At 65.9% G+C, this 57,671-nt stretch carries 43 protein-coding genes (2 of these 43 only partly in view); 27 read left to right on the top strand and 16 right to left on the bottom strand.

Annotated features, from left to right (window positions below):
• The 6 genes from LC062_RS04210 to LC062_RS04185 all read left to right on the top strand — a co-directional run.
• Positions 1-344 carry the 3' portion of a cytochrome c-type biogenesis protein gene (locus LC062_RS04210; protein WP_224909802.1) on the top strand. It extends 148 nt beyond the left edge of the window, so the window shows 344 of its 492 coding nt (coding positions 149-492); its start codon lies beyond the left edge, outside the window; the stop codon is at positions 342-344.
• Between the two features lie 101 nt (positions 345-445).
• Positions 446-1,732, top strand: coding sequence for a bifunctional alpha/beta hydrolase/OsmC family protein (locus LC062_RS04205; RefSeq protein ID WP_224909743.1), 1,287 nt, complete (start codon positions 446-448; stop codon positions 1,730-1,732).
• 99 nt (positions 1,733-1,831) lie between these two features.
• Positions 1,832-3,364, top strand: a complete 1,533-nt coding sequence (locus tag LC062_RS04200; protein ID WP_224909742.1) for a Do family serine endopeptidase — start codon at positions 1,832-1,834, stop codon at positions 3,362-3,364.
• A 211-nt stretch (positions 3,365-3,575) separates the two neighbouring features.
• Complete coding sequence (locus LC062_RS04195) at positions 3,576-4,256, top strand: response regulator transcription factor (RefSeq protein WP_224909741.1); 681 nt, start codon at positions 3,576-3,578, stop codon at positions 4,254-4,256.
• Entirely contained in the window at positions 4,240-5,673 is a 1,434-nt protein-coding gene (locus tag LC062_RS04190; protein ID WP_224909740.1) for a sensor histidine kinase, read from the top strand. Before LC062_RS04195 ends, LC062_RS04190 begins: the two co-directional genes overlap by 17 nt.
• Positions 5,645-8,629 (top strand): bifunctional [glutamine synthetase] adenylyltransferase/[glutamine synthetase]-adenylyl-L-tyrosine phosphorylase, encoded by a 2,985-nt coding sequence (locus LC062_RS04185; RefSeq protein WP_224909739.1) that lies wholly within the window; start codon positions 5,645-5,647, stop codon positions 8,627-8,629. The genes LC062_RS04190 and LC062_RS04185 overlap by 29 nt, the downstream gene beginning before the upstream one ends.
• 353 nt (positions 8,630-8,982) lie before the next feature.
• Here LC062_RS04185 and LC062_RS04180 read toward each other — a convergent pair whose 3' ends face one another.
• From LC062_RS04180 to LC062_RS04170, 3 genes are all read right to left on the bottom strand, one after another.
• A complete protein-coding gene (locus LC062_RS04180; protein WP_224909738.1) occupies positions 8,983-11,322 on the bottom strand; it encodes a PAS domain-containing sensor histidine kinase in 2,340 nt (779 codons plus the stop codon).
• Between the two features lie 210 nt (positions 11,323-11,532).
• Positions 11,533-14,178 (bottom strand): aminopeptidase N, encoded by a 2,646-nt coding sequence (gene pepN, locus LC062_RS04175; RefSeq protein WP_224909737.1) that lies wholly within the window; start codon positions 14,176-14,178, stop codon positions 11,533-11,535.
• A 143-nt stretch (positions 14,179-14,321) separates the two neighbouring features.
• On the bottom strand, positions 14,322-15,155 hold the full coding sequence (locus tag LC062_RS04170; protein WP_224909736.1) for an alpha/beta hydrolase: 834 nt from the start codon (positions 15,153-15,155) through the stop codon (positions 14,322-14,324).
• Positions 15,156-15,316: 161 nt separating this feature from the next.
• On the opposite strand from LC062_RS04170, the gene LC062_RS04165 reads away from it, so the two are divergent.
• From LC062_RS04165 to LC062_RS04140, 6 genes are all read left to right on the top strand, one after another.
• Positions 15,317-17,218, top strand: a complete 1,902-nt coding sequence (locus LC062_RS04165; protein WP_224909735.1) for an adenylate/guanylate cyclase domain-containing protein — start codon at positions 15,317-15,319, stop codon at positions 17,216-17,218.
• Between the two features lie 228 nt (positions 17,219-17,446).
• Positions 17,447-19,336 carry an ABC transporter ATP-binding protein gene (locus tag LC062_RS04160; RefSeq protein ID WP_224909734.1) on the top strand — a complete coding sequence of 630 codons (1,890 nt, stop codon included), beginning with the start codon at positions 17,447-17,449 and terminating at the stop codon, positions 19,334-19,336.
• Positions 19,333-21,246 (top strand): ABC transporter substrate-binding protein, encoded by a 1,914-nt coding sequence (locus tag LC062_RS04155; protein ID WP_224909733.1) that lies wholly within the window; start codon positions 19,333-19,335, stop codon positions 21,244-21,246. The genes LC062_RS04160 and LC062_RS04155 overlap by 4 nt, the downstream gene beginning before the upstream one ends.
• Before the next feature lie 101 nt (positions 21,247-21,347).
• Positions 21,348-22,373 (top strand): ABC transporter permease, encoded by a 1,026-nt coding sequence (locus tag LC062_RS04150; protein ID WP_224909732.1) that lies wholly within the window; start codon positions 21,348-21,350, stop codon positions 22,371-22,373.
• Entirely contained in the window at positions 22,370-23,542 is a 1,173-nt protein-coding gene (locus tag LC062_RS04145) for an ABC transporter permease (RefSeq protein WP_224909731.1), read from the top strand. Before LC062_RS04150 ends, LC062_RS04145 begins: the two co-directional genes overlap by 4 nt.
• Positions 23,543-23,605: 63 nt before the next feature.
• Positions 23,606-24,196 carry a class I SAM-dependent methyltransferase gene (locus tag LC062_RS04140; RefSeq protein ID WP_224909730.1) on the top strand — a complete coding sequence of 197 codons (591 nt, stop codon included), beginning with the start codon at positions 23,606-23,608 and terminating at the stop codon, positions 24,194-24,196.
• Between the two features lie 491 nt (positions 24,197-24,687).
• Here the strand turns inward: LC062_RS04140 and LC062_RS04135 are convergent, their stop codons facing one another.
• The 5 genes from LC062_RS04135 to LC062_RS04115 form a co-directional block, all read right to left on the bottom strand.
• Entirely contained in the window at positions 24,688-25,551 is an 864-nt protein-coding gene (locus LC062_RS04135; protein WP_224909729.1) for a polysaccharide deacetylase family protein, read from the bottom strand.
• Complete coding sequence (locus tag LC062_RS04130; protein WP_224909728.1) at positions 25,548-26,747, bottom strand: glycosyltransferase family protein; 1,200 nt, start codon at positions 26,745-26,747, stop codon at positions 25,548-25,550. The genes LC062_RS04135 and LC062_RS04130 overlap by 4 nt, the downstream gene beginning before the upstream one ends.
• Positions 26,744-27,868, bottom strand: coding sequence for a glycosyltransferase family 4 protein (locus LC062_RS04125; RefSeq protein WP_224909727.1), 1,125 nt, complete (start codon positions 27,866-27,868; stop codon positions 26,744-26,746). The genes LC062_RS04130 and LC062_RS04125 overlap by 4 nt, the downstream gene beginning before the upstream one ends.
• Before the next feature lie 13 nt (positions 27,869-27,881).
• Entirely contained in the window at positions 27,882-29,126 is a 1,245-nt protein-coding gene (locus LC062_RS04120) for a glycosyltransferase family 4 protein (protein WP_224909726.1), read from the bottom strand.
• 143 nt (positions 29,127-29,269) lie between these two features.
• Positions 29,270-30,505 carry a glycosyltransferase family protein gene (locus tag LC062_RS04115; protein WP_224909725.1) on the bottom strand — a complete coding sequence of 412 codons (1,236 nt, stop codon included), beginning with the start codon at positions 30,503-30,505 and terminating at the stop codon, positions 29,270-29,272.
• A 331-nt stretch (positions 30,506-30,836) separates the two neighbouring features.
• Between LC062_RS04115 and LC062_RS04110 the strand changes: the two genes are divergently transcribed.
• The 6 genes from LC062_RS04110 (at position 30,837) to LC062_RS21460 (ending at position 38,818) form a co-directional block, all read left to right on the top strand.
• Positions 30,837-33,407, top strand: coding sequence for an ABC transporter transmembrane domain-containing protein (locus tag LC062_RS04110; protein WP_224909724.1), 2,571 nt, complete (start codon positions 30,837-30,839; stop codon positions 33,405-33,407).
• Between the two features lie 166 nt (positions 33,408-33,573).
• Positions 33,574-34,032, top strand: a complete 459-nt coding sequence (locus tag LC062_RS04105; RefSeq protein WP_224909723.1) for a cyclic nucleotide-binding domain-containing protein — start codon at positions 33,574-33,576, stop codon at positions 34,030-34,032.
• A gap of 34 nt (positions 34,033-34,066) precedes the next feature.
• Entirely contained in the window at positions 34,067-34,897 is an 831-nt protein-coding gene (locus LC062_RS04100; RefSeq protein ID WP_224909722.1) for an MBL fold metallo-hydrolase, read from the top strand.
• A gap of 167 nt (positions 34,898-35,064) precedes the next feature.
• Positions 35,065-36,429, top strand: coding sequence for an adenylate/guanylate cyclase domain-containing protein (locus LC062_RS04095; protein WP_224909721.1), 1,365 nt, complete (start codon positions 35,065-35,067; stop codon positions 36,427-36,429).
• Positions 36,430-36,521: 92 nt separating this feature from the next.
• Positions 36,522-37,289 carry an SDR family NAD(P)-dependent oxidoreductase gene (locus tag LC062_RS04090; protein WP_224909720.1) on the top strand — a complete coding sequence of 256 codons (768 nt, stop codon included), beginning with the start codon at positions 36,522-36,524 and terminating at the stop codon, positions 37,287-37,289.
• 167 nt (positions 37,290-37,456) lie between these two features.
• Positions 37,457-38,818 carry a DUF418 domain-containing protein gene (locus tag LC062_RS21460; protein ID WP_224909719.1) on the top strand — a complete coding sequence of 454 codons (1,362 nt, stop codon included), beginning with the start codon at positions 37,457-37,459 and terminating at the stop codon, positions 38,816-38,818.
• A gap of 3 nt (positions 38,819-38,821) precedes the next feature.
• On the opposite strand, the gene LC062_RS04080 is transcribed toward LC062_RS21460, so the two are convergent.
• On the bottom strand, positions 38,822-39,301 hold the full coding sequence (locus LC062_RS04080) for a hypothetical protein (protein WP_224909718.1): 480 nt from the start codon (positions 39,299-39,301) through the stop codon (positions 38,822-38,824).
• Positions 39,302-39,643: 342 nt separating this feature from the next.
• Between LC062_RS04080 and LC062_RS04075 the strand changes: the two genes are divergently transcribed.
• From LC062_RS04075 to ilvD, 6 genes are all read left to right on the top strand, one after another.
• The gene (locus LC062_RS04075; RefSeq protein WP_224909717.1) at positions 39,644-40,810 is read left to right on the top strand and encodes an ABC transporter substrate-binding protein; all 1,167 of its coding nucleotides are present in this window, start codon (positions 39,644-39,646) and stop codon (positions 40,808-40,810) included.
• 89 nt (positions 40,811-40,899) lie between these two features.
• Positions 40,900-41,823, top strand: a complete 924-nt coding sequence (locus LC062_RS04070) for a branched-chain amino acid ABC transporter permease (RefSeq protein ID WP_224909716.1) — start codon at positions 40,900-40,902, stop codon at positions 41,821-41,823.
• 5 nt (positions 41,824-41,828) lie between these two features.
• Entirely contained in the window at positions 41,829-42,794 is a 966-nt protein-coding gene (locus tag LC062_RS04065) for a branched-chain amino acid ABC transporter permease (RefSeq protein ID WP_318246094.1), read from the top strand.
• A complete protein-coding gene (locus LC062_RS04060) occupies positions 42,787-43,542 on the top strand; it encodes an ABC transporter ATP-binding protein (RefSeq protein WP_224909714.1) in 756 nt (251 codons plus the stop codon). Before LC062_RS04065 ends, LC062_RS04060 begins: the two co-directional genes overlap by 8 nt.
• Positions 43,539-44,249: an ABC transporter ATP-binding protein gene (locus tag LC062_RS04055; RefSeq protein WP_224909713.1), complete on the top strand. Its 711-nt coding sequence runs from the start codon at positions 43,539-43,541 to the stop codon at positions 44,247-44,249. The genes LC062_RS04060 and LC062_RS04055 overlap by 4 nt, the downstream gene beginning before the upstream one ends.
• A 219-nt stretch (positions 44,250-44,468) precedes the next feature.
• Positions 44,469-46,313 carry a dihydroxy-acid dehydratase gene (ilvD, locus tag LC062_RS04050; protein WP_224909712.1) on the top strand — a complete coding sequence of 615 codons (1,845 nt, stop codon included), beginning with the start codon at positions 44,469-44,471 and terminating at the stop codon, positions 46,311-46,313.
• A gap of 141 nt (positions 46,314-46,454) precedes the next feature.
• Here ilvD and LC062_RS04045 read toward each other — a convergent pair whose 3' ends face one another.
• Complete coding sequence (locus LC062_RS04045) at positions 46,455-47,957, bottom strand: ABC transporter substrate-binding protein (RefSeq protein WP_404829669.1); 1,503 nt, start codon at positions 47,955-47,957, stop codon at positions 46,455-46,457.
• A gap of 35 nt (positions 47,958-47,992) precedes the next feature.
• Entirely contained in the window at positions 47,993-49,264 is a 1,272-nt protein-coding gene (locus LC062_RS04040) for an acetylornithine deacetylase/succinyl-diaminopimelate desuccinylase family protein (RefSeq protein WP_224909800.1), read from the bottom strand.
• Positions 49,265-49,446: 182 nt separating this feature from the next.
• Between LC062_RS04040 and LC062_RS04035 the strand changes: the two genes are divergently transcribed.
• A complete protein-coding gene (locus LC062_RS04035) occupies positions 49,447-50,295 on the top strand; it encodes a DUF6030 family protein (protein ID WP_224909711.1) in 849 nt (282 codons plus the stop codon).
• Here LC062_RS04035 and LC062_RS04030 read toward each other — a convergent pair.
• Positions 50,279-51,196, bottom strand: a complete 918-nt coding sequence (locus tag LC062_RS04030; RefSeq protein WP_224909710.1) for a pirin family protein — start codon at positions 51,194-51,196, stop codon at positions 50,279-50,281. The two genes, LC062_RS04035 and LC062_RS04030, sit on opposite strands and share 17 nt — an antisense overlap.
• A gap of 202 nt (positions 51,197-51,398) precedes the next feature.
• On the opposite strand from LC062_RS04030, the gene LC062_RS04025 reads away from it, so the two are divergent.
• Positions 51,399-52,946: an alkaline phosphatase family protein gene (locus LC062_RS04025; RefSeq protein WP_224909709.1), complete on the top strand. Its 1,548-nt coding sequence runs from the start codon at positions 51,399-51,401 to the stop codon at positions 52,944-52,946.
• A gap of 66 nt (positions 52,947-53,012) precedes the next feature.
• On the opposite strand, the gene LC062_RS04020 is transcribed toward LC062_RS04025, so the two are convergent.
• From LC062_RS04020 to LC062_RS04010, 3 genes are all read right to left on the bottom strand, one after another.
• Positions 53,013-53,819, bottom strand: a complete 807-nt coding sequence (locus tag LC062_RS04020) for an ATP-binding cassette domain-containing protein (protein WP_224909708.1) — start codon at positions 53,817-53,819, stop codon at positions 53,013-53,015.
• Between the two features lie 4 nt (positions 53,820-53,823).
• Positions 53,824-54,945, bottom strand: coding sequence for an ABC transporter permease (locus LC062_RS04015; RefSeq protein ID WP_224909707.1), 1,122 nt, complete (start codon positions 54,943-54,945; stop codon positions 53,824-53,826).
• 158 nt (positions 54,946-55,103) lie between these two features.
• The gene (locus LC062_RS04010) at positions 55,104-56,057 is read right to left on the bottom strand and encodes a sugar ABC transporter substrate-binding protein (protein WP_224909706.1); all 954 of its coding nucleotides are present in this window, start codon (positions 56,055-56,057) and stop codon (positions 55,104-55,106) included.
• 297 nt (positions 56,058-56,354) lie between these two features.
• Here LC062_RS04010 and LC062_RS04005 point away from each other — a divergent pair, with 297 nt between their 5' ends.
• Complete coding sequence (locus LC062_RS04005) at positions 56,355-57,215, top strand: MurR/RpiR family transcriptional regulator (protein ID WP_224909705.1); 861 nt, start codon at positions 56,355-56,357, stop codon at positions 57,213-57,215.
• A 30-nt stretch (positions 57,216-57,245) separates the two neighbouring features.
• Here LC062_RS04005 and iolG read toward each other — a convergent pair whose 3' ends face one another.
• Positions 57,246-57,671 carry the end of an inositol 2-dehydrogenase gene (gene iolG / locus LC062_RS04000; RefSeq protein ID WP_224909704.1) on the bottom strand. 573 nt of this gene lie beyond the right edge of the window, so the window shows 426 of its 999 coding nt (coding positions 574-999); its start codon lies beyond the right edge, outside the window — the gene reads right to left on this strand; the stop codon is at positions 57,246-57,248.

Here is a 57,671-nt window from a genome sequence, read left to right as displayed (position 1 = left end):
TGGTCTGCCAGAACCAGTCCATCGACGACAGCGACGCGCCGCTGGCGAAGGATCTGCGCATTCTGGTGCGCGAGCGTCTTGTCGCCGGTGACAGCAATGGCGAGGTGATCGATTTCCTCGTCTCGCGCTATGGCGAGTTCGTGCTCCTGAAGCCGCGCTTTTCCATGCACACGCTGCTTCTGTGGACCATCGCGCCGGCGATGCTGTTGATCGGTGCGTTCGTCTTGGTGATGAACGCGCGGCGGCGCACGGTCGCCGGCACGGTGGGTGAGCCCACGGGGTTGAGCGCCGAAGAGCAGGCCGCGCTGGACCGGTTGCTGGACAAGGGTGCCGACGGCAAGTGAGCCGCCGGCCCGCCGCTTTTGTTCCCCCTTCTTGAGTTCCGACCTAGCCTTGCCCGGCGGCGCATTGATCCTCCGGCGCGCGTGAACAGGGAGAGACCGATTTGTCCGCGACCCCCATTCGACTGACTTTCCCCGGCGCACAAGGCGCGGAACTGGCTGCCCGTCTGGACCTGCCGACCGGCCCGGTCCGCGCCTATGCGCTGTTCGCCCATTGCTTCACCTGTTCCAAGGATCTGGTGGCGGCGCGGCGGATCTCTGAGGCCCTGACCCGCGAGGGGATTGGCGTCCTGCGGTTCGACTTCACCGGCCTTGGCGGTTCGGGCGGCGACTTCGCCTCCACCAACTTTTCCTCCAATGTCGGCGATCTGCTGAAGGCGGCGGCCTTCCTGCGCGCCAATTACGAGGCGCCGCGCCTCTTGATCGGTCATTCGCTGGGCGGGGCGGCGATGCTGGCGGTGGCGAGCGAAATTCCCGAAGCGGTGGCTGTGGCGACCATCGGCGCCCCGGCCGATGCCGAGCATGTGGTGCATAATTTCCGCGGCGATCTGGAGACCATCCGCGTGCAAGGCGAGGCGGACGTCACGCTCGATGGCCGCAGCTTCACCATCCGCCGGCAGTTCCTCGATGACATCGCCGGCCACAGCGTGCGCGGCAAGGTGGAGCATCTGAAGAAGGCTCTGCTCGTCATGCACGCGCCTCGGGACGAGATCGTCGGCATCGACAACGCGACCGCGCTGTTCGTGGCGGCGAAGCATCCGAAAAGCTTCGTCTCGCTCGACACCGCCGATCACCTGCTCAGCAATCCGGCGGATGCAATCTATGCCGCCGGGGTGATCGCCGCGTGGGCCGCCCGCTATCTCGCCAGCGAGGCGTCTGAGGCGGAAGAGGAGGCGAGCCCCGGCGTGCTCGTCAGCGAAACCGGGCAGGGCAAGTTCCAGGCGATGGTCACGAGCGGTGCGCACCGGATGCTGGCCGATGAGCCAGAGGCAGTGGGCGGTTTCGACAGCGGCCCGTCGCCCTATGACTACCTGTCGACCGCGCTCGGCGCCTGCACGGTGATGACCCTGCGCATGTATGCCGAACGCAAGGGGATTGCCGTCGACCGGATCTCCACGCGGGTCTATCACGCCAAGGTTCATGCCGATGACTGCATGGAGTGCGACGAGGATCTGAAGGGCAAGGGCGGGCGCATCGACCGGTTCGACCGGGTGCTGCGGATCGAGGGCAGCCTCGACGCGGCCACCCGTCAGCGCCTGCAGGAAATTGCCGACAAATGCCCGGTGCACCGGACGTTGGAGGCCGGCGCCCTGGTGGTGACCCGGCTGGAAGAGGAAGAGCCGGTATCGGCAACATTACAAAAGCTTAATCCCGCCGACAGGCAGCGGTAAGGCGGCGGTCTCCATATAGGACGGGACAACAGGGACCGGCGGCGCAAGGACGCAGCCACCGGACCTGACGAGTTTCGATCCAAGACGTGGAGAACCGACATGCGTGACATTCGTGAAATCAAGGCGCCCCGCCGCTCCCGCTCGCGCGGTGCCAGCGTGCTGGCTGGTGCGGTCGCGCTGGGTCTCGCCGGCGCCCTGACCGCCCAGACCCTCGTTCCGGGCCAGTTCGCTCTGGCCGATCCGGTGCGCGTCGATGCCGCCGCGCCGCAGAGCTTTGCCGCAGTGGTTGCCGGCGTGAAACCGGCGGTGGTCAGTGTGCGGGTGCGCACCGAGGTTCAGCCGAAGATGATGTCGGCCCCGGGTGGCATGCCGGGCTTTGAGAACCTGCCGTCCGACCACCCGCTCTACCGTTTCTTCCGCCGCTTCGGTGAGGATGGGCGCGGCCAGGGCGGGGAGCGCGGCGGTCCCAAGCGCTTCGGCCAGAGCCAGGGCTCGGGCTTCTTCATCACTGATGACGGCTATCTGGTGACCAACGAACATGTGGTCTCAAACGGCACGGAGTTCACCATCGTCACCGATGACGGGCATGAGTACGACGCCCGCCTTATCGGCTCGGACGAACGCACCGATCTGGCACTGCTGAAGGTCGATGCGGACACCAAGTTCACCTACGTGGAATTCGCCGATGACGCGCCGGAGGTCGGCGAATGGGTGGTCGCGGTCGGCAATCCGTTCGGCCTGGGCGGCTCGGTGACCGCCGGCATCGTCTCGGCCCGTGGCCGCGACATCGGCGCCGGTCCCTATGACGACTTCATCCAGATCGACGCACCGGTCAACCGGGGCAATTCCGGCGGCCCGGCCTTCAACACCAAGGGCCAGGTGATTGGCGTCAACGCGGCGATCTTCTCGCCCTCCGGCGGCAACGTCGGCATCGCCTTCGCCATTCCCGCGTCCACGGCAACGGATATTGTTGCTGACCTGCGCGACGATGGCACGGTGGTGCGCGGCTGGCTCGGCGTGCAGATCCAGCCGGTGACCGAGGATATCGCCGAGAGCATCGGTCTGACCGAGGCCAAGGGCGCGATCGTCGCCGAGGCTCAGGATGACAGCCCGGCGCTGGCGGCGGGCGTTCAGTCCGGCGACACGATCCTGAAGGTCGATGGCAAGACTGTCGACGGGCCGCGCGATCTTGCGCGCAAGATCGCCAGCTACCCGCCGGAAAGCAAGGTCGACCTGTCGATCTGGCGCGATGGCAAGGAGAAGACCGTCGTCGTGACGCTGGGCGAATTGAAGGAGCCGGGCAAGCTGGCTGCCCGCGCTGGCAAGTCCGGGGACAAGGGCTCGGCCTTTGTTGAGGAGCTCGGGGTTGAACTCGCCTCCGCCAAGGCGGTCGGTGCCGGAGAACGTGGTGTGGTCGTTACCGATGTGGCGCCCGACAGCACCGCCAGCGAGAAGGGCCTGCGTCGTGGTGACGTGATCCTGGAGATCGCCGGCCGCGAGGTGAACGCCCCGCGCGATGTGGCCGAGGCGGTGCTCGCTGCCGATGAAAAGGGTCGCAAGGCGGTGCTGATGCGTGTCCAGCGCGGCGATGCCGCCACCCGCTTCGTGGCGGTGCCGGTTGCTCGCGGCTGATCCGGCGACCTGACTTGAAAACAGGGATCATCCCGCCATCTGGCGGGGTGATCCGTTCGGGTCTTCGCCCGGCTGGAAATTGGTCAACCTTTCTGTGTTAAATCGGGCAGGATCCGATATGGCGACCGGTGCGCGCGGAGAGCTTCTCCGGCGGGCCGGTTTGCGCGCCGTCCACGTCCACCCCGCCAGCAACGGTGAAATCCAGACCATCATGCGTATTTTGATTGTCGAAGACGATGTCGAAGCGGCCAACTATCTGGCCAAGGCCCTGCGCGAGGCGGGGCATGTGGTCGACCATGCCGCCGATGGCGAGGCGGGCTATGAGCTGGCCGCGACCGCGCCCTATGACGTTCTGGTGGTCGACCGGATGCTGCCCAAGCGCGATGGTCTGTCGGTGGTCTCCACCTTGCGCGGCGAAGGCAACCACACCCCGGTGCTGGTGCTGTCGGCGCTGGCCCAGGTCGATGACCGGGTGACCGGCCTGCGTGCCGGCGGCGACGACTATCTGCCCAAGCCCTATGCCTTCTCTGAGCTTTTGGCCCGGGTCGAGGCGCTTGGCCGAAGGCCGCGCCAGCAGGAGGTGGAGACCCGCTACACCGTCGGCGATCTGGTGCTGGACCGGCTGAGCCACACCGTCTCGCGCGGTGGGCAGGACATTCCCTTGCAGCCGCGTGAGTTCAAGCTGCTGGAATATCTGATGCAGAACGCCGGTCAGGTGGTGACCCGGACCATGCTGCTGGAGCATGTGTGGGAGTATCACTTCGACCCGCAGACCAATGTGATCGATGTGCATATCTCGCGGCTGCGGGGCAAGATCGACAAGGACTTCGACAAGCCGCTGCTGCACACCATCCGAGGCGCCGGGTACACGATCCGTGACATCTCTCGGTAAGCTGTTCCGCACCACCGCGTTCAAGCTGGCGCTGATCTATCTGGCGGCGCTGACGCTCGCCTCCGGTGCGGTGATCGTCTACCTCTCCCAGAACACCGCCTCGCTGCTGCATGAGCAGGTGGTGGAAACGGTCGATGCGGAAATCTCCGGTCTGGCCGAGCGCTACCGCACCGGCGGCATTCGCGGCCTTGTCGCCACCATCGACGCGCGGGCGCGCCAGCCCGGTGCGAGCCTCTATCTGGTCACGGATTTCGCCGGCAACGTGCTGGCGGGCAATGTGGAAGGGCTCGGCGAGCGGGTTTTCTCCGGTGAAAGCGGTGAGTTGCAGCGGGTCTCCTACGCGCCGTTCGGCGGCGGCGCCAAGCGCGAGGCCTTTGTCCGGGTGTTCCAGCTCAGCGGCGGTTTCCGCCTGCTGGTCGGCCGGGACCTGCGCGAGCATCAGTTTTTCCGCGATCTTCTGTCCGAGGCCATGCGCTTCTGGCTGTTCGTGATCGCCGCGCTCGGGCTGGTGACCTGGGTGTTCGTCAGCCGCCGGGTGCTGAAACGCATCGACGCCATGTCGGCCACCGGTCAGCGGATCATGCAAGGGGATCTGTCGGAGCGGTTGCCGGTCGATGGCAGCGGCGATGAATTCGACCGGCTGGCGGTCAGCCTCAACGCCATGCTGGAGCGCATCGAGGCGCTGATGCAGGGGCTGAAGGAGGTCTCCGACAACATCGCCCATGACCTGAAGACGCCGCTGACGCGGATGCGCAACCGGCTGGAGGAGGCGATGCGCCAGGGCGGGGAGGGCGCGCCAAGTGATGATGCCCTGTCTCGCACCATCGAGGATTGCGACGGCTTGATCCGCACCTTCGATGCGCTTCTGCGGATTGCGCGCATCGAGGCGGGCTCCTCCGACGCGGCGCTTGTTGATCTCGATGCGGGAGAACTTGTCGCTGAGGTGGCGGAACTCTACGCCCCCGTGGTGGAGGATGCGGGCGGCAGCCTCACCGTGGAGGCCGCGTCTGGCCTCGGTCTGCATGGAAATCGCGAGCTGCTGGTTCAGGCGGTGATCAATCTGATCGAGAATGCGTTGAAATACGGTACGCCGGAAGGGGCGGATCCGCTAAAGGTGACACTGGCGGTGGCGCGGACCGGCGACGAGGTGCGGCTGTCGGTCCGCGATCATGGTCCGGGGATTGGCGAGGCCGACCGGACGCGAGCCGTGCAGCGGTTCGTCCGGCTGGAGGCCAGTCGCAACCTGCCCGGGTCGGGACTGGGGCTCAGTCTCGTCAACGCGGTGGCCCGGCTGCATGGCGGGCGGCTCGTGCTGGAGGACGCCGCGCCGGGGTTGAGGGCGGCGCTGGAGCTGCCGCTGGGCAAGGCGAAGGCGGGAAAGCAGGGGAATGAAGGTGGCGTTGGAGATGGTGGGTGAGACGCAAGGTGCGGGTGCGATGGCGCCCTTGATGGCGGCGCTGACCGTCCTGCCGGAGGCGCGGGACGCGGCGGTGGCCGAGGCGACCCTTGCCGATCTGGAGCCGGCGCTGGCCATGCTGGACGGTAAGGAAAGCCGGCACAAGGCGGAAACCTTCCTCGGCGGCGTGCTGTCGAACGCGCCCTACTTGCGCGATCTTGCCTGCTCCGATCCGCCGCGCCTTGGGGAGATCCTCACCAGCGTGCCGGCCGAGCGCGTGCGATCGCTGATTGCGGCGGCCGAAGCGCTGCGCTGCGAGGAGGAGGGGGACCTGATGGCGCGCCTGCGCGCGCTGAAGAAGGATCTGGCGCTGACCCTCGGGCTGGCGGATATCGGCGGGGCGCTCGACCTGACGGCGGTGACCGCCGCGCTCAGCGGCTTCGCCGATGCGGCGCTGACCGCCGCGATCCGCTTTTGCCTGTGGGATCTTGAACGGCGCGGTCGCTTCGCCCCAAATGATCCGGATCGGCCGGAAAAGGGGTGCGGTTTCGTGGCCCTCGCCATGGGCAAATACGGCGCCTTCGAGCTGAATTACTCCTCCGACATCGATCTGATCGTCCTTTATGATCCTGAGCATGCGCCGATCACCGGCGGCGCCGAGGCGCCGGTGGAATTCGTCCGCCTGACCAAGCGGCTGGTCAAGATCATGGGCGACCGTACGGCGGAGGGCTACGTGTTCCGCACGGATCTCAGGCTGCGGCCGGACCCGGGGGCCACGCCGCTGGCCATGTCGATCCCGGCGGCCCTAGTTTACTACGAAAGCCTTGGTCAGAACTGGGAGCGGGCGGCGCTGATCAAGGCGCGGGCCTGTGCCGGCGATGTGCCGGCGGGCGAGGCGTTCCTGAAGGAGATTGCCCCGTTCATCTGGCGCAAGTATCTCGACTATGCCTCGATAGCCGATGTGCACTCGATCAAGCGTCAGATCCATGTGCACAAGGGCCATGGTCAGATCGCCGTTGCCGGCCACAACGTCAAGCTCGGGCGCGGCGGCATCCGTGAGGTGGAGTTCTTCGCCCAGACGCAGCAACTGATCGCCGGCGGGCGGCTTACCGAACTGCGCGGCAAGCGCACGCTGGAGACGCTGGCGACCCTGGCGGAGCTGGAGTGGATTTCCGGTGAGACCCGCGACGAGCTGACCGCCGCCTATGTGTTCCTGCGCCATGTGGAACACCGCATCCAGATGCTCAACGACGAGCAGACCCACATCCTCCCCGCCGACGACGCCGAGCGGATGCGGGTGGCGCGGCTGATGGGCTTTGCCGATCTGGCGAAATTCGAAGCGGCGTTGCGTGCTCAGTTGTCGACGGTGCAGACCCACTATTCGGCGCTGTTCGAGAACGAGCCGGAACTGGCGTCTGAACTCGGCAATCTGGTGTTCACCGGCGACGATGACGACCCGGGCACCCTGGAGACCCTGTCGCGGCTCGGCTACAAGCGCCCGCGCGAGGCGGCGCGGATCATCCGCGCCTGGCATTTCGGCCGCTATCCGGCGGTGCGCTCGTCCAAGGCCCGCGAACGGCTCACCGAGCTGCATCCGGTGTTGCTTGACGCACTGGCCGGCACCGACAATGCCGATCAGGCACTGCTTGCCTTCGATGGCTTCCTGTCGAAACTTCCGGCCGGTGTGCAGCTCTTCTCCCTGCTGCGCTCCAATCCGCAACTCCTGAAGCTGTTGGCAACGGTGATGGGCGCGGCGCCGCGCCTGGCCGAAGTGGTGTCGCGGCGGGTGCATGTGCTCGACGCGGTGCTGGATCCGGCGTTTTTCGGGCCGATGCCGACCTCGCCGGAATTTGCCGCCGGTCTGGAGCGGACCTTGAAGCTGGCTCGTTTCTACGAGGACGCGCTCGATCGGGCGCGGATCTTCGCCCAGGAACAACAGTTCCTGATCGGCCTGCGGCTTCTCTCCGATACTCTCACTCCCAATCAGGTGGGCGAGGCGCTGGCCCGGTTGGCGGAGCAGATCGTCGCCGGCCTGCTGCCGCATGTGATCGACCATGTGGCGGAGAACCACGGACGTCTGCCCGGCGCGGACTGGGCAGTGCTGGCCATGGGCAAGCTCGGCGGGCGGGAGATGACCGCCTCGTCCGATCTCGACCTGATCCTGCTCTATGAGCATGACGAGGCGGTGACCGCGACCGACGGCAAGCGGCCGATGGCACCGGGGCAGTATTTCATTCGCCTGACCCAGCGGCTGGTGGCGGCGCTCTCCGCGCCGACCGCCGAAGGGCGGCTTTACGAGGTCGATTTCCGCCTGCGGCCCTCGGGCAATGCCGGGCCGCTGGCCACCCGCCTTTCCGCCTTCGAGGACTATCAGGTCAAGGATGCCTGGACCTGGGAGCACATGGCGCTGACCCGTGCCCGCGTGATCTGCGCTTCCACCCCGGCGTTCCAGTCCCGGATCGAGGCCACCATTCGCGAGACGCTGGCCCGGCCGCGCGACCGTGCGGCGGTGGCCGGCGAGGTGGCGGCGATGCGCGCCCGGATCGAAGCGGAGAAGGGCAGCAAGGACATCTGGGATCTGAAGCAGGTCGCCGGCGGTCTGGTCGACATCGAGTTCATTGCCCAGTTCCTGCAACTGGTCAACGCTGCCGCGGATTCCGGCATCCTGTCACAGACCACCGAAACCGCGCTGGAACGCTGCCTGCGTTCCGGCTTCCTGGCGCCGGAGGATGCGGAAGTGCTGCTGCCGGCCGGCCGGACCTATCATGCATTGACCCAGGTGCAGCGTCTGGCGCTGGAAGGCCGGTTCAGGGCCGAAGAGGTGCCCAAAGGCGTGCGCGATCTCCTGGTTCATGCTGGCGAGGCACCGGATTTCGCCCATCTGGAACATCGCCTGGCGGAAATGCAAGGGGACGTCCGCGCCTGTTTCGAGCGGATCGTCGGTCCGGTGAAAGCGGAGAAGGAAGCGACCGGCTGAACCAGCGACTGGCTGGACTGGAAGTGCGGCTGATTGGCAGGACGCGCGGCGGGACGCCTCAGGCGTCCTGCGGGTGATGACAAAGCCCTTTCAGTGCGTCATCAACTCATTGCGGTGAACTCGTCTATCATGCGGGGATCGGGGATGACGGAGCTCCTGCGTATGGTGGAAGTCGTTGCCCCGCGCCTCGGCGTCCTCCCGGCCCCCGAGCCGGGATCGGGGAGGCACGGCCTTTCGGTTCCAGTCTATTGGAAATGCCAGTCTTCTGGCTCTCCGATCCTGGGTCGCGCTTGAGGCTTGCCCGGAATGACGCGGAAAGTGCCGTAGCCTTTTGTCAGCTGTTTGGGGACGCCTCAGGCGTCCTGCGGGTGGACCGGCAGGGACACGGTCACGCGGGTGCCCTTGCCCACTTCCGACTGGATGACCATGTCGCCGCCATGCATCTTCACCAGAGACTGGGCGATGGCAAGGCCGAGGCCCGAGCCCTTGTGGGTCTTGGTGAACTGGTTCTCGACCTGGACAAACGGCTTGGCGAGCCGGGCGATGTCGGTCTGGCGGATGCCGATGCCATTGTCGGAGATGGTGACGGTAACCGCCTTGCCGTCGGTATCCCGGCGGGCATCGAGGGTGACCGAGCCGCCATCGGGGGTGAATTTCACCGCATTGGCGAGCAGGTTCAACAGCACCTGCTTGATCGCCCGGCGGTCGCCGACAAGGGCGAGGTTGTCCTCTGTCTGACGCTCCACGGTGATGGTCTTTTCCGCAGCGGCGGCGGAGATGATACGGGTGGCATCGGCGGCGATGCTGACGAGGTCGACCTCTTCGCGCTTCAGCTCCATGCGCCCGGCCTCGATCTTCGACATGTCGAGAATGTCGTTGATCACATTCAGCAGGTAGCGGCCACTGTCGTGAATGTCGGTGCAGTATTCCCGATACTTGTCGGAGCCGAGCGGGCCGAACATGCCCTGATCCATGATCTCGGAAAAGCCGATGATGGCGTTCAGCGGCGTGCGCAGTTCGTGTGAGATGTTGGCGAGGAATTCGGACTTGGCCTGATTGGCCTCCTCGGCCTTGGTCTTCTCCTCGGAGTATTTCTCGGCAAGCTCGACCAGTTGCTGCGCCTGAACCTCAAGTTTCTGCCGCGACTGGCGGAGGTCCGCGACCGTGGCCATCAGCCGGCGTTCGCTCTCCATCAGCTTTTCCTCATGCCGCTTCAGGGCGGTGATGTCGGTGCCGACGGAGACGAAACCGCCGTCCTTGGTGCGCCGTTCGGAAATCTGCAGCCAGCGCCCGTCGGCAAGCTGAGCCTCGTAGCTGGAGGAGGGATCGCTGCCGTCGCTGCCGATGGTCGGGCTTGCCGACACCACCGTCTGGCGGGCGGAGGCCATGACCTGCGCATAGGGCGTTCCAGCCCGGATCGCCGCGTTTGGCAGGTTGTGCAGGGTCTGGTAGTTGGAGTTGCACATCACTAGCCGGTTTTCCGTGTCCCACAGAACGAAGGCCTCGGAAATCGTCTCGATCGCATCGCGCAGGCGCAGGTCCGCGGTGCGGCTCTGCTCGGCGAGCTGCTTCTGCTCGGTGACGTCGATGCAGATGCCGATCAGGTGCGGCTCGGAAATCCCCGGCTCGCTCTGCACCTCCGCCCGGGCCCTGAGCCAGACCCATTCGCCATTGGCATGGCGCATGCGGAACATCTGGTCGACGGTGGTCTCGCCGGTCTCCAGCAGGCTTTCCGCCAGCTTGTAGAGATCGACGTCGTCCGGGTGGGTGAGGGCGGAAATCTCGGCAAACCCGAGAATATCGTCCCGCGCGGGCATGCCCAGCATTTCATAGAGCGAGGCCGACCAGAAGATGCGGCCGCGCGACAGATCCCAGTCGAACAGGCCGCAGCGCCCCCGGCTCAGCGCCAGGTCGATGCGCGCCCGGGTCGCGGCGTAAATCTGGTCCGCCTGTTCGGCCCGCGTTGCCTGGGCGAAGAAGGCGTAGATTAGCACCAGCAGCACCGAGGCGGTGCCGACAAACAAGGTGACATTGGCCGAGACGCTGGCGCGCCAGTCGGCGAAGATCATGTCCTTGGGCTGGGTCAGCGCCACCATGCCGAGCCGGCCGTTCAGGTGGTGGACGGTGGCATAGGCCTCCTCGTCGGTGTCGGCAGCAATCGTCAGTACGCCGGCGCGGGCACCGAAGACGGTCAGCGGCTGCCCGGCGCCGAGAATGTCGGCGAGAAGCATTCCTTCCCAATCGGTGCGGATCGGTGCGCTGGCAACCACCTTGCCATCCGGATCGGCGACCAGGATCTGGCGTGCGTCGCTGGTGGCGCGCGGTGGCAGGCTGTCGGCGAGCTCTGCCTGAAGCGCGGTGCGGAAGCCCTGTTCGGGCAGGGCGGTTTCGGACAGGCTGAGACGGGCGGCCAGGGTGGTGGCGATCATCGTCAGGTCGTCCTGCGCGCGCCGGTCGGTCTCCTGATGCTCATAGGACAGGATGAGCGCGCGATAGACGGCAAGGGTGGCCACGAAGACGACGCACAGGATCGGAATGGTGCGGCGGAAGATCGGTTCGGCGAGTAACAGGCGCTGATAGGCTGGCTGGGCCAGCAAGCGGATGTGGCCGGTCAGCGACTTACTGTTCCGGTGTTTCCGGATCAAGTCCGCGAATCGACGCGCGGACGCAGTGCCGACAAAGGCGCGCGCCATCGTGGTAGCTCCCGATGTGTCGATTAAGCCGCAAATTAGCCGCAAAGGTGAGCGCGAGGCGCCCTCGAATCAATTTCATTTGAATCGTATTCGTCTGATTTGTCTAGAGTCTCTCAGGAAAAATATGGTTAATCAAAAGTAAATCCCGCCGGGCTTTGCGCATCGGCGCAAAATCCGGCGGGACGCAGCGTCAAATTGAGTTCGTCAGGCCTATTGCAAGCAACGGTCGACGATGTCGCGCACATCCGGCGACAGCTCGCCGGTGGCGGCCACATGGCGCAGCGCCGCCTCCGCCCGGGCCTGCCGTTCCGGTTCGAGCGCCCGCCAGGAACGGAACGCCGACGCAAGACGCGCGGCCACCTGCGGATTGGTCTTGTCGAGGCCAAGCACAACCTCGGCCAGATAGTCGAAGCCGGCGCCATCGGCCTGGTTGAACTGGCTCTGGTTGCCGGTGGCGAAGGCGCCGATCAGAGCCCGAACCCGGTTCGGATTGCCCATCGAGAAGCCGGGGTGGGCGGTCAGCCGCTTCACCGTTTCCAGCGCATCGCCAAAGGGGGCGGTGGCCTGGATGGTGAACCACTTGTCTAGGGCCAGCGGCGTGCCTGCATGCCGGTCCGCGAATGCGGCAAGCGCCTCCTCATGTCCGGGCAGCCGGGCGTGGACGAGAACCCCGAGCGCCGCCGCCCGGTCCGTCATGTTGTCGGCAGCATCGAAATGGGCCTGTGCCAAGGTGCCATCCTGCCCGCCTGTTCCATGGCCGAGATACTCCAGCAGCACGTTGCGCAGGGCGCGGCGCCCGCTCGCCGCCGCATCGGGGGAGAACGGTCCGGGGCTGGTCATGGCGGTGTAGGTGGCCAGCATGGTCTCGGCCAGTGCGTCGGCGATGGTTGCCCGCACCTGTCGCCGTGCCTGACAGATCGCCTCCGGATCGACGTCCTTGCCGATTTCGCGGGCAAGGTCCGTTTCGCCAGGTAACTGCAGGCAGAGCGCGCGGAAGGCCGGATCGAGGCTGTCATCGGCGATGTTGGCGCCGAACGCCTCCACCAGCGCCGGATCGACCGTGATCGGCCGTTGGCTGGCGGCGGCCTGGGTCGCTTTGATCAGCGCACTGAGCGCCACCGACTGCAACGCCTGCCAGCGGTTGAACGGGTCGGTGTCCCGGGCCGCGAGGAACAGAAGGTCCGCGTCGGACAGATCCGATTTCAGGTGCACGGGCGCGGAAAACTCGCGCAGCAACGACGGCACCGGACGGGCCGGCACGTCGGAAAAGACGATCATGTGCGACGGGTTGCGAATGTGCAGGGTGTCGCCGGTCATTTCCGCGCCGGCGACGCTCAAACCGGTCATCTCCGTCCCGTCCGGGCCGATCAGCGCTGCCTTGAGCGGGATCGTCATCGGCTTCTTGGCCGATTGCTTCGGGGTCGGCGGAACGCTCTGGCGCACCGTCATGGTGAAGCGCCGGGCCTCGGGCTCGTACTTGCTGTCAACCGTCAGGGTCGGCGTACCGGCCTGCTCGTACCACAGGGAAAACTGGGCAAGATCGCGGCCGCTCGCCTCCTGGAAACAGGCGAGAAACGCTTCCACGGTGGTGGCTTCACCGTCATGCCGGTCGAAGAACAGGTCCATGCCGGCGCGAAAGTCCTCCGGCCCCAGAAGAGCCTTCAGCATCCGCACCACCTCGGCGCCCTTCTCATATACGGTGGCGGTGTAGAAGTTGTTGATCTCGTGATAGAGCCGCGGGCGCACCGGATGGGCGAGGGGGCCGGCGTCCTCGGGGAACTGATGCGACTTCAACAGCCGCACATCGGCGATGCGCTTGACCGGGCGCGAGCGCATGTCGGAAGAGAATTCCTGATCGCGGAAGACGGTCAGCCCCTCCTTCAGGCAAAGCTGGAACCAGTCGCGGCAGGTGATCCGGTTGCCGGTCCAGTTGTGGAAATACTCATGGGCGATCACCGCCTCGATGCCGGCGTAATCCTGATCGGTGGCAGTGTCCGGGCTGGCGAGAACATACTTGTCGTTGAAGATGTTCAGCCCCTTGTTCTCCATCGCGCCCATGTTGAAGTCGGAAACGGCGACGATGTTGAACACCTCTAGATCGTAGATCCGCCCGAAGACCTCTTCATCCCAGCGCATGGAGCGCTTGAGGCTGTCCATCGCCCAGTCGCAGGCGCCTTCGTTGCCGTGTTCCACGTAGATGTTGAGCGCGACATCGCGCCCGTCGGCGGTGGTGAAGCGGTCGGAGACCCGGGCAAGGTCGCCGGCGACCATGGCGAACAGATAGGCGGGTTTGGGGTGCGGGTCGTGCCAGACCGCATAGTGGCGATCCGTGCCCTCGATCCGTCCAGCCTCCACCGGATTGCCATTGCCCAGGAGCACCGGGGCGTCGCTTTCGCGCGCTTCGATGCGGGTGGTGTAGACCGACAGGCAGTCGGGCCGGTCGAGGAAATAGGTGATACGGCGAAAGCCTTCGGCCTCGCACTGGGTGCAATAGGTGCCGCTTGAGCGGTAAAGCCCCATCAGCTTGGTGTTGGCATCCGGATCGAGCCGGGTCTCGATCTCCAGCACGAAGGGGCCTTCGGGCAGCGCCCGGATCTCCAGCCGGTCCGGCGCGGCGGTGTACTCGTCAGCGGCGAGCGGACGGCCGTCGAGCGCCAGGCTGACAAGATCGAGTTCGTCGCCGTCGAGTACCAGCGGGGTGCCTTGCGCGGCGGTGTCACGGCGCCGGATGGCAAGACGCGCGCGCACCTGGGTCGCCTTCGGGGCGAGGCGAATGTCCAGAGACACGGTGTCGATCGCGAAATCCGTCGGTCGGTAATCTTCCAGGCGAACCGGTGCGGGGGTGTCGGGACGCATCAAGGGCTCCTTGTTTCGGCGGCAGGGCAAGCCCGGAAGGTCCGGGGCGCCCGCTTGGCAATGGCTTGACCACCACGATGTCGGCGAGGACGGGGCGGTGCATTGACCGGTGTCATATTTTGCGGCGGGGAATTGGGGGGCGTTCAGCAGATCTTCCGGGCCTGGGCCACCAGCGCGGCGGTCAGGTCGCTGTCTGGATCGGCCAGCGGGGCGATCACGGTGAAATGGTTCTCTCCCGGGCGAATGTCGAGTGTGGTGTCGACGCCGCCGCGTCCCCAGATGTCGGCGATGATCCGCGATTGCCGCAGGAATTCGGAGGATTCATCGCCGCCCACCGCCGCGATCAGGGCCGTGCCGGCCGGTGCGATCCGGGCAATCGGCGAGGCGGCGATGGCTTCCTGCCGGTCGAGCCGGAGATTGGTGTTGAGCGATGTGCTCACCAGCGGCTGAAGGTCGAACAGGCCAGATATGGCAAGGCCGGCGGGCACGAGGCGCGGCGGCAGACCGCGCTGGCGCCAGTCTGTGGCCAGCATCTCGGCGGTAAGGTGACCGCCAGCCGAATGGCCATAGACGACGACCGGCTTGCGGTAGCGGTCCCACAGATGGGCGATCAGCCGGCGGATTTCCTCGGTGATGTCGCCGATACGTACATCCGGGCACAAGTCGTAGTTGCCGATCACCGTGGGAATGCCATGAGCCACCGGCCCGCGCGCCATGTGCGAGAAGAAGCTGCGGTCGAGCGCCTGCCAGTAGCCGCCATGCAGGAACAGGGCGATGACGCCTCGTGACGGCAGTCCGCCAGCGGGCAGGAACAGGTCATAGGCGGCGCGCGGCGAAAGCTCGTAGGAAATATCCAGTTCCGCGTTCGCTTCATTGCGGTAGGCGGCCGCATCCCGGCGCCAGCCCTCGATCAGCGACGGATGCTCGGGCACCAGAGCCCGGTTGTTGTATTCTGCTTCGTAGTCGATCACGGTCATTGTGGCTCCGGCGGCAGGGCATGCTCGTCATGGCTGCTTAACCGCTCGCGGGGATTGAGTACAGCCGGGAGGAGGGGGCGCCTCGGTGAATCACGTTTGGACTGAAAACCGGAGTATGCTACCCGCAGTGGCAACGGCGAGCGAAGGGTAATCGGTCAAGCATGTTGAAACGGCTGACAGTGTTCGGCACCAAGAGCGTGAAGAGCGTGCGCGGCATTTCGATGACCGCGCTTGTCAGCACGGCCTTCGGCGCGCTTTTGACCGTGTCGATGTTGCTGGTGCTTGGTCTCGCCGTCACCGCGAATATCCGCAACACCTTTTCTCTGCTGAACGACAAGGCGGTGCTCACCACCAATGCCCTGGCGCAGCAGGTCAGCGACCATCTCGATCTTGCCGCCGGCGCGGTGCTGGAGCTGAAGAACCTCTTTGACAACCGTGAGATCGGTCTGGATCAATTCGAGCAGTTGAAGCCGTCCCTGCTTGCCGCGGTCTACTCCAACATGGTGATCGACGTGCTTGTGATCACCGATGTCAGCGGCGAGGAGTTCGGCATCTATCGCGGTGAGACCGGCCGGCTCTGGCCGTTCCAGCGGCAACAGGTGCCGGAGGTTTCCGAGCGCTACGTCCTGCCGAAGGTCACCGCGCGATCCGGCGCGACCTGGGGGCCCCTGGTGCAGGCGAGCGGTGAACTCTATGCCAATGTCACCGTGCCGCTGGTGAACAACGGCATGCTGTCCGGATACCTGACGGCGGCGGTGTCGACGGAGGAGATCGGCAACGCGGTGCGCCAGCTCGACGGCGGCGACGACGCCACGGTCTTCATCCTGGCCAATGGCGATGAGGTGATCGCCTATTCCGATCTGGCGCTGGTGCGGGCGCTGACCGGCAAGTCGATCGACCTGCCGGCCACCATCTCCGAGCTGGGCGATTCGGTCTTGAGCGGCCTGGCGACGGGCGAGTTGATGGAGACCTTCGAAAAGGCCAGTGCCCTGGGGGTCGATGTGCGCGACATCGAATCCCATGACGATGGCCCCGACCACCTGTCGATGACCAAGCGGCTGGAGGGCTATGGCCCGGATGTGTGGATCGTCGGGCAGTACTACGAGGCCTCGACCATCTCGCGCGAGATACGGCGCCTGTTCGGCTCGGCGACCGTCGGGCTTGTCTCGATCGTCATCGCGCTGGTTCTGGCGGTGCTGTTGCTGCGCCGGGCCGCGCGGCCGCTGGAGGAGATCGCCAAGCGCGCGCAATACATCGGGGCGCTGGAATTCGACCGGGTCAAACCGCTGCCGCAAAGCCGCATTCGCGAGCTGGATCAGGTCTATCAGGCCTTCAATGCCATGGTGGTCGGCCTGCGGGCGATGAACACTTATGTGCCCCGGTCGTTGTTTCGCAAGCTGATGCGTCTTGGCATGGATCAGGCGATGGTGGCGCGGGAAATGGAAATCACCCTCGTGTTCACCGATATCGTCGGCTTCACCTCCTTGTCGGAGAACCTGACAGCGGTGGAGACCGCCGAGGCGCTGAACCAGCATTTCGCACTGCTGGTGGCGGCGGTGGAGCGGGAAGGGGGGACCGTCGACAAGTTCATTGGCGACGGGATGCTCGCCTTCTGGGGCGCGCCGGATGCCCGGCCCGACCATGCCCGCGCGGCGGTGCGCGCCTGTGTCGGCATGGCCTCCGCGCTTCGGGCCGACAACCGGGCCTGCGCCGAGCGGGGCGAGCCGCCGATGCGACTGCGCATCGGCATTCACAGCGGCAAGGTGGTCGTCGGCAATGTCGGCGCGCTCGATCGCTGGAACTACACGGTGGTCGGCGACGCGGTGAATCTGTGCGAGCGGCTGCAGTCGCTGGGCCGGGATGTCAGCCCCGACGATGAGGTGGTGATTCTCGCCAGCGAGGACACCATCCGCCGGGCGGGTGGGGGGATTGCCTCGTCTCCTGCGGGCACTCATCGCCTGCGCGGGCGCAGCGGGGCGGTGACCGTCTGGCGGGTCGATGACAGGGCCTCGCCGCTCATTGGCGATCTGCCCGCGGCCTCGTCGGTCGGCGCGGCGGAATAGGTGTTGTTCCCGATCTGGCCGCTGCTCTTCCGGATCCGGCCAGTTTTTTCCCGATGCCGTGCAGGTTTTTGACACCTTGTTGAAAGACCGTACTTGGCAAGGGCGCTGTCAACTGCAAGACATGGAAGTGTGATCTGCCCTGCGCACTGTCTGGACGGGCATGGGGCCTTTCGATTGGTGCGGCGACACCTATAATGGCCGGAAAATTCGCCGGGGAGGGTGGTTTACGTGGATGTGCTGACGGTCGACGGCCTGAGCGTCGACTTTGTGACGAGTGAGGGGCGTGCCCGCGCGGTCGACAACGTGTCGTTCTCCGTTCCCGAGAACAGGACGGTGGCGCTGGTCGGCGAATCCGGTTCGGGCAAGACGGTGATTTCCCAGGCCATCATGGGATTGCTGCCGGAGAAGGCGGAAATCACCGGCGGCCGATTGTTGTTCAACGACATGGCCGGCGGTACCGCGGTGGACATTGCCGCGCTGAACCGCAAGGGAGAGGAGATGCGGGCCATTCGCGGCAACCGCATCGCCATCATCTTCCAGGAACCGATGACCTCCCTGTCGCCGCTGCACACCATCGGTGACCAGATCGGCGAGGCGGCCGAGCTGCATCGCGGCGTCAACGCGGCCGAGGCGCGCGAACTGACCCGGGACATGCTGCGGCTGGTCCGTTTTCCAGATCCCGCCCGGGCGCTGAATTCCTATCCGTTCGAGCTGTCGGGCGGGTTACGGCAGCGGGCGATGATCGCCATGGCGATGATCTGTCATCCGGCGCTGCTGATCGCCGACGAGCCGACAACCGCGCTTGATGTCACGATCCAGGCGGAAATCCTCAAGCTGATCAAGGACGTGCAGAGCGAACTCAGCATGTCCGTGCTGCTGATCACCCATGATTTCGGTGTCGTCGCCAATATGGCGGACGAGGTGGTGGTGATCTACCATGGCCGGATCATGGAAAAGGGTGCGGCAAGCGCCCTGTTCGCCAATCCGCAACATGCCTATCTGAAGGCGCTGCTCAACGCGGTGCCGCGCATCGGCATGGAACCGGGGGAACGGCTGGTGCCGATCCGCCCGATCGAGCCCCATGCGGAAGGGTTTCTGGCAGGGGGGCGGTCGAACGGGGTGGCCAAGGGGGCGCCGCTGGTGCGCCTCGAACATGTCAGCAAGACCTTCCTGACCCGCAAGAGCGGCTTGTTCGGCGGAGGCGCGCATGAGCTTCTGGCGCTGGACGACATCAACCTGACCGTGCGGCGGGGCGAATGCCTGGGGCTCGTCGGGGAATCCGGGTCGGGCAAGACCACCACGGCCAAGGCGATCCTGCGGGCGATCGACATTGACGGCGGCACGATTCACTACGATACCGGCGCCGGGCCGATGGATGTGGCCGGGCTGTCCGGGCCGGCGTTGCTCGACTATCGCAAGCGGGTGCAACTGATCTTCCAGGATCCGTTCTCCTCGCTGAACCCGCGCATGACCGTCAACGATATCCTGCTGGAGCCGCTGATCATCCATGAGGTGGGAACGCCGGCGGAGCGGGCCGAACGGGTGCGCGAGCTGATGCGGCTGGTCGGGCTCGACCCGCGTTTCCTGCGCCGCTATCCGCATTCCTTCTCCGGCGGCCAGCGTCAGCGCATCGGCATCGCAAGGGCGCTGGCGCTCAATCCGGAGTTCATTCTGTGCGACGAGCCGACCTCGGCGCTCGATGTGTCGGTTCAGGCGCAAATCCTGAACCTTCTCAAGGACCTGAAGTCGGAACTGGGGTTGACGTATCTGTTCGTCAGTCACAATCTGGCGGTCGTCGACTATATCGCCGACCGGGTTGCGGTGATGTGTCGGGGGCGCGTGGTGGAGATCGGGGAAACCCGAAGCGTGGTCGAGGAGCCGCTGCATCCCTACACCCGCGCGCTGCTGCGCTCGGTGCCCGAGCCGGATCTTGACGCGCCGCTCGACTTTGCCGCGCTCGACGAGCAGCGCGCATCCGAGCCGTCGTTGTGGCCCGAACCGTTCCGCCTGACCGACGGCACCGCGCCGGTGCTCGTCGAAATGAAGCCCGGTCATTTCGTCTGCGCGCCCGGCGCATCCGCTACACGGCCCGAGCCGGCCAGGGAGGCTATTCTATGAGCTGCCGTTTTCCTCTTTCCGCCGGCGCCCTTGTCGGGGCTGCGCTTGCCTTCGGGGCAGGCTTCGCTCTGTCGCCGGCGCTGGCGCTCGATCTCAAGGAGACGCCCATGCTGGAGGCGCGGGTCGGCAAGGACCTGCCGCCGGTGGGCGAGCGCCTGCCGAGCGAGCCTCTGGTGGTCGACCTGGAGGCCAAGGGCCGGGTCACGGGCCAGCAGGGCGGCGATATCGATACGTTGATCGGTCGCTCCAAGGACGTGCGGCTGATCAATGTCTGGGGCTATGCCCGCCTCGTTGGCTATGACGAGGAGCTCAATCTGGTCCCGGACATCCTCAAGGATTTCGAGGTGGAGGAGGGCCGCAGGTTCACCTTGCACCTGCGCGAGGGGCACAAGTGGTCGGATGGCGCGCCGTTCACCTCCGAGGACATCCGCTTCTGGTATGAGGATGTGGCGCTGAACCCGGAACTGCAACCCTCCGGTCTGCCACCATTCATGCTGGCGGGGGGCGAACCGCCGCTATTCGAGGTGCTCGACGAAACCACGGTGCGCTTTACCTGGGACACGCCCAATCCGCTGTTCCAGCCGGAACTGGCCAAGTCGCGCCCGCCGTTCATCTATCGCCCCGCGCATTACCTGAAGCAGTTCCATGCCAAATACGCCGATGAGGCGGAGATCAAGAAACAGGCAGCGGTACGCAAGCTGCGCGGCTGGGCGCCGCTCTTCAACAAGCAAGACGACATGTACAATGCCCGCAATCCGGATCTGCCGACGCTGCAGCCCTGGGTGCGGTTCGAGGATGCCGGCGAGCGGCGCTTCGTGCTGGAGCGCAATCCCTATTACCACCGGGTCGACACCGCCGGGCAGCAGCTTCCCTATGCGGACCGGGTGGTGATGACCGTGGCCGACGGCAAGATCATCCCGGCCAAGACCCAGGCGGGCGAGGTCGATCTTCAGGCCCGCAATATCGGCTTTTCCGACATCACCATCCTCAAGCAGGGCGAGAAGACCGGCGACTACAAGACCCTGCTCTGGCCGATCAGCAAGGGCTCGGAAATCTCCCTGCTGCCCAACCTGACGGTGAAGGATCCGGTCTGGCGCAAGACCCTGCGCGACACCCGCTTCCGCCGCGCTCTGTCGCTCGGCATCGACCGGCAGATGATCAACCGGGCGCTCTATCTCGGCTTCGGCACGCCGGGCAACGACACCGTTCTGTCGCGCAGCCCGCTGTTCAAGCCGGAATACCGCGACGCCTACGCCGAGTTCGACCTTGCGGCGGCGAATGCGCTGCTGGACGAGATGGGGCTGACCGAGCGGCGCGGCGACGGCACCCGCCTTTTGCCCGATGGCCGGCCGCTGGAAATCATCGTCGAGGCCAGTGGCGAAAGCCAGGAACAGCTCGATGCGCTGGAACTGGTGGGCGAGACCTGGAAGGAGATCGGCGTCAAGCTGTTCGCCAAGCCAAGCCAGCGCGACACCATGCGCGAGCGGGCGCTGAGCGGTTTCCTGGTCATGTCGGTCTGGAGCGGCTTTGAGAACGGCATTCCGACCTCGGAAATGCCACCGGAGGATTTCGTTCCGGTGCGCGGCGATTTCCTCTCCTGGTCCCTGTGGGGCGATTACTACGAAACCGAGGGCAAGACCGGCGAGAAGCCAGACTGGGCGCCCGCCGCACGGCTGGTCGAGCTCTACGACCGCTGGCTGGTCTCCGCCTCGCCGCAGGAGCGTGCCGCGATCTGGCAGGAAATCCTGCAGATCCATGCCGATGAGACCATCCACATCGGCCTTGTCGCCGAGGTGCGCCAGCCGGTGGTGGTCAAGGGGCTGGGCAATGTGCCGAAGGAGGGGATCTACGGCTGGGATCCTGGTGCCCATTTCGGCATTCACCGCATGGACGAATTCTTTGTGAAATAGGCTTGGCGGCGCGGCCTGCCGCGCTTCCGATGTCCGCGATTTGACGACAACGACGACGCATTCGCCGGGACGGCGGTCCCGAGGGAAACAAGGACGGGTTGATGCTCTACTACATCCTGCGCCGGGTGGTGACGATGATCCCGACGCTTCTGGTGATCAGCTTCCTGACCTTCATCATCATCGAGCTTCCGGCCGGTGATTATATTTCCAACCAGATCGCCGCCCTGAAAGCGGCGGGCGAAAGTTCGTCCGTGGCAAAGCTGGAGTTCCTGCGGGCGGAATTCGCGCTCGACCGGCCGTTTCTGGAGCGCTACCTGATCTGGGTCGGGCTGTGGCCCGGCCCGCATGGGTTCGACGGGTTGTTGCAGGGCAACTGGGGCTGGTCGTTCGAGTATGAAAAGCCGGTAGCGGACGTGATCGGGCCGACGCTGCCGATGACGATCATCCTCAACATGGCGACCATCCTGTTCGTCTATGTCGTCTCCTTCCCGATTGGCATCTACTCCGCCACCCGCCAGTATTCCTGGGGCGACTACGGCTTTACGTTTGTCGGCTACATCGGCCTGGCGACGCCCAACTTCCTGCTCGGGCTGATCATGCTCTATCTGGCGAACCGCTGGTTCGGCCTGTCGATCGGCGGGCTGATGGATCCAGAGTACATCGGCCGGCCGATGAGCGTCGACAAGATGCTGTCGATCCTGGCCCATCTCATCGTACCGACCATCGTCATCGGCACCGCCGGAACGGCGGCGATGATCCGGCGACTGCGGGCCAACCTGCTCGATGAACTGCACCGGCAATACGTGACCACCGCCCGGGCAAAGGGCATGCGCGAAGCCCGGCTCCTGGTGAAATACCCGCTGCGCATGGCGCTCAACCCGTTCATCGCTGACATTGGCAACCTGATCCCCTCGCTGGTGTCCGGCTCGGTGATCGTGTCGGTGGTGCTCAACCTGCCGACGGTGGGGCCGGTGCTCTTGAACGCGCTGCAGTCGCAGGATCAGTTCCTGGCCGGCTTCATCCTTCTGTTCGTCGCCATTCTCACCCTGATCGGCATGCTGGTGTCGGACCTGCTGCTGGCGGTGCTCGACCCGCGCATTCGCCTTGGCGGGAGGGCCGCGTCGTGAGCGTGAAGGACGAGGCCGGCGCCCCGGTGGAGCATTACGTCAATCCCGAACCGTTCGATCCGGCCCAGGCCGAGACGCTGACGGCGGAGCAGGAGGCCTATTATCAGGCCTCGCAGTGGAAGATCATGTGGTGGAAGTTCCGCCGTCACAAGGTGGCGGTCTGGTCCGGCGTGATCCTGCTTCTGTTCTACCTGTGCGTCCCCTTCGCCGAGCTGATCGCGCCCTATTCCGCGAACGAGCGGTCCAACGATCACCTATATGCCCCGCCGCAGCAACTGCGGCTGTTTCACGAAGGGTCGTTCGTCGGCCCCTTCGTCTATGGGATGACCTCCAGCATCGACCTTGAAACCGTGAAATGGGTGTTCGAGGAAGACCGGACCGACGTGCAGCCGCTCCGGTTCTTCTGCAAGGGGCCGGACTACCGGTTCTGGGGGCTGGTCGAGGGCAGTTTCCATCTGGTCTGCCCGGCCGAGGGCGGCACGCTGTTCCTGCTCGGTACCGACCGGCTCGGGCGCGATGTGTTCTCCGGGCTGGTCTATGGCGCGCGCCTGTCGCTCACGGTCGGTTTGATCGGCGTGACCATCTCGATCGTGCTGGGGCTGTTCTTCGGCGGGCTCGCGGGCTTTTTCGGCGGGGTCATCGACAGCCTGATCCAGCGGCTGATCGAGATCCTGCGTTCCCTGCCGGAACTGCCCTTGTGGATGGCCCTGTCGGCGGCATTGCCGGTGACCTGGTCGCCGGTGTGGATCTATCTCGGCATCACCGTCATTCTCGGTCTGCTCGACTGGCCAGGGCTGGCCCGCGCTGTGCGCTCCAAGCTTCTGGCCCTGCGCGAGGAGGAATACGCCAAGGCGGCGACGCTGATGGGCGCGCGGCCCTCGCGGGTGATCCGCAAGCATCTTCTGCCCGGCTTCACCAGCCACATCATCGCCTCGGCCACCTTGTCGATCCCGGCGATGATCCTTGGCGAGACCGCACTGTCCTACCTCAATCTCGGCCTGCGCCGGCCGGCGGTCTCCTGGGGGGTGCTGCTCAACGAGGCGCAGGATATCTCCGTGGTGGTGGTCTATCCTTGGCTGATGGCGCCGGTCATCCCCATCATTATCGTCGTTTTGGCGTTCAATTTCCTCGGCGACGGTTTGCGTGACGCCGCGGACCCTTATAAGTGACGGGAAACAGCAGTTGCCGTGACCGGCAAGGCTGAGATCCAGGACGCCAACCGGAGAATGCAGATGGCCAAGAACGCGAACACCTCCGCCGGATGGGACGAGGAGTACCGGGCCGGGCGCTGGGCGTTCCTGCGCGACCTGCCCGAGAGCGGACGCTATGGCATCATCGGCATGTGGCTGGCGCTGAACGATGCGATGGACAGCGTGCTGGACATCGGCTGCGGCGAGGGCCTGTTGTACGAGCGCCTGCAGCCCATGGGCATCAAGCATTATGTCGGCGTCGATCTGGCCCCGGCCGCGCTGAACATCGCCGAGGTCGATCCGCAGATCGCTTCGCTGCGCGCCGGCGACATGCACACCTTCGCGCCCGCCGAGGGCGAGACCTTCTCCGCCATCGTCTTCAACGAGGTGTTGCACTTCGCCGAGGATCCGGCGGCGGTGGTCGCGCGCTTCGTGCCGTTCCTGGCTCCTGGCGGTGTCATTGCCATTTCGATGTATTCGCCCAAGCGGCTGGAGTCCGGCGCCAACCGGCTGATCGCCCGGCTGTGGGAGGCCACCGACGGTGACGACTGGCAGGTGCTCGACGATTACCGCCTGACCTCGGACAAGAAGAACGTCACCTGGCGCCTGCGGCTCTTGAAGCCGGCGGCTTAGCCGCTGGCTGGGTGTGATGACAAAGGTCCTTTAGGGGCGTCTTCCCGGACGAAGCGAAGCGAAGATCCGGGACCGGAGGGCCACGGCCTTTCGGGGCGGGGCGATTGAAAACGCGGGTCTTTGGGCTCCCCGATCCCGGCTCGGGGGCCGGGATGACGCCGTGAAGAGAGGCAAGGGCTCTCTGCTCCGGTCATCGCCCCCCACTCGGCGTCCTCCCGGACGAAGCGAAGCGAAGATCCGGGACCGGAGGGCCACGGCCTTTCGGGGCGGGGTGATTGAAAACGCGGGTCTTTGGGCTCCCCGATCCCGGCTCGGGGGCCGGGATGACGCCGTGAAGAGAGGCAAGGGCTCTCTGCTCCGGTCATCGCCCCCCACTCGGCGTCCTCCCGGACGCAGCGTAGCGGAGATCGGGATCAGGGAGCCACGGCGTTCGGCTCCAATCCATTGGAATGCTTGCCTTCCGGCTCTTCGATCCCGGGTCGCGCTGACGCTTACCCGGGACGCCGGACGTGTCCTTGCCGTTTTTCAGCAGTCTGGACCGACGGCTTAACCGCCGGCTGTCCCGGCGGCAGTGTCAGCGCCGGCAGGGGCGGGATCAACTCGCCGATCCGGGCGAAACGGGCGCCCGGATGCTCACCCAGAATCTCGAACACCCGGTCGAGGAAGTCGAACGAGGCATCGGTTTGCGCCAGATGGTGCGACAGGATGCCGATCGGCTCATCCGGGTTGGTGCGCCGGCGCGCCAGCTGAAAATCGAACCGGAGCGCCGCGCTGCGCCAGCCGATGAAGCGCCGGTCCTTCTTCCACTTGATCATGTCGATGTGGGTCTGCACCTGGGCAAAGGCGCGGGGGTGGAACACGGTGAAGGTTGACAGCGCCCGCACCCCCACCTCTGGCAGGCGCCGGGCGATCTGCGGAGCGATCCGGTTCCACGGCGGCACCAGAACCGGCTGAAACCGCTCTGCGAACAGGGCGGACAGGCGGGCCGCGCCCTCGCGCAATTCGGCAATTGCCGCGTCCGGATCCCTCCGGCTGCCAAGCTCGGCGGCCTTCTCTCCGCGTGCCTTGTCCTGGAAATTCTGGTGGCAATAGCCATGCAGCAGCACGCTGGCACGTGTCTCGCCGGAAAGCCTTTCGGCCAGCGCCGGCTGCACGTCCCGGGGGATGACCGCCAGCGCCACCTCGATGCCGTGGCGGTTGGCGATGGCAAGCAGCCGGTCGAGCGCCGGGGTCGGCTCGATGGCGTCATCGTCGCGCCACCAGAACGGCACGCTGTGCCCACGTGCCGCGAACCAGTCGAGGTGGCGGGTGAGGCCGTCGCGAAACAGCAGGAAGTCGGGATCGGCGGCGGTCATCGCGGCGTCATGGCCTCAAGGTCAGCAAGGAGAAGGTCGGCGCTGGCCTCAGCGCCGCCGAACCGGACCTTTACCGGACGGCGGGGCAGGGACAAGGCATCGTCGGCGGCGGCGGCAAGGCGCTCCGCCGTCAGGCCGGTCTCGCTGGTCACCACCGCCCGGCCATGGCGGGCGAGCGCTTCGGCGCGCTGCTGCTGCTCGGTCTCGCGGATCTGGGCGAAAGGCACGAACACCGCCGGAACCCCCGCATGGAGAATATCGAGCACCGTGTTGTAGCCGGCCTGGCTGACCGAGAGCCGCGCTCGCCCGAGAAGGGCGGGAAAGTCGCTTCTGGCCCGCTCGACAATGACGCCATGGCCGGCACGGGCGGCGAGCTCGGCGAACCGGTCCTCGGCGATGCCGTGCCCGGCGAGAAGCCGCCAGTGGCAATCGCCGGCCCGCCGTGACAGGGGGCGAGCGTCAAGCGCCGCATCGAGCAGCGCTTCGCCGACAGCGCCGCCGCCGCAGGAGACGATCACCTCGTCCGTGCCGTCGGCCTCTTCGGCATCCGGGAGGCGATGCCCCGAACGGGAAACGGTTGCGGGTCGGAATGCCTCGACGAAGCCGGTGTAGCGCACCAACTCAGCAACGCGGTCGGCGAAGGGGAAGCTGTCTTCCAGCCGAATGAAGTCCGGATCGGAATGCACCAGAACCCGGTCGTAGAAGGCGAGCGCCTGATCGGCCATCCACTCTTCCTTCCACAGTTCCTGCTTGCGCACGAGAATATCGCGGATCGAGGCGGCGATCAGTGACGGGCGGGGGCGGGCCCGCGCCGCCTCCAGCAGCGGCCCCATCTCGAAGGCGAAGGGGCGCCGGCCAAAGGGCCAGGTTTCGGTGAGGAGCAGGTCGAAGGGGCGGCCCTCATCGCCAGCGGTAAAGGCCGCAAGCGTGGCATCGCGCCGGGCCGCCTTCCAGGCGTCGTCGATCTCCACCCCTTCCGGGGTCAGGAAACGGTTGAACCGGGCGTCCGCGGTGCGCACGGGCGGAAGGGCGATGGTGCGCAGCCCGGCAAGGTCGAGTGTCGGCGGCGGCGTGTTGCCGGTGGCCAGCGTGACCCGGACGCCGCGCGCGGCCAGCGCCCGGCCGATGGCGGCGGCACGCACCACATGGCCGGTGCCAAGCAGATGCTGCACATGGATGAATGCGGAAAAGCTCATGACCGGGGAGCGGTAGCGCGGCCCGCCCGGTTGCGCAAGGCCGTCTCGATCAGCGCATTGAGCCGGGCGGTGCCGCTGGCTAGCCCATGATGAGCGGTGACATACGCCCGGCCGGCCGCGCCAAACCGAGCAATCCGCTCCGGTGCGGCAAGCAGCGTCTCCAGATTGGCGGCAAAGGCGGTGCTGTCTCCCTCCGGCGACAGCAGCCCGCTTTGGCCGTCGGCGACCACATCGGGAACGCCGAAGGCGTCGCCGCCGACCACCGCCAGCTCGGCCGCCTGCGCCTCCAGAAAGACGAAGCCGAAGGCCTCGCGGATCGCCGGCCAGACGAGAACGTCATGCCGGGCGTAGAGCGCGGGCATTTCCCTCTCCGGCACGAGACCGGCGAAGCTGCAGCGTGTCGCCGGGAACAGCGCTTCGATGGCGGCCCGGCGCGGTCCGTCGCCGGCGATTGTCAGCGTCCAGGGCAGGTGTGAGAGCCGGGACAGCGCTTGGGCGAGCAAGCGGTAGGATTGTTCCTTCGCGCCCTCGCGCATCATGCCGACGGCAAGAAGACGCGGCGGCGTGCCGGGCGCGCGTTCGATCCGGGGATGGGAGGCGAAGGCCGAGGTGTCGAGGAACGGCGGCAGGATCGTCAGCCGCTCCTCGGGCAGGACCTCGGCGAGGCAGGCGTGATCTGCCCGGTGCAGCGCTGCCACCATATCGGCCCGGGCAAGGGCGGCATCGGCGGCGGCAAAGCCATGGGCCCAATCGCCGGTTCGGCGCTTCGGTGCCCGGCTGGCCTCGATCACCACGTAAGGGATGCCGAAGCGATCCGCGAGCGCCGGGCCGATCCAGTCCGGCGCCTTGTGGTAAAGGTGGTAGGTAAGGAACAGGTCCGGACGATACCCCTCGCGCGCCCACTCGTCGCCGATCCGCGTGGCCTCAGTCAGTGCCTGGCGCTCCACCTCCTCTTGTGCGGCAACGCCGCCCTCCGACCGCCAGGCGCGGAACCGGCTGGCCGTGCGGACCTCATGTCCGCCGGCCGTGAGCGCGGCGACGATCTGCCGCCCGGTGGTCCGGTCGCCGGAGGGCTGCGGATCGTCCAGCGGTTTCATCGGCGCGGTGAAGGCGATGCGCACGGCGGGGCTCCTGCTACTGGGCGGCGACCGGTTCGGCAAGCAGCGGGCGGAAGCGCTCGGCCAGCCGGTCGAGCCCCGGTGCGCTGGAGAACCGGGCGCGCACGTCGTCCGCCGCCGCCCGGCCGAGCCGGTCGCGCTGCGCCGGATCGCGCATCAGCCGCTGAAGCGCCGCACCAAGGGCGGCCGGATCGCCCGGCGGCACCAGAACGCCGGTCTCCCCGTCGCGGATCAACTCCGGAATGGCCGAGACCTGCGTTGCGAGGCAGCACAGCCCCATGGCCTGCGCCTCCATCAGCACATTGGGGAGCCCGTCCCGGTCTCCCGATTTCGCCACCTTCGAGGCCAGCACGAACAGATCGGCCCGCTGCGCGGCTGCAATCACATCCTCGCGCGGACGCGCGCCATGCCAGGTGATGCGGGCGGAAAGTCCGAGCCGGTCCGCCTCTTCCGCCAGCGCGGTGGCCAACTCGCCGCCGCCGATATGATCGAAATGCCAGTCGAGCCCGGCGGGAAGGGCGGCGAGCGCCGTCAGCAGATCGTCATAGCCCTTCTTTTCCACCGCCCGGCCGACCGAGAGGATCCGCACTGGACCGCCGGTACCGCCGTCGGCGCTGGCCGGCGTGGGGGAGGGCGCGGGGAAGGGGGAGAAGTCGAGCCCGTGGTAGAGCAACTCGACCTTGCCCGGCGTTGCCGACAGGGCGTTGAGGTGATCGGCGTTGACCTTGGTGCAGGTCACGCCCCAGGCGGCATCGTCGATCTTGGTGCGCAGGTCCCATTCCGGGCTGGTCCAGATGTCCTTGGCATGGGCGGAAAACGACCAGCGCCGGCCCGACAGATGCGCCGCATAGCGCGCCACCGAACAGGGGGTGTGCAGGTAGTGGGTGTGGATCCAGGCAATGTCGTCGGGCAATTCATGGGCGAGAACGCAGGCCTGGCCCCAGCGCCGCTGCCGGCCGGCGTTGCTCTCGCGGGCATAATCCGCCTCGAACAGGGCGCGCGCGGCCGCATAGGTCGGTTGGGCCTTCGCCCATTTGCGCGCCCGCGCCACCCGCGCCGGATCGTCCTTCAGGTATTCGGGCAGATAGAGCACATCGGCGGAGATCTGCCGGTGCACCTCGTGAATGAACGGGTCGTAGGGTTTGCGCAGGGCGATGATCAGCGCGCGGATCCCGCGCTGCTCAAGACCAAGGATTTCCTGCGCGATGAAGGTTTCCGACAGGCGCGGATACCCCTTCATGATGATGGCGAGGCGGGACATGGGGAGCAAGGATCTCCGGTAAGGCCCGCGCTGCGGGCAGGTCACATATGAGAGGGAGCCGCCGCCCAGGTCGATACCGGCGAGGCCGGTGGCGGCGCCCGAAAGATGAGCGGGGCGTGGGACTCGCGTCCGGCGGACACGCTCTATGCGGTATTGGTCAGCCCCGTGGCCAGCGGCGATGCCTCGTCCAGATCGGCCCTGCCTTCAAGGATCCGTTCCACCCGGTCGCCGATCACTTCCAGTCCGCCCAGAAGGTTGTTGACGCCGGCGGCGGAGGGTGGGGCCATGCGCGGCAACTGCACCAGCGCATCGATCATCTTGTCCACATCCGGATATTCGTCGATGGGCAGCACCTTGAGCAGGCCAATGGTTTCCGCGCGCGTCGCCCGGATCGACTGCTCGCGCCGGGGAATCACCCGTGGCACCATCAGTGTCGGCTTGTCGAAGGACAGGATCTCGCAGAACGTGTTGTAGCCGCCCATACCGACGATCGCCCGGGCGCCAGCCATGTAAGGCTCGATTGTCGGCAGGAACCGGAGGATGTGCACGTCGCGCAGATGCTCCGCCCGCTCCAGGAAGTCGGTGGCGGCGGACGCGGGCATGAACGGACCGAGCACGATCAGCGCGGGGAACAGCGGCTGGCTGCGGGCCTCATAGGCGCGCATCACCCAGTCGACCATCTCCACCCCATCGCCGCCGCCGCCGGGCGTGACGAGAATATACGGCTCGTCATCGAAGGGCAGGGGCTCGGTGATGCGCGCATCGTTCGGCACATGCCGGCGCAGGTATCCGGTGTTGATTGCCTTGCCATGCACGTCCGCGGGCAGACCCATGCCGGCGAGCGGGTTGTGCAGATCCGGCGGGCCGTAGATCCAGATTTCGTCGTAGAGGTCCTTCAGGGCCGGATCGACGTTCTTGCGCGTCCATTCCTCTCGCAGCATCTGCGGATCGTCCATCACATCGCGCAGACCGAGGATCAGCCGGGTGTTGCCGCGCTGCTTGAGCATTTCGAGCGTGCCGAGGATCTCGCCGCGCAGGCCGAGCGGCTCCTTGTCGACGATCAGGATATCCGGATCGAACACCTGGGCGGTGTGCTCGATGATCGAGGAGCGGATCGCCAGGATGTGCTCGATGTTGAGCGACAGCGAGAGCGGCGTGTATTCGCCGTTGCGCAGCTTGATGACGCCGGGGATGCGGACGAAATCCACCTGTGTGCGAAACTCGAAACTGCCGATGATCGGCGAGCCGGAGAGGATCAGCACCGACATGTCGGAGAATCTGCGCGCCAGCGCATGCGCGATCGCTCGGCATCGCCGCAGGTGTCCCAGGCCAAAGGAATCGTGGCTGTAGATCAGTACTTTCGGGGAGGATTTCGTCATTCGTGCCCGTTTGAACAGCGTAACCGTTTTCGCCGCACGACCACGCGTCCCCTTATGTTTGTCTTTGTCTACCCCTCACCGCACACGGACGCAAGGCTGGCACGCAACCAACTGGTAGCAAGGTGGTGTGACGGTGCATTCTTGCAACGTCGATGCCCCGCGCATGCAAATGCCGGCATTCGAGCCGGTCAGAACTGGCGCATTGAAAACAGCGCGTTATGATACGCCGCCCGACCCGCGATGAGGAGCGGGACTTAGGTGTTTCGCATCCGGTAGGTCCATGGAAAAAAGCCTTTTCAGTTTTATCTGGCGGTACAGTGCACGCCAGCAGATGGTCATTCTGCTGATCACCGTCGCGGCCTATCCGATCAGCTATATCCTGCTGGAATTGCCGAAGCAGATCGTCAATGACGCTATCCAGGGCGAGGCGTTCCCGCGCGAATTCTACGGCTTCGAATTCGACCAGATCTCGTATCTGGTGCTGTTGTGCATGAGTTTTCTCGGCCTGGTGGTCGTCTCCAACGGCATCAAGCTGCTTCTCAACGTTTACAAGGGGCGCCTGGGCGAACGCATGCTGCGCCGGCTGCGCTTTGAGCTGTTTCAGCGGGTGCTGCGCTTCCGCCTGCCGCATTTCAAGAAGGTCAGTTCCGGCGAGATCATTCCGATGATCACCTCCGAGGTGGAGGATGTCGGTGGCTTCATCGGCGAGGCGGTGGCCCTCCCGGCCTACCAGGGCGGTATGCTGGTCGTGCAGATCGGCTTCATCTTCATGCAGGATCCGCTGCTGGGCCTTGCGGCCGTCTCCTCCTATCCGATGCAGGCCTATATCATCCCCAAGCTTCAGCGCCGGGTGGTGCTCTTGTCGCGCCAGCGGGTGCGCAATGTGCGGGTGATCGCCGACAAGATCGGCGAGAGCATCGGCGGCGTTTCCGAGATCCACGCCAACGATGCCTCGGCCTGGCATTCGGCGGATCTGTCCGATCGGTTTTATGCCAACTACAAGATCCGCTACAAGATTTTCAACTGGAAGTATTTCATAAAGTTTCTCAATAACTTCATGAACCAGTTGACGCCGTTCCTGTTCTACATGATCGGTGGCTGGCTGGTGATCGAAGGTGAGTTGTCCATTGGTGCGCTGCTGGCCGTGATCGCCGCCTACAAGGATCTGGCCGGCCCCTGGAAGGAATTGCTCGCCTATTACCAGATGGTGGCGGATGTCGACGTCAAGTATCAGACCGTCGTCGAGAATTTCGATCCGCCGGACATCTATCCGGCAAGCCGCCTGACCCTGGACGAGGAGGTCACGCTGGCGGGCGACCTGACCATGAAGAAGGTCAGCTTTTCCGGAGGCGCGGCCGGTCAGGAGGTGTTCGAGGTCTCCTTCAAGGTGGGGGAGGGCTCCCAGGTGGCCGTTGTCGGTCCGGACGGCTCCGGCCGGGCGGAGGTCATGCAGCTGGCCGCTGGTCTTCTGGGGGCCGGCAGCGGACGGGTGAAGATCGGCGAGACCAATCTCGATATCTTGTCGGAATCGGTGTTGGGGCGGCAGATCGCCTATGTGGGGGCCGCCGTGCATGTGTGGACCGGTACGGTGCGCGACAACGTGTTCTATGGTTTGCGCCACCGGCCCTTGCGGCCGCCGGAGCGGGGACCGGAGGCGCAGGCGCATAATGCCCGGCGCCTGAACGAGGCGCATCTCACCGCCAATCCCGATTACGACGTCGAGGCCGGGTGGGAGGATCTGGACGCGGTGGGCTGTGCCGATCTCGCCGAGCTCGATGCCCGCGCGCTGGCCCTGATCGGGAAAACGGGACTTGCCGCGGACGTGTTCCGCATGGGGCTGCAGTCGCCGCTCGACGCGGAGCGCTACCCTGAGTTCGCCGAGCGGATCCTGGCTGTGCGCCGGGCGCTTGCCGACCGGGTGACCGAGGATGCCCATCTGTCGCAACTGGTCGAATTATGGCGGCTCGACAGCTTCAACAACAGCGCCAGCGTGGCGGAAAACCTCTTGTTCGCCGCGCCCGCGGATCCGTCCATGGCGATCGACAGTCTGGTCGAGGATGCGGATGTCTATGCCACGCTCAAGGAAAGCGGCCTGGAAACCAGCCTGACCGACATCGGTGCGCGGATCGCCGAGACCATGGTCGAGCTGTTTGCCAACATCAGCGACGGGTCGGGCCTGTTGGGGGATTACTCCTTCATCACCCAGGACGAGTTGCCGGAATTCGAGCGGATTTCGCGCATCGTCAAGTCGGGCAGCGGCGCTGCCGCGCTGCAGGCAGCCGACCGCAAGCGGTTGATCGGGCTGGCGTTCAAACTGATCCCCGCCCGCCATCGTCTCGGCGTTCTCGACGATGAGACCCGGTCGCGGATTGTCTCGGCCCGTGCCGCCTTTCACAAGCGGCTGGCCGGCGACACCAAACGGTTTGTCATCTTCGACAGCGACTGTTTCATCGCGCCGATGTCGATCGAGGATAATTTGCTGTTCGGCCGGCCCCGGGTCGACCGACGCGACGCGCGCGAGCGGATCGACAAGGTGATCCGCTCCCTTGTCGACGAGATGGACCTGCGCCAGCCGATCACCCGCGCCGGTCTGGATTTCCACGTCGGTGTGTCCGGCTCGCGCCTCTCCGCCGGGCAGCGTCGCCGCGTCGCCCTGGTGCGTGCCTTGATGAAGAATGCGGCGGTGACCATCATCGACGAGACGGCGGCGAGCATGAGCGAGGATGACCAGGCGCTGCGGGCGATCATCCGCGAGGAGCTGAAAGGCCGGACGTTGTTGTTCGGCGCGACGAACTTGAGTGTGGCGGCGGAGTTCGACGGGAGTATTGTCATGGATCAGGGCCGGGCGAATCCGCAAGGCGACGGCAACCGTCTCGTGGCTGCCGCATCCGGTGGCAACTGAACGGGAGCTCTGGCGTGGGAAACGGCATGGCAGGAACGGCAGGTAACGGGATGACGCAAAGTGAGGGGGGCCGGCGGACAAACGGCGCCTTGTGGCGGGCGGCGCTGCCGGGCCGGGCGAAGCAGGATCGGACGTATATGGCGCGGAGCCGCCGAAAGGAGGAAGCGTGACCCTGGATGCGGAAGTCGATGCGCTGCGGCGCGTGCCCTTGTTTCGCGGGATCGATGCGACCAAGCTGCGGCTGCTCGCCTTCATCAGCGAGCGGACCCGCTTTGCCGATGGCGAACGCCTGTGCAGTCAGGGCGAGGACGGGGACTCGGCCTTCATCATTCTCGATGGGGCTGCGGATATCCGCGTGAACACCCCCGATGGTGAAAAGACGGTGGCCCAGCTCGGACAGCATTCCATTGTCGGCGAGATCGCGATCCTGTGCGATGTGCCGCGCACGGCGACGGTGGTCGCGGCGGGGGAAATGGATGTGCTGACCGTTTCAAAGGACGATTTTCTTCGTTTGCTGAAGGAATTTCCCGACATGTCCCTCGAGGTCATGCGGACGCTTGCCCAGCGGCTGGAGCGGACGACGCAGGACCTGGTGGCACTAAAATCTTCCGCAGAGAAGTCCTGATGTGGCATGACATCCGGATGCGACACGAGACAAGGTGTTTGAGGTCTTGACCTTCTCCCTGAAGTTGTGGGGTGTGCGCGGTTCGACGCCGACACCCGGAGCCGATACGCTGCGCTATGGTGGCGAAACCACCTGTTTCGAGCTGCGCGCGGGCAATGAGATCACGCTGATCGACTGCGGCTCGGGCGCGCGCAATCTGGGCGCCGCGCTGCACGCCGGGTCGCTGAGAACCTTCGACCTGTTCTTTACCCATACCCATCTGGATCACATCTGCGGGCTGCCGTTCTTCACGCCGGCCTATGACGATCGGTTCGAGATCACCGCCTGGGCGGGCCATTTCGCCGACCGCTCCGGTCTGATGGACATCATCTGCCGGATCATGTCGCCGCCGATCTTTCCCGTTGCCGCGAACAAGCTGCGGGCGGTGACGTTCCGCAATTTTCGCGCCGGCGAAACCCTGGAGCGTCCGGGTGGCCTGACCGTGCGCACCGTGGCGCTGAACCATCCGGGCGGGGCGACCGGCTACCGGATGGAATATCAGGGCCGATCGATCTGCATCATCACAGATCACGAACACGGCAATCCGGAAATCGACCGGGCGGTGCGCGAGTTCGTCGAAGGCGCGGATGTGATGATCTACGACGCCATGTACACGGACGAGGAATATCCGCGGTTTATCGGCTGGGGCCACTCCACCTGGCAGAAGGCGGTGGAGCTGGCGCTGGCCGCCAATGTGCGCACGCCGGTTCTGTTCCATCACGACCCGCGCCGCGACGACGATGCACTCGACCGGATCGGCGAGGCCGCGCGCGCGCGTCATCCCGGTGTCCTGGTCGGAAGGGAAGGGATGGTGCTGACGCCGTAGCGCGGAGCCGCGACGTGTTTGGCCACCCGCTCCTTCGGGGGCTTCCCCAAGGCGTCATGAGCAAGCCGTGATTTGCCGGCGGCCGATCTTGACCGTAAAAACGACAAATCGGGGGCACCTGCCCGCCGGGCATCCGCCTGGCGCGGTACAGCCAAGGAGGCGCGCCGGTGGCGGGACGAGCTTCGGCGATACGTGTGGGTCTGGCCTACGTGCTGAGAGGCGGCCCAACCGAGGAGGGCATTCCTGCGCGGGTGCGGGCGGAGATCGACGCTCGTGAGGCGCGGGCGGAGCGGCTGATCGGCTGGGTACAGCTGGCGATGGTGCTGTTCTTCGCCGTGCTCTATTCGCTGGCACCGCGTGCCGAAGGGGCCGGCGGCTTCAACTTCGTTCCCATCGCGCTGGCCGCCTATTTCCTCTTCACCTTGCTACGCCTGTCGCTGTCCTACCGGATCCAGTTGCCGAACTGGTATCTGCTGGTGTCGATCGGCGTCGACATCGCCTTGCTCTGCGGTCTGATCTTCTCCTTCCACATTCAGTACGGCCAGCATCCGACCTTCTATCTGAAGGCGCCGACGGTGATGTATCTGTTCATCTTCATCGCGCTGCGCGCGCTGCGCTTCGATCCGCGCTTCGTGCTGACGACCGGGCTGGCGGGCCTGATCGGCTGGGGTGCACTCGTCGCCTATGCGCTCCTCTCCGACATGGGGGCGATGCGGATCACCCGCAATTACGTCGAATATCTCACCTCCAATGCCATTCTGCTGGGCGCCGAGCTCGACAAGGCGATGATCATCCTCGGCGTGACCGGCTTGCTGTCGGTGGCGCTCTACCGGGGGCGGCAGATCCTGTTCGATTCGGTACGCGACCACGCCGCCGCCGAGGATCTGAAGCGGTTCTTCGCCCCCGAGGTTGCCCGCTCGATCACCGATGCGGATGTGGCGCTGTCCGCCGGTCAGGGCGAGGTGCGGGAGGTCGCCGTGCTGATGGTCGACATTCGCGGTTTCACCAAGATTGCCGCCAGTCTTGAACCGCAAACGGTGATGCGGGTGCTTGCCCATTATCAGGAGGAAGTGCTCCACGTGATCGCGGCCCATGGCGGGCAGGTCGACAAGTTTCTGGGTGACGGCATTCTGGCGACCTTCGGCGCGGTGGCGCCCAGCGACCGGGCGGCGGCCGACGGCGTGCGCGCTGCCCGCGCCCTGGTCCCGGTGTTCGAGCGGCTCGGCCCGGAGTTGAAGACGCTCGGCTGGCCGGAGACCATGCGGTTTGGCGCCGCCCTGGCGTTCGGTGCCGTGACCGTCGGTGTGGTTGGTGCGGATGACCGGCTGGAATTCACCGTGATCGGCGATCCGGTCAATCGGGCGGCGAAGCTGGAAGATGCCAACAAGACGCAGCACAGCACGGCCCTGACGGATCGGAAAACCTTCGCTGCGGCGCTGCATCAGGGCTACGAAGGTCCGCCCGCCGAGGAGCGGCCGGGCGTCGAGATCGCCGGGGTGGCCAGGCCCGTTGATCTGGTGGTTCTGGCGTGACCGGTGCTTGACCATCCCGCGCCATCCTGTCACCTGTCTGGAGTGTGGAGCGCCGCGATCACAGCGGACGCGGGAAATTTCGGGGAGAACGCATGAAATTGGGAGAAGGGTACGCCGCCGTTGTCACGGGCGGAGCATCGGGGCTGGGCGCGGCGACGGCGCGGCGACTGGCTGCGGCCGGGGTCAAGGTCACCCTGTTCGACATGAACGTGACGCTTGGCGAAGCGGTGGCGGCGGAAATCGGCGGCGCCTTCGTGGCCGTCGATGTGACCAGTGACGACAGTGTCGCCAAAGGCTTTGCCGCGGCCCGGGAGAAGTTCGGCGTGGAGCGGATCCTCGTCAACTGCGCCGGTATCGCACCGGTGGCCAAGACCACCTCGCGGGGCGCGCCGCATCCGATGGACATGTTCGAGAAGGTGATCGCCGTCAATCTGGTCGGCACCTTCCGCTGCATTGCGCATTCCTCGACAGCCATGTCGGACCTGGAGCCGGTGACCGCCGATGGCGAGCGCGGCGTGATCGTCTCCACCGCGTCGGTCGCCGCCTTCGATGGCCAGGTCGGCCAGGTGGCCTATGCGGCGTCGAAGGGGGGTGTTGCTGCCTCGACCCTGCCGATTGCCCGCGATCTGTCGAAATCGGGCATCCGGGTGATGACCATCGCACCGGGCCTGTTCGAAACGCCGATGCTGCTCGGTCTGCCGCAGGAGGTTCAGGATTCGCTCGGCCAGCAGGTGCCGTTCCCCTCGCGTCTTGGCAAGCCGGAGGAATACGCCGATCTCGTTGCCGCGATCTGCGAGAACCCGATGATGAACGGCGAAACCATCCGCCTCGACGGCGCCATCCGCATGGCGCCGCGCTGACAGCACCTCTCGGAAGCCGAGACCTTTCAAGCCGTTGAGCCTTCCGCCCCGCCGTCGCGCCGGGCGGGAGGCCTTTTTATTTTTGGATGACGTCAAAACCCTTGTTATGGTCAGAGTTTGAAAGTAAGTATCCTGATTGTTACTTATTCATCCTGAAAGATCCGAAAGTGAATCAAAGTATCCGATCCTCGGTGCCGGAGGTTGGCGCCGCGGCGATTCCGCTTTCCCGCCTGCCGGTTCTGGACAGCTTGCGCGGGCTGGCAGCTTTGGGGATCCTCTGGCGCAATATCTTCGTGTTCGGCATGCCGGCCGTTGCTTTCGCGCTGCCGGAGGAATGGGGTCTTGAGACCGCCAGGAACATTGCCACATGGCTGTTTGTCGTCATCTTCGTCGACGGAACCATGCGCGGCCTGTTCTCTATGCTATTCGGTGCCTCGGCGGTGCTGATCGCGGCGAAATACGCGGCCTCGATGGAGGGGATGCGCGGTGCGGATCTTTATTTTCGCCGGCTGCTCTGGTTGATCGCCTTCGGGCTGATCCACGGCTATCTGCTCTTGTGGCCGCATGACGTGCTTTATGTTTATGGCGTTTTGGGCCTGTTCCTGTTCGCCTTTCGCAATCTGTCTGGTGGCCGGCTCTTGCTGATCGCCCTGGTGCTGTTTTCCATTTCCTCGGTAAAGGATGGAACCGGCTGGAGCCTGGCCGAATCCACGCTGAATGCGCTCGACAAGATGCGCGTTGCCGAGGTGGCGGATCTGCGCGCGCAGGAAGCCGAGGCTGGCGCCGATGCGGCACCGGGCGAGGGTGGAGCGTCCGCCGGGCTCACCGACGCGGAGGTGGAGCGCGAGATGCTGGCCGAGCTGGAGCGCTATGCGCTGGTGGAGATCAGCGAGCGGCTGGCGCCTTATCCGGTGCTGCTGCGCACCACGGCGCTGCAGACCTATGAGGAGCAGACGACGCTGTTCTTCGCCGATCATATTCTCGATATCGGCGCGATGATGTTCTTCGGCATGGCCTTGCTGCGGCTCGGCGCCTTCGGTGCCGGTTGGCCGTTGCGCTGGCATCTCGCCCTCGCGCTTGGCGGCCTGGGTCTGGGCACCGTGCTCGGGTTGATGATCCACGGCGCCGCGACGCTGGAGGGCTGGGAAGGGTGGTCGCTTGGCGAGGCGGATGCCTATTTCTACAATCTGCGCCGGCTGTCCTTTTGTCTGGGACTTGTCGGGCTGCTGACGCTGGCTGTCCGGCTCGATTTCGCCCGCTGGCTCACCGTGGCGCTGGCCGCCGTCGGCCGGATGGCGCTGACCACCTATGTGATGCAGACGGCTGTCTGTCTTCTCCTGTTCTACGGCATGGGCTTTGCGCTGTTTGGTAGCCTGGAGCACCATGAACTGCTGCTGATCGGTTTTGCCATCAACGCGGCGCAGATCGTCTTTGCGGTTATGTGGCTGCGTCGCTGGCGTCAGGGGCCCTTGGAATGGCTGCTGCGTCGCCTGGTCGAGGGGCGCGCGCCCGTTGCCGGCACCGGCTAACGGCTAGCGGCAGTCCTGGCGCGAGGAGGTGCCGATCAGCGGGCCCTGACCGGCGCCGGTGACGATGGCCGAGGAGCCGCAGCGTTCCTGTCGGGTGAGCGGGCGCGGCTCGCCGGCAAGGCAGGCGTAATAGGCCTTGGCGTAGAGCGCCTGCCAGTCTTGCTCCCGACTGTTCGACAGGGCGTCAAGGGTCGCAAGCCCGCCGCCGAGCCGTGCCCCGCGCGCGGCACCGCGTGCCGACCAGTCGCCCGGACCGCGCCCGGCCAGCCCGCCGACCACAGCGCCATCCATCGCAGCCCCAGCCACATCCTCGCCGGAAACCGAGGTGCGGGCCTCCTGGTTGGCGTAAGCCTCCGCCTCGGCGGCGCAGCGCTCCGCGTCTGGACCGGAATCGCCACGCGCCAGGGGCGGCGCCAGCAGTGCGAGCCCGAGAGCCGGAAGCAGGGCAATGGCGAAACGACGGCCGGGCTTCGAATGCGGCATGTTCATCCTCCGTTGGTGCCTCGGCCCTTCGCATGAGCGCGTCTGCGCGCCGGTTTCGACAGGGAAGGGCGGCCGCCGCCCACGTCGATGACGCTAGGAAAGTTGGGTCCGACCCTGTGAAAGGCCGGGTCAAACCTATTCGATTTCCACTTTCCGCATGCTTAACTTGTCCGCGCAACCTGTCGGGGCTTCACAGAGGAAATATTTCAGGTCTAAACTAATTTGGCTGCCGACAGAGCGGCGCGCGACCGGCAAACGGCGCGAATACAACACTGGACCAAACCAGGGACACAAGTCTTGCCCGCCTTCCGGCATGGGAAGCAGTCCTGAGGGGAGAATGACATGAAGCGGAAGATGACTGCGGCGCTGGCCGCCGTGGCTCTGGGTGTTTCGAGCCTTGCCGCCGAGGCGGAGAGCCTGAAGATCGGTTTCCTGGCAACCTTGTCCGGCCCGCCGGCGGTGCTCGGCATCCAGATGCGCGATGGCTTCCTGCTGGGCGTGAAGGAAGCCGGCGACAAGCTCGGTGGCCTCGATACCGAGGTGCTGGTGGTCGACGATGAACTGAAGCCCGACGGCGCGCTGACCAAGGTGCGGGGCCTTCTGGAGCGCGACAAGGTCGACATGATGGCCGGCGTTGTCTTCTCCAACGTGATGATGGCGGTCTACAAGCCGATTGTCGGCAGCGAGACCATCTTCGTTGGCGCCAATGCCGGACCGTCGCCGATCGCCGGCAAGGCCTGCTCGCCCTATTTCTTCACCACCTCCTACCAGAACGACCAGAACCACGAGGCGATGGGCAAGCACGCGGAGGACGCGGGCTACAAGCGCATGATCGTGATGGCGCCGAACTATCAGGCCGGCAAGGATTCCATCGCCGGCTTCAAGCGCCACTTCAAGGGTGAGATCGTCGACGAGATCTACACCAAGCTCGGCCAGCTCGACTTTTCCAGCGAGTTGACCAAGATCGCCGCTGCCAAGCCGGATGCGGTGTTCGTGTTCATGCCCGGCGGCATGGGTGTCAATCTGGTCAAGCAGTATGCCCAGGCCGGTCTTGCCGGCAACGTGCCGTTCCTCTCCGCCTTTACCGTTGACGAGACCACCCTGCCGGCGACGCAGGACACGGCGGTCGGTCTTCTGGCGGGCGCGCAATGGGCGCCGGATCTCGACAATGCGGCGAACAAGGCCTTCGTTGCCTCCTTTGAAGCGGAATACGGCTACGCCCCCTCGCTCTATGCGGCGCAAGGCTATGACGCGGCCCGGCTGATCGACGGCGCCTTGAAGAAGGCCGGCGGCAAGGGCGACAAGGCCGCTCTGATGGCCGCGCTGAAGGACGCGCCCTTCGAGAGCGTGCGCGGTGACTTCTCGTTCAACACCAACCACTTCCCGATCCAGGACGTCTATGTCGTCAAGGCGGTGAAGCGGGAGGACGGCAAGTACGTCACCCAGACCGTGGAAAAGGTGTTCGACGACAAGATCGACGCCTATGTCGGCGAATGCCGCATGAAGTGAGCCATCGCGCTCCGCCGGTCCGGCTGTGCCGGACCGGCGTTTTTTAGGTTCCCAAACGCATTCCCGCGCAACCGACGAGGCCGAAGCCGTTGAGCGCCACCCTTCTTGCCGTCCAGACCCTGAACGGTCTGCAACTCGGCATTCTCCTCTTTCTGATCGCCGCCGGCCTGACGCTGGTGTTCGGGGTGATGGATTTCATCAATCTGGCCCATGGGGTTCAGTACATGCTTGGCGCCTATCTGGCGGTGGCCGCCTATGCGCTCACCGGCAGTTTCTGGGGCGCGCTGGTGCTGGCGCTGATCGGCGCGCTCGGTCTCGGGCTCTTGCTGGAATTGCTGGTGTTTCGCCACCTCTATGACCGGGATCACCTCGATCAGGTGCTGGCCACCTTCGGCGTCATCATGTTCCTCAACGAGGGCGTGAAGGTGGTCTGGGGCGCCGCGCCCCTGTCCCTGCCGATGCCGGACCTTCTGTCCGGCTCTATCGTGCTGATGGACGGGCTGCTCTATCCGGTCTACCGGATCGCGCTGATCGGCGCCGGCCTCGGCGTGGCCTTGTTGCTTTATGTGCTGGTCAGCCGCACCCGCGCCGGCATGCTGGTGCGGGCGGGGGCGACCAACCCGGCGATGGTCGGCGCGCTCGGCGTCAACATCCGCCGGCTGTTCATGCTGGTGTTTGGCTTCGGCACCATGCTCGCCGGGTTCGCCGGCATTCTCGCCGCGCCGATCCTCGTCGTGGAGCCGGGGATGGGCGACAATCTCCTGATCCTCGCCTTCGTGGTGATCGTCATCGGTGGCATCGGCTCGATTCGCGGCGCCTTCCTCGCGGCGCTGATCGTCGGGCTGGTCGACACGCTGGGGCGCGGCTTTGCCACCGATATCGCCAAGATGGTGCTGTCGCCGTCGGCCGCCAACGATGTCGGCCCGGCCATCGCCTCCATGCTGATCTACGTGCTGATGGCTGGCGTTCTGTTCTTCCGGCCCACCGGCCTCTTCCCGGCCCGCAGCGGATGACCCCCATGACCGGATCGAACTCATCTCGCGGCGTGTCTCGCACGGGCCTTGCCGCCATCGCGGTGTTCGCCGCCTTTGCCCTGCTGCCCGTCGCGGCGGCGGCCATGGGCGACACCTTCATCGTCTTCTTCACCATCCGGGTGATGGTCTTTGCCATTGCCGCCGTCAGCCTGTCGCTGATCCTCGGGCAGGGGGCGATGGTCAGCTTCGGTCATGCCGCCTATCTCGGCCTTGGCGCCTATGCGGTCGGCATCCTCGCCGAACACGGCATCTGGGATGTCACCGTGTCGCTGCCGGTGGTGCTCCTCACTTGCGGCCTGTTCGCCGCCGTCACCGGGGCGATCAGCCTGAAGACCCGGGGCGTCTATTTCATCATGATCACCCTCGCGTTCGGGCAGATGGCCTATTACACCGCCACCTCGCTGTCGGCCTATGGCGGCGACGACGGGCTCACCATGTGGGGCCGGACCGAGGTGTTCGGCTTCGCCCCGCTTGGCGACCGCACCAGCTTCTACTATGTGGTGTTGGCCTGCCTGCTGGGGGTCTATCTGCTGGCGCGGATGATCGTCGCCTCCCGCTTCGGCCGGGTGCTGAAGGGCGCCAAGCAGAGCGAGATGCGCCTGCGCGCCGTCGGCATCGACCCCTATCCTTACCGGCTCGCCGCCTATGTGATCGCCGGCATGATGGCGGGCCTTGCTGGGGCTCTGCTTGCCAACGCGGCGGAGTTTGTCTCGCCCGCCTACATGTCCTGGCACCGGTCCGGTGAGCTGATCGTCATGGTGGTGCTCGGCGGGCTCGGCTCGCTGCTCGGTGCCATCGTTGGCGCCGCCAGCTTTCTGGTGCTGGAGGAGCTGCTGTCCCACATCACCGAGCACTGGCGGCTTCTGTTCGGCCCGTTCCTGATCCTCGTCGTCCTGTTCGGCAGGGGCGGGATTACCGGCCTTCTCGGCAAGGGAGGCCGCAATGACTGAGCCGATCCTGCGTCTTCAGGACGTACACAAGGCCTATGGCGCGTTGAAGGTGACCGATCACGTCAATCTCGATGTGTTCCCGGGAGAAATCCACGCGGTGATCGGCCCCAATGGCGCCGGCAAGACCACCTTGATCGGCCAGATTTCCGGTGCGCTCGCCGTCGATGGCGGCACCATCACCTTCGATGGGAAGGATGTGACTGCCAGGCCGATGCACCTGCGCGCCCGCTCCGGTCTGTCGCGCTCGTTCCAGATCACCGAGATTCTGCCCGAGTTCACCGCGCGCGAGAACGTGGCGCTGGCGCTGCAGGCGCAGCAGGGCCATTCCTTCCGCTTCATCCGCAATGTGGCGCGCGACCGGGCGCTCAACGAAGGCGCGGAGCGCTGGCTCGGCGAGCTCGGGCTTGCCCACCGGGCCGACACGCCGGCGGGCATTCTTTCCCATGGCGAGAAGCGGGCGCTGGAGCTGGCGATCAGCCTGGCGACGGAGCCGAAACTGCTGTTGCTCGACGAGCCGATGGCCGGGACCGGGCGGGAAGAGACCGACCGGCTGGTGGAGGTGCTGACCGGGCTCAAAGGACGCTACGCGATGCTGCTGGTGGAGCATGACATGGGAGCGGTGTTCGCGCTGGCCGACCGCATTTCCGTGCTGGTCTACGGCCGGATCATCGCCACCGGAACGCCAGAAGAGATTCGCGAGAGCGCCGAGGTGCGCGAAGCGTATCTCGGAGAGGAGGGCGCGGCATGAGCGTGCTTCTGGAAGTCGAAGGGCTGGAAGCCTCCTATGGTGCCGCCCGGGTGCTGTTCGGCATGAGCTTTGCCATTGACGCGGGCGAGGTGGTGACGCTGATGGGCCGCAACGGCATGGGCAAGACCACCACCATCCGTGCGGTGATGGGGATGATCGCCGCCGATGCCGGCGAGATACGCTTCGAGGGGCAGGGCCTCACCGGCGCGCCATCCTACCGCATCGCTCAGGCCGGGCTGGGGCTGGTGCCGGAAGGCCGCCAGATCTTTCCGACCCTGACGGTGGAGGAAAACCTCATTGCCACCGGCGCCAACCGGTTCGGCGCCGCCCCCGGCTGGACGCTGGAGCGGGTCTACGGCTTCTTCCCGCGCCTGCGCGAGCGGCGGGCCAACATGGGCAACCAGCTTTCCGGCGGCGAGCAGCAGATGCTGGCAATCGGCCGGGCCTTGATGACGAATCCAAAGCTGCTGATCCTCGATGAGGCGACCGAGGGCCTGGCCCCGCTGATCCGCCGCGAGATCTGGGACTGCCTTGCCCGGCTGAAGCGGGAGGGACAGTCGATCCTCGTGGTCGACAAGAACGTCGATGCGCTGGAAAGCCTCGCCGACCGGCATGTGGTGGTGGAAAAGGGCCGGGTGGTCTGGACCGGCAGCAGCGCCGAGCTGAAGGCCGATGCCAGCGTGCGTGAGCGCTATCTGAGCGTTTGAGTATTGCCGTCCCGCGATACCGCGCGCCCGATCCCGGCGCCCCTTGCAAGGTGCCGGGATCGGAAAACGGGCAGGTTTGGGGTCAATGCGCGGCAGGGTAGGTCTGAGCTTTGCGTGCAACGCAGAGCTCATCTTCCCGCAATTTCCTTGCGTCTTGGGGCATGATTTCGTACCCCATCTGTCGACATCCATTCGTCATACGAACGCATTGGGGCGAACATGCCGACTTACCGGTCTAGAACGAGTACACATGGACGTAACATGGCGGGCGCGCGCGGCCTTTGGCGCGCCACCGGCATGAAGGATGGGGATTTCGGCAAGCCGATCATCGCCATCGCCAATTCCTTTACCCAGTTCGTTCCGGGCCATGTGCATCTGAAGGACCTTGGCCAGCTGGTCGCCCGTGAGGTCGAGGCCGCCGGCGGTGTCGCCAAGGAGTTCAACACCATCGCGGTCGATGATGGCATCGCCATGGGCCATGACGGCATGCTCTATTCGCTGCCCTCGCGCGAGATCATCGCCGACAGCATCGAATACATGGTCAACGCCCATTGCGCCGATGCCATGGTCTGCATTTCCAATTGCGACAAGATCACCCCAGGCATGCTGATGGCGGCGCTGCGGCTGAACATCCCGGTGGTGTTCGTCTCCGGCGGGCCGATGGAAGCGGGCAAGGTCAAGCTGGCGGACGGCACCGAAAAGGCGCTCGACCTGATCGATGCCATGGTCGCGGCGGCCGATGACAGCATGTCCGATGCGGATGTGCAGGCCATTGAGCGCTCGGCCTGTCCGACCTGCGGCTCCTGTTCGGGCATGTTCACCGCCAACTCGATGAACTGCCTGACCGAGGCACTCGGGCTGGCGCTGCCGGGCAACGGCTCGACGCTGGCGACTCATGCGGACCGCCGCCGCCTGTTCGTCGAGGCCGGGCATCTGATCGTCGACATCGCCCGACGCTACTACGAGCAGGACGATGCCAGCGTGCTGCCGCGCTCCATCGCCAGTCGTGCGGCCTTCCACAACGCCATGTCCCTCGACATCGCCATGGGCGGCTCGACCAACACGGTGCTGCATCTCTTGGCCGCCGCCCGTGAAGGCGAGATCGACTTCACCATGTCCGACATCGACAAGCTGTCGCGCAAGGTGCCGGTGCTGTGCAAGGTGGCCCCGTCCGTCGCCAATGTGCACATGGAAGACGTGCACCGGGCCGGTGGCATCATGGGCATTCTCGGTGAGCTGGACCGGGCCGGGCTGCTCGACACCTCGCTGCCGACCGTGCACGCCCCGTCGCTGGAAGACGCGCTGAATCAGTGGGATATCAAGCGTACGTCCAGCGAGACGGTGCGTTCGTTCTACAAGGCCGGACCGGCGGGCGTGCCCAGCCAGGTCGCCTTCTCGCAGGACTGCCGCTACGACAGCGTCGACGATGACCGGGAAGCGGGCGTCATTCGCACCCGCGACCACGCCTTCTCGCAGGACGGCGGCCTTGCCGTTCTCTATGGCAACATTGCCGAGGATGGCTGCATCGTGAAGACGGCGGGCGTCGATGAGACGATCCTGAAGTTCACCGGCCAGGTGCGGATCTTCGAGAGCCAGGATTCCGCGGTGAGCGCTATTCTCACCGGCAAGATCGTTGCCGGCGAGGTGGTGCTGATCCGCTACGAGGGGCCGCGCGGCGGACCGGGCATGCAGGAGATGCTCTATCCGACCAGCTATCTGAAGTCGAAGGGGCTCGGCGCGGCCTGCGCGCTGGTCACCGATGGCCGCTTCTCCGGCGGCAGCTCGGGGCTGTCCATCGGCCACGTCTCGCCGGAAGCGGCGGAAGGCGGGCTGATCGCGCTGGCCGAGGAAGGCGACACGCTGGAAATCGACATCCCCAACCGGACCATCCATCTGGCCGTCTCCGACGCCGAGCTTGCCACACGCCGCGCCGCGATGGAGGCCAGGGGCGAGGACGCCTGGAAGCCGCAGGAAAAGCGCAGCCGCAAGATCAGCACGGCGTTGAAGGCCTATGCCATGCTGACCACCTCTGCCGCCGAAGGCGCGGTGCGCAAGGTCGACTGAGCGGGCGTCATATCCTGCGACGGGACATCGTCGCAGGGGCTGATCGTCCTGTCTTGACAAGCAAAACCCCGCTCGTGCCGGTTGCACGGGCGGGGTTTTTCGTTGTGTCGCGGCCGTTTCGCGAACGCTTTCGGATCCGAATTAGTCTTCCCAGTAGACGCCGGTGAGGTCGTTCGCCTGGATCGGGGCGTTCTGCCACATGCCCTTCAGCTTGGCATTCCACACCCCGGCCTTGGCGAGCTGGAACAGGTAGACATTCACCGCATCCTCGGTGATGCGCCGCTGCGCCTCGGCCATCAGCTTGTAGCGGGTGTCGGTGTCGGTCGCCGCCTCAAGCTCGGCCATCACCTTCTTGAACTCCGGGCTGTCGTACTGGAAATAGTAGTCGTCCCGGCCATAGATGCCGATGTCCATCGGCTCGGTATGGGAGACGATGGTCATGTCGTAGTTCTTGCCCTTGAACACGTCGCTCAGCCACTGCGCCCATTCCAGCGGCACGATTTCCAGCTCGATGCCGATCTTCTTCAGGTCCGAGGCGATCAACTCGCCGCCACGGCGGGCATAGGCGGGCGGCGGCAGCTTCAGCGTCGCCTTGAAGCCGTCGGGATAACCCGCCTCCGCCAGCAGGGCGCGGGCCGCGCCAAGGTCGAGCGGATAGGTGCCGACAAGATCCTGATAGGCCGGGTGATGCGGGGCGAAGTGGGTGCCGATCGGCGTGCCGACCCCGAACATGGCGCCATCAATGATCGCCTGCCGGTCAATCGCGTGGGAGATCGCCCGGCGCACGCGCACATCCGCCAGCGGCCCGGCCTTGTTGTTCATGGCCAGAATGGTCTCGCCTTCGGTCGATCCGATATCGACGGTAAAGCGCGGATCGGCCTCCAGCATCGGCAGGTTTTCCAGCGCCTGGAAGATCGGGAACCCGTCCACGTCACCGGCGAGAAGCGCCGCCAGCGCGGCGGCCGGGTCGGCGATGATCTTGAAGGTGGCCTTGTCGAGCCGCACCGGCTCGCCCCAGTACTCCGGGTTCTTGGCCAGCACGATGCGGTCGCCCTGCACCCACTGGCTGAAGGTGAAGGGACCGGTGCCGACGGGCTTGGCCTTGTTGCCGGCCGCGCTTTCCGGCGCGACCATCGCCGCATCGCCCCAGCCAAGGTTGAACAGGAAGGCGCCGTTCGGCTGGCTCAAGGTGACCTTGAGGGTCAGAGGGTCGACCACCTCGACGCTCTCGATGCCGGAAAACAGCGGCTTTTGCGCATTGGTGCTGTCCGCCCCCCGGGCGCGGTCGAGCGAGAATTTCGCGTCCTCCGCATCGAACGTGGTGCCGTCATGGAATCGGACGCCCTCGCGCAAGGAGAAGGTGTAGGTCTTGCCGTCTTCGGAAATCTCCCAGCTTTTCGCAAGCCAGGGCTGGACCGCGCCTTGCGCGTCGATCCGCGTCAGCCCCTCGAAGATATTGGCATAGGTGATCTCGTCGATGGCCGCCGCCGCGCCGGCGGTCGGGTCGAGATGCGGTGGCTCCAGCCTGATGCCAAGGGTCAGGTCCGTGCGCGCCGCCTGTACCGCGCCGGGCAGAACCGCTGTGGCGGCACCAAGCGCCAGTCCCGCGAGCATCACGGCCCGCCGGCTGAAAGTCACCATCATTGCAATCACCTCCCGTTGAAGATCCATCCGGCCCGTCAGATCCGGCCGGTCAAGAGTGCCAGGCTTGCCTGCGCCATCACCTTGGCGCTGTCCACCATATCGTCGATGCCGACGAATTCATCCGGCCTGTGGGCCATGTCGAGAATGCCCGGGCCATAGGCAATGCAATCATGCAAATGGCCGATCCGGGCAATGTGTTTCTGATCGTAGGTGCCCGGCGAGATCACATAGTCCGGGGTCTTGGCCAACACGTCGCGGATACCGGAGGCCACAGCCCGGACCACCGGTGCTTCCCGGTCGGTCATGGTCGGGATCACTTCCATCAGGTCGCGGATCGAATAATCGAAATTGTCGCGGGTCCGGGTCAGATCGTCGAGGATCGAGACCACCTCGGCCTTCACATCGGCCAGTTGTTCCTCGATCAGGTAGCGCCGGTCGATCACCATCCGGCAACTGTCGGGCACGCAAGGGGAGGGCAGGCCCTCGAACCCTTCCGGCTGGCCGCCATGCACACTGTTGATGTTCATGGTCGAGGAGCGCGCGCCTTCCGGCACCACCGGCATGTCCGTGTGCTTTGCCGCCAGCTTGGGGTAGAGCTCGGTTTCGAACCGGTTCAGCACGGCCCCCATGTGACGCACCGCGCAGTCGCCGAGAAAGGGCATGGAGCCATGGGCGATGGAGCCCCGGGTTTCGATTTCCGCCCACCAGACGCCGCGATGGCCAAGGCAGATGCGATCCTTGTTGAGCGGTTCGGGAATGATCACATGGTCGACCCGCGGCGGCGAGAACAGTCCCTTGCTGGCCAGATAGGCGACACCGCCGAAGCCGCCGGATTCCTCATCCACCGTGCCGGATATCTCGATGGCGCCGGGAAAGTCGGGCATCGCCTCGATCAGGGCTTCCACGGCGATGATCGAAGCGGCGAGCCCACCCTTCATGTCGCAGGCGCCGCGCCCATACACCTTGCCATCACGAACGATGCCGGCAAAGGGATCGACGGTCCAGCCATGCCCGGCCTCGACCACGTCGATATGCGAGTTGAAGTGGACGCAAGGACCGGGCGCGCGCCCCGCATACCGGGCCACCACATTGGTGCGCGGGTAGCGGGCGCTGTCGCCGGGCGTGTCCTCGCCGCGCAGGTAGCTGACCGAAAAGCCGCGCCGGGCCAGCCGGGTGCCGATCAGTTCGGCGCAAGGGGTATAGGCTTCCCCCGGCGGATTGACGGTGGGAATGCGGATCAACGCCTGGGTCAGCGCGACAAGATCCGCCCGCTTGTCCTCAATGCGCTGAAAAAGCGCCTCCAGCATGTCGCCCCCCGGTGCTATGAATGGCCGATGCGAGGTGATCGGCAACCCATGGTGCACCAGCAACCGCACGCTTTCCAGCAGAACCGCGAAGGGTTTTCGCGGGCGGCTATCTGTTGTCGTGCCCATGCTCTCAGGCCCTTGTTCGCGCTGCGGCAGGCGGTGCAGTGCAGGCGCGTGCCCGCATGAGCGAGGATGCCGGAAATGCACCACGGAGCAGGGTCGGAGGCGCTTGGGTAACGGGCATTGCCGCCGGGGCGCTGGCGGTGGCCGCGCTTGTCACCGCCGTCTGGATGCGCGGCGAGGCACGGCGCGGGCCAACGGTGATCCAGCCCTCCGTTGAAGCGCCAGTGGGCGCCGATCCGCTGGCAAACCTGCCGGAGACCGACCGGCAGCGGCTGACCCGCCCGGAACTGGACCGGCCGGCGACGTTCAAGCGGATGTTCATGGGCAAGCCGGAGGCTTTGTGCACGGAGCTGACCGGGCTTGGCGTGCCGATGTCGGACTGGCGGCCGGATCCGCTCGTGCCCGGCGCCTGGTATTGCGCCAGCGATCTTGTCGCCATCGGCGCGCCCGGAGCCGATGGGCGCAGCTCCTCCCTGTTCGTCAACCTGCGTGGGCTGGACAAGGCGGTGCTCGGCAGCGTGCGGATCAAGCTGAACGGCGACAACCCACGCTCCGCGTCCCTGGCGCGGGCGGCGCTGCTGCGCGTCTTGGAAGCGGTGGGCGCGCGCTACGGCTGGCCGCTGCCGGCGGCGCTGCGACAGGCGGTGGAGCGCGGCCACCCCTTGCGGCTTGTCGAACATGGGGTGGATATCAAGGTGCTGCCGGAGGATCCGCGCCTGATCGATGATGCGGCGAACGTGCGGCGTCTCAATGTGATCCTCGACTTCCCGACTGTCGACCTTCTGGCGCCGGCGGAGCTGTTCGCGCCGTTTGCCTGGAAGCCGGATCGGCGTCAGCGCGGCCCGCGTCCGCAGGTCGCGCCCTTCGCCGTGCCCTCTCCGGAGGCTCCGGTTACGGAAGCGGAATGAACTCCGTCTCGTCGCCCGGCACCGTGTCGAAGCGGCGTTGCTTCCAGTCCTCCTTCGCCTGGTCGATCCGCTCTTTCGAGGAGGAAACGAAGTTCCACCAGATATGCCGGGGCCCATCCATCGGTTCGCCGCCAAGCAGGAGGAACCGCGCCGGACCGGCGGCAGCGGTCACGGTAATCGCATCACCGGGCTTGAAGACGAGAAGTTGGCCGGCGCCGAACCGTTCGCCGGAAATCTCCACCTCGCCCTCCACCGTGTAGAGCGCCCGCTCTTCATGGGTGGCATCGATGGGGATGCTGCGTCCGGCCTCCAGCGAAATATCGGCGTAGATGGTCTCCGAGGCGGTCTTCACCGGCGAGCGCGCGCCGTAAAGCTCCCCGGCAATGACCCGCACGCTGGCGCCGTTGTCGCTCAAGAACGGCAGGTCCGCGCGGCCCACATGCTCGAAGGTTGGCGCGGTTTCCTCCGCGTGGCTGGGCAGCGCGACCCAGCTCTGGATGCCGAAGATCCTGCGCCGGGTCTTGCGCCGCGCAGGATCCTCCCGCTCGGAATGGACGATGCCTTTGCCGGCACTCATCCAGTTGAGGTCGCCCGGCCGGATCGGCAGGTCCGAGCCGAGGCTGTCGCGGTGGTGGATCTCGCCGTCGAACAGATAGGTGACGGTGGCCAGGCCGATATGCGGATGCGGGCGCACGTCGATGCCGCCGGTCTCCAGGAATTCCGCCGGTCCCATCTGGTCGAAGAAGATGAACGGCCCGATCATCTGCCGCTTCGGCGAGGGCAGGGCACGGCGCACCTCGAACCCGCCAAGGTCGCGCGCACGCGGCACGATGATCGTATCAATCAGGTCGCAGGCGCCGGCATCGCCCGGCTGCGGGTCAAGATCGGGCATCCAGGTCATGGTTTTTCTCCCCATGAGAGCGGTTTGGCGTCTCGCAATTTGCACCTGATCCAAACATAATGCGGGCGCGCGCCGCGAGAAGACAAGCATCCGGCGACAGACTGTCTTCGGTCGGCGGACAATCCACCCGGCGGCGGACGGTCGAGGGTTTCGTTTGTTCCTTCCGCTGCGGCGGGCGTTCCTGAAGAGAGTTTCCACCTTCATGCTCAATGTTCTTCTGATCACCGCCGACCAGTGGCGCGGCGACTGTCTCGGGGCTGCCGGTCATCCGCATGTGAAGACGCCGAACATCGACGCGCTGGCGCGTCAGGCGGTCTATTTCAAGAACCACTTCTGCCAGGCCGCGCCCTGTTCGCCCGCCCGGGCCTGCCTCTACACCGGCCTTTACCAGATGACCAATCGGGTGGTGCGCAATGGCACGCCGCTCGATGCCCGTCACGACACCATCGCGCTGGCCGCCCGGCGCGCCGGCTATGACCCGACCCTGTTCGGTTATACGGACCAGTCGGTCGATCCGCGCACCGTGTCGGGGGACGATCCGTGGCTGCGCACCTATGAGGGCATCCTGCCGGGCATGAGCGTGCGGGTGCGGGTGCCGGAGGATCACGGCCCCTGGCTTTCCTGGCTGGAGAAGGGCGGGCGCAAGCTGCCGGAACGCCGCCAGGATGTCTGGCTGCCGGATGGCGCGCCGGCCGATCCGCCTTCCGGCAAACCGCCGCATTATGGCGCGGAGGAGACCGAGACCGCGTTTCTTGTCGGAGAATTCCTGCGCTGGCTCGGCGAGGTCGAGGCCTCGCCTGCGGCCACCGCCCGGCCCTGGTTCGCCCATGTCAGTTTCATCCGCCCGCATCCGCCCTTCATTGTGCCTGAGCCCTATGCCTCCATGTACGATCCGGCGGAAGGACCGGCGTTTCGCGGTGCGGCCAGCCCGGACGAGGCGGCGGCGGTACATCCGTTCCTCGCCTATTCCATCGACAAGCAGGACAAGGCCGATTTCATCTGGGGCGCGGAAGGCAAGACCCGCGACTGGGACGAGGCGACCCGGCGGCGGATCCGGGCGACCTATTGGGGCATGGTCTCGGAGGTGGACGCCCAGATCGGCCGGATGATCGAGGGGCTGAAGGCGCAAGGGGTCTGGGACAACACTTTGGTGGTGCTGACCTCCGACCACGGCGAGATGATGGGCGACCATCAACTGTTCTCCAAGCTCGGCTTTTACGACCAGAGCTTCCACATTCCGCTGGTGGTGCGCGATCCGCGTAAGGAGGCCGGGCATGGACGGGTGGTGGAGGCCTTCACCGAATCCGTCGATGTCATGCCGACGGTGCTGGAGGCGATTGGCGCCGGCTATCCGGGCTGGATCGACGGCCGGCCGCTGACCGCGTTCCTCGACGGCGAGACACCGGCCGACTGGCGCGATGCGGTGCATTGGGAATACGATTTCCGCGAGGTCGCGTCCGGCGCAGCGGAGGCCGCGCTGGGCCTGCCGATCGACGCCAGCGGCATGGCGGTGATCCGCGATGCGGATGTCAAATACGTGCATTTCAGCGGGTTGCCGCCGCTCTTGTTCGATCTGGCCGATGACCCGAATGAGACCCGCAATGTGGCCGACGATCCGGCCTATGCCTCGGTGCGGCTGCACTATGCGGAAAAGATGCTGGCCTGGCGCGCGCGCCATCTCGACAAGCGGCTGACCGGCATCGAGCTCACCGAGGAGGGGCCGGTGGACGCGCGGGCGGATCAGAGCTGACGCAGGCTCTGGCGCGGCTTGACGTTTCGTGAAAACGCGCAAGCCGTGCCAGTCCGGAACCGTTCGTCAGATCGTGCCGCCCAGTTCGGCGCCGAGATCCTGCAGCTCCTTGCCGCCGGCCATCAGGTTCTGCAATGCGTCGATGGTGATCTCGTCCTTGCCGTGGGTGCCGAGCGTCTTGCCCCGGTTCAGCACCGTGAACCGGTTGCCGACCGCATAGGCGTGGCGCACGTTGTGGGTGATGAAGATCACCCCGAGCCCCTTGGCCCGCACCTGGTTGATGTATTTCAGCACCATCGAGGTCTGGGCCACGCCGAGCGCCGAGGTGGGTTCGTCTAGGATCAGCACCTTGGCGCCGAAATAGACCGCCCGGGCGATGGCGACGCATTGCCGTTCGCCGCCGGACAGGGTGCCGACCGCCTGTTGCGGATCGCGCACGTCGATGCCGATGCGGTGCATCTCGTCGCGGGTCACCTGATCCGCATGGGCCATGTCCATGTATTTGAACGGCCCCACGCCCTTCAGCGGCTCGCGACCCATGAAGAAATTGCGGGTGATCGACATCAGCGGGATCATCGCCAGATCCTGGTAGACCGTGGCGATGCCCGCATCGAGCGCCTCGCGCGGGCTGCCGAAGGACACCGGCTTGCCATCGACCAGGAAGCTGCCGCCGGTGGGCGCGTGCACGCCGGACAGGGTCTTGATCAGGGTCGACTTGCCGGCGCCATTGTCGCCGAGCAGGCACAGCACTTCGCCGGAATGCACCTTCATCGACACGCCGCCAAGAGCGATGACAGAGCCGAAGTGCTTGACGATGTCGCGCACCTCGATGAGCGGTGTGCCGGTTTCGCTGGTTGTCTGGGTCTCGGTCATGGCCTCAGCGCTCCCCCGTCGCCCGCTTGCGGATGAAGTTGTTGAACAGCACCGCCAGCAGCAGCATGCCGCCGAGGAACACCAGATACCAGTCCTGGTCGATGCTGGTGTAGGTCAGGCCGATCAGCACCATGCCGAAGATGATGGCGCCGAAAAAGGCGCCGATGGCCGAGCCATAGCCGCCGGTCAAAAGGCAGCCGCCGATCACCGCGGCGATGATCGCCTCGAATTCCTTCTGGAAGCCCCGGCGCGCATCGGTGGAGCCCGCATCCAGAACGGTGAGGATGGCCACCAGCGCGGCGCAGACGGCGGTGCCCATGAACAGGATGGTCTTGACCCGCCGCACCGGCACGCCGGAATTGCGCGCCGCGTTGGCATCACCGCCGGCGGCGAAGATCCAGTTGCCGAACTTGGTGCGCAGCAGCACCCAGGTGGCGAAGAGGGCAATGCCGACGAACCAGAGGATTTCCACCGGCACGCCGGTGACCTTCGGCGTACCGTTCTTGAACGTGTCGATCCAGCCATTGGCGGCGAACCAGGCGAACAGCCCCTCGAAGGCATCGCCGGAGAAGAAGGTCAGCATCAGGCTGTCGCCGGCCGCTTCCTTGATGCCGCGCAACTGGGTGGCGCCGCCGGTGGCCCATTTCAGGCCGACCAGCGTCAGGCCGCGCAGGATGAACAGGAAGGCGAGGGTGACGATGAAGGAGGGCAGGCCGGTGCGTAGCACGATCTGGCCGTTGAGCGCGCCGATGCCGGCGGCAAAGGCCAGGGTCGCGGCGATGGCGACGACAAGCGGCATGTCCCAGGTGACGAGAACGGTGCCGAAGGCGAGGCCGGCGAAGGCGACCATCGAGCCGACCGACAGGTCGAACTCGCCGCCGACCATCAGGAGCGCGGCGCCAATGGCGAGAATGCCGAGCTGGGCCGCTGGGGCCATGAAATTCATGATGCCGGCAAGGGTGAACATCGCCGGGTTGGCGACGATCAGGAAGAAGCAGGTGACAAGCACCAGGCCGGCCAGGGCGCCAAGCTCGGGCCGGCGCAGCAGCCGCGTCATCGCCGTGGTGCGGATCAGTCGCTCGTCGGGGGCATCCGGAGCGGATGCGGCGAGATTGCCATCGCTCATCTGCGGGCCTCGGTTCTTGGTTCGCCAGAAAGCGGATCGTCAGGGAATGGGCGCGGGACCATGGCCCGCAGCTTCCGAAGAAGCGCGGCCGGTCCGGCTGTTCGCCGGATCGGCGATGCGAAGCGGGGGAAAGCGCGAGCCTTCCCCCGGGGGGCGTCTTAGCGGATGCCCTTGGCGGACAGATCGACCACCTGCGCGGCCTTGTCCTTGGTCACAAGGTTCGGGCCGGAGGGCACATTGCCGCCCGGCATCAGGCCGAAGCGGGCGTTGTTGGCCAGGAACACCACCGGCAGGTAGCCCTGCAGATACTGCTGTTGGTCGATGGCGAAGGTCGCATCGCCGTCCACGAGCGACTGCAGGAAGTTGGCCGACATGTCGAAGGTCGCGACCTTCACGCTGCCGCTCATGCCGCTGTCCTTGACCGCCTGCACCACCGGCTCGCCGGCGAGCGAGGCACCAAGCGCCATGATCGTGTCGATGTCGCCATCGGAGGCAAGCGAGGCCTTCACCTTGGACAGGATTTCCGCCGGATCGTTGGTGGTCGGCAGCACGGTGACGGAGCCGCCGAAGCCATCGGCAAAGCCCTGGCAGCGCTGGTCGAGAGCGAGGTTGCCGACCTCATGGTTGACGCAAAGGCCCTTCTTGCCGCCCATGGAGGCGAGTGCCGCACCGGCCTTCTTGCCCGCGTCATACTCTTCCTGGCCGACATGCAGCAGCGCGCCGAGCGAGGCGGAAACCTGGCTGCCGGAGTTCATCGAGATCACCGGAATGCCGGCGGACACGGCCTTGCGGATGGAATCGCCGAGCGCGTCGCCATCGGGGATCGAGACGATCAGCCCGTCCGGCTCCTGATTGACGGCGGCGTCGATCAACTGGGCCATGGCCACCATGTCGAAGGTTTCCGGCGCCCGGTAGTCGACCGTAATGCTCATGTCCTTGGCGGCCTGGGCCACGCCGTTCTTGACCACCGACCAGAACGGATCGGACGCCTGACCATGGCTGACGACGATGATGTTGATGTCCTCGGCGGCCATCGCCGGCGCCTGCGGCGCGGCTGCGGTCAGGCCGACAACCGCCGCGGCGGTCAGAAAGGGGGCGAACAAACGTTTCATGCGGTTTCCTCCCGATGTCCCCTGGAATGGGGATGACAATGACTTTTCACCTTCCCATCCTGCGCCGCCCCGGACCCGGTCTTGCGGGTTTTTCTTCCCCGGCCGGCTGTGTATGACAGCCATGGCGCAAGCGCGGCGACACATTCGACCCAAAGGTCGGAATGATGCATTCTAAAAATCATCATGTGGAATTTTTATTCCATTTCTGCGGCGGGAGTGTCAAGCTGAAATCCATGACCGGTAAGGGCTCCGGGCGATGACGCCAGGGGCTCGGGTGGTGTTGGGACGGGAACGGGAATGAACGAGACTGACGGAACACCGAGAGACTTCGATACCTTGCGCGCGCTTCTGATCGAGCGGCGCCCGGACATGCCCAAGCGGCTGGCGCAGGTGGCGGCCTTTGCCGTCGACCGGCCGGATGACGTGACCTTCGGCACCGTGGCGGCGATTGCCGAACAGGCCGGGGTGCAGCCTTCGACGCTGGTGCGCTTTGCCCAGTCGCTCGGCTATCAGGGGTTTTCGGAGCTTCAGGATGTGTTCCGCGCCCGCCTGCGCGATCGCTGGCCCGACTATGACGAGCGGCTGGAGGTGCTGCGCCGGCGCAGCGCCGACAGTCAGGGGGCGCATGCCCTGTTCGGCGATTTCGTCGACACGGCGGTGACCTCGCTGATCCGCCTGCGTGACACCATCGAGCCGGCGCGGATGGACGAGGCGGCGCGGCTGATCGCCGGGGCGCGGGCGATCTACCTGCTCGGCCAGCGGCGTGCCTTTCCAGTCTGTTCCTATATGGCCTATGCGCTGGCCAAGCTCGGTTCGCCCACCGTGCTGATCGACAATGTCGCCGGGCTCGGGCCGGAACAGGCGGAGGCCGCCGGACCGGAGGATCTGCTGATCGCCGTCAGCTTCACCCCCTATACCTCCCTGACCGTGGATGTGGCCAATGCCGCCGCCGCGCGCGGGGTTCCGGTGCTGGCTCTGACGGATTCGCCGTTTTCGCCGCTGATCCAGTCGGCAAAGGTGGTGGTGGAGGTGATCGAGGCGGATCTTGGCGCCTTCCGCTCGCTGTCCGGCACCTTGTGCCTGGCGATGGCGCTCTGCGTGGCGGCTGCTGAAATCCGCCGGGCGGAGGCGGAGGAGAAAGGCCCCGCGCGCGCCTGAGGCGCGCGGAGCCGCATTTGCATCTGAAGTCTAGAGCCGCACCGGCTGTCCGCTTTGTGCGGCCGTGGTCGACGCATCGGCCAGAAGCTGGGCCTTGAGGCCGTCCTCGCCATCGGGAGACGGGGCCTTCTCGCCGCGCGCGCAGGAAAGGAAGGCGTCCAGTTCCAGCCGGTAGGCGGCGGCGTAGCGCTCCAGGAAGAACGGCTGTACCGGATCGGCGGTGAAGCCGCCGCCGGTCGCCAGTTCCACGCTGGTCTCGTGGATGTTGCCGGCGCGCAGCAAGCCCTTGGCGCCATGCACCTCGACCCGCTGGTCGTAGCCGTAGGTCGCCCGCCGCGAGTTGGAGATCTGGGCGATCTTGCCGCTCGCGGTGCGCAGCAAGACGGCGGCGGTGTCCACGTCGCCGGCCGCGCCGATTGCCGGGTCGACCAGGCTGGAGCCGACCGCGTGCACCTC

Source organism: Stappia indica (assembly GCF_020177335.1).
In the GTDB taxonomy this organism is placed as follows: domain Bacteria; phylum Pseudomonadota; class Alphaproteobacteria; order Rhizobiales; family Stappiaceae; genus Stappia; species Stappia indica_B.
This window is presented reverse-complemented; position numbering and strand designations above follow the sequence as displayed.

Excerpts from the sequence above, each read along its gene's own strand:
- LC062_RS04200 (WP_224909742.1), top strand. The coding sequence starts at position 1,832 with ATGCGTGACATTCGTGAAATCAAGGCGCCCCGCCGCTCCCGCTCGCGC.
- LC062_RS04195 (WP_224909741.1), top strand. The coding sequence starts at position 3,576 with ATGCGTATTTTGATTGTCGAAGACGATGTCGAAGCGGCCAACTATCTG.
- LC062_RS04185 (WP_224909739.1), top strand. The coding sequence starts at position 5,645 with ATGAAGGTGGCGTTGGAGATGGTGGGTGAGACGCAAGGTGCGGGTGCG.
- LC062_RS04180 (WP_224909738.1), bottom strand. The coding sequence starts at position 11,322 with ATGGCGCGCGCCTTTGTCGGCACTGCGTCCGCGCGTCGATTCGCGGAC.
- pepN (WP_224909737.1), bottom strand. The coding sequence starts at position 14,178 with ATGCGTCCCGACACCCCCGCACCGGTTCGCCTGGAAGATTACCGACCG.
- LC062_RS04170 (WP_224909736.1), bottom strand. The coding sequence starts at position 15,155 with ATGACCGTGATCGACTACGAAGCAGAATACAACAACCGGGCTCTGGTG.
- LC062_RS04165 (WP_224909735.1), top strand. The coding sequence starts at position 15,317 with ATGTTGAAACGGCTGACAGTGTTCGGCACCAAGAGCGTGAAGAGCGTG.
- LC062_RS04155 (WP_224909733.1), top strand. The coding sequence starts at position 19,333 with ATGAGCTGCCGTTTTCCTCTTTCCGCCGGCGCCCTTGTCGGGGCTGCG.
- LC062_RS04150 (WP_224909732.1), top strand. The coding sequence starts at position 21,348 with ATGCTCTACTACATCCTGCGCCGGGTGGTGACGATGATCCCGACGCTT.
- LC062_RS04140 (WP_224909730.1), top strand. The coding sequence starts at position 23,606 with ATGGCCAAGAACGCGAACACCTCCGCCGGATGGGACGAGGAGTACCGG.
- LC062_RS04135 (WP_224909729.1), bottom strand. The coding sequence starts at position 25,551 with ATGACCGCCGCCGATCCCGACTTCCTGCTGTTTCGCGACGGCCTCACC.
- LC062_RS04130 (WP_224909728.1), bottom strand. The coding sequence starts at position 26,747 with ATGAGCTTTTCCGCATTCATCCATGTGCAGCATCTGCTTGGCACCGGC.
- LC062_RS04120 (WP_224909726.1), bottom strand. The coding sequence starts at position 29,126 with ATGTCCCGCCTCGCCATCATCATGAAGGGGTATCCGCGCCTGTCGGAA.
- LC062_RS04115 (WP_224909725.1), bottom strand. The coding sequence starts at position 30,505 with ATGACGAAATCCTCCCCGAAAGTACTGATCTACAGCCACGATTCCTTT.
- LC062_RS04110 (WP_224909724.1), top strand. The coding sequence starts at position 30,837 with ATGGTCATTCTGCTGATCACCGTCGCGGCCTATCCGATCAGCTATATC.
- LC062_RS04090 (WP_224909720.1), top strand. The coding sequence starts at position 36,522 with ATGAAATTGGGAGAAGGGTACGCCGCCGTTGTCACGGGCGGAGCATCG.
- LC062_RS04080 (WP_224909718.1), bottom strand. The coding sequence starts at position 39,301 with ATGCCGCATTCGAAGCCCGGCCGTCGTTTCGCCATTGCCCTGCTTCCG.
- LC062_RS04075 (WP_224909717.1), top strand. The coding sequence starts at position 39,644 with ATGAAGCGGAAGATGACTGCGGCGCTGGCCGCCGTGGCTCTGGGTGTT.
- LC062_RS04065 (WP_318246094.1), top strand. The coding sequence starts at position 41,829 with ATGACCGGATCGAACTCATCTCGCGGCGTGTCTCGCACGGGCCTTGCC.
- LC062_RS04060 (WP_224909714.1), top strand. The coding sequence starts at position 42,787 with ATGACTGAGCCGATCCTGCGTCTTCAGGACGTACACAAGGCCTATGGC.
- LC062_RS04055 (WP_224909713.1), top strand. The coding sequence starts at position 43,539 with ATGAGCGTGCTTCTGGAAGTCGAAGGGCTGGAAGCCTCCTATGGTGCC.
- ilvD (WP_224909712.1), top strand. The coding sequence starts at position 44,469 with ATGCCGACTTACCGGTCTAGAACGAGTACACATGGACGTAACATGGCG.
- LC062_RS04045 (WP_404829669.1), bottom strand. The coding sequence starts at position 47,957 with ATGATGGTGACTTTCAGCCGGCGGGCCGTGATGCTCGCGGGACTGGCG.
- LC062_RS04040 (WP_224909800.1), bottom strand. The coding sequence starts at position 49,264 with ATGCTGGAGGCGCTTTTTCAGCGCATTGAGGACAAGCGGGCGGATCTT.
- LC062_RS04035 (WP_224909711.1), top strand. The coding sequence starts at position 49,447 with ATGAGCGAGGATGCCGGAAATGCACCACGGAGCAGGGTCGGAGGCGCT.
- LC062_RS04030 (WP_224909710.1), bottom strand. The coding sequence starts at position 51,196 with ATGACCTGGATGCCCGATCTTGACCCGCAGCCGGGCGATGCCGGCGCC.
- LC062_RS04025 (WP_224909709.1), top strand. The coding sequence starts at position 51,399 with ATGCTCAATGTTCTTCTGATCACCGCCGACCAGTGGCGCGGCGACTGT.
- LC062_RS04020 (WP_224909708.1), bottom strand. The coding sequence starts at position 53,819 with ATGACCGAGACCCAGACAACCAGCGAAACCGGCACACCGCTCATCGAG.
- LC062_RS04015 (WP_224909707.1), bottom strand. The coding sequence starts at position 54,945 with ATGAGCGATGGCAATCTCGCCGCATCCGCTCCGGATGCCCCCGACGAG.
- LC062_RS04010 (WP_224909706.1), bottom strand. The coding sequence starts at position 56,057 with ATGAAACGTTTGTTCGCCCCCTTTCTGACCGCCGCGGCGGTTGTCGGC.
- LC062_RS04005 (WP_224909705.1), top strand. The coding sequence starts at position 56,355 with ATGAACGAGACTGACGGAACACCGAGAGACTTCGATACCTTGCGCGCG.